Raw genomic sequence first — 57238 nt, forward strand, 5'->3', positions numbered from 1 at the left:
GCTCAAGCCGCCGCACCCGCTCCGACTCGCTCGTCGAGGCGCCCTGCCGTTCGCCGGCGTCGATCTGAGCCTGCCGCACCCATCGGCGCAGCGACTCGGCCCCGAAGCCGAGCCGTTTCGAGACCGTCTCGCACGCGGTCGTCAGGTTCGGGTACTCATCGAGATGGTCGAGCACGAGCCGGATCGCTCGCTGCTTCGTCTCCTCCGGGATCTGCTTCGGCATGATGACTATCTTCCTTCCAGACTCGAAAGGAACCGGCATCAAACCGGGGACGGTTCACTACCGGTTCGCGAACATGGCAGGCGAACTCGACTACGTCACCATCGGCCGCTCCTATCCCGGCGTCGTGACCCCCAGCAGTAAGGGCGACTTCAAAGTGAACACCCGCCCGGTCGACGGCGCGGGCTGGAACGACCACTTCTGGCACCTCAACGCCGCCCGCACGGCGACCGAGCCGATGCAAGACCGGACACGCTACGACCTGCGCTTTCGCATCACCCCGCCCGAAGACGGCAGCGAACCGGAGCCGATGACTCTCGCCAGCCGGGCGCTCCACCACCGGTCGCTGCTGTTCACGCTCCGTGTCGGGTTCATCGGGGACCAGCCCGCCAGTATCTGGAAGTTCGAGGGAGCAAGCCCGTTCGCCCGCCCACACGCCGCCAACGACTACAACCGCGTCCAGCTCGACGCCCGCGGCACCGCGACCCTCACCCTGCGTGACGTCCACGGTGGCCTCTTCAACGGCTTCGCCTGGAGGTGGGACGCCTGACCGAGGCCACAGGGTCTTCTCGAAAAGGCCAGGTCATGAGATAATCACAGGTAGATCGCAGCGTCCGGTCGACGCGACACATGCTCCCGGCTGCATCGCCCCTCAGGCTCATGCCGCGCATGGCACCCGACCGACGTCAGTGCCTGGCGCTACGGTGAGGTTAACCCGCAACCCTAACTTAAGACGCGCCCCAGGCGCAGGAGACGAACCACATGGCACCGACCACCAAAGAAGGACAGCGCGCCGAACTGCACAAGACCATCTGGCGCATCGCGAACGACCTCCGCGGCTCCGTCGACGGCTGGGACTTCAAGTCGTACGTGCTCGGCATGCTGTTCTACCGGTTCATCTCCGAGAACCTCACCGCCTACATCAACAAGAGCGAACGCGAAGCAGGCGACCCGAGCTTCGACTACGCCCAACTCGGCGACGCCCAGGCAGAGTTCGGCCGCAAGGAGACGGTCGAGGAGAAGGGTTTCTATATCCTCCCGTCCGAGCTGTTCCAGAACGTCCGAAGGCGTGCTGCCAACGACGCCAACCTCAACGAAACCCTCGCACGGGTCTTCAAGAACATCGAAGGCTCCGCCGTCGGCACCGACGCCGAAGACGACCTCAAAGGCCTGTTCGATGACCTCGATGTCAACAGCTCGAAGCTCGGCGGCACTGTCGCCAAGCGCAACGAGAAGCTCGTCAAGCTGCTCGATGCGATCGGTGACCTGCCGCTGGGGAACTTCGAAGACAACTCGATCGACCTCTTCGGTGACGCCTACGAGTACCTCATGCAGATGTATGCCTCCAGCGCCGGAAAGTCTGGTGGCGAGTACTACACGCCGCAGGAGGTCTCTGAACTCCTCGCCCGCATCACCGTGGTCGGCAAGACGAGCGTGAACAAGGTCTACGACCCCGCTGTCGGATCCGGGTCGCTGCTGCTGAAGTTCGCGAAGGTCCTCGGCAAAGACAACGTCCGTCAGGGCTTCTACGGCCAGGAGATCAACCTGACCACCTACAACCTCGCCCGCATCAACATGTTCCTGCACGATGTGAACTACGAGAAGTTCAACCTGGCCCACGGCGACACCCTCATCGACCCGGCGCACTGGGATGACGAGCCGTTCGAGGCCATCGTCTCCAACCCGCCGTATTCGATCAAGTGGGACGGCGACGCGAACCCGCTCCTGATCAACGACCCGCGCTTCGCGCCAGCCGGGGTGCTCGCACCGAAGTCGAAGGCCGACCTCGCGTTCACCATGCACATCCTGTCGTGGCTCGCCGTCAACGGCACCGCGGCGATCGTCGAGTTCCCCGGCGTGCTCTACCGAGGCGGAGCTGAGCGGAAGATCCGCAAATACCTCATCGATAACAACTATGTGGATGCTGTCATCCAGCTGCCGCCGGACTTGTTCTTCGGCACCACGATCGCAACCTGCATCATCGTGCTCAAGAAATCCAAGACCGACAACTCTGTCCTCTTCATCGACGCATCCGCCGAGTTCAAACGCGTCGGCAACAAGAACAAACTCACCGAAGCCAATCAGCAGCACATCCTCGACACCTTCACCACCCGCGAGGACGTCGACCATGTCGCCGCACTCGTGTCGAACGAAGACATCGCGGCCAACGACTACAACATCGCCGTCTCCTCCTACGTCGAGCAAGAAGACACCCGCGAAGTTGTCGACATCACGGAACTGAACGCTGAGATAGCACGCATCGTCGCCCGCCAGGCAGAGTTGCGTACCTCCATCGACGAGATTGTCGCTGACCTGGAGGGCACGGCGTGAGTCGCATCGACGAGCTGATTCACCAGCTATGCCCGGACGGGGTCGAGCTCAAGGCTCTAGGCAAGGTCGGCCAATTCATTCGAGGTAATGGCTTACAGAAAGTTGATCTTCGCGAGGAGGGTGTTCCCGCGGTCCACTACGGCCAGATCCACACCCACTACGGCGTATGGACAACCGAGACTAAGTCGTTCACTGACGGGGAGATCGCCGCGAAGCTACGTCACGCTCGACCAGGCGACCTGCTTATCGCGACGACCAGTGAAGACGACGATGCAGTCGCGAAAGCTACGGCGTGGCTCGGCAACACCGACGTTGTTCTGAGCGGTGATGCATACATCTACCGGCACGACCTGGATCCAAAGTACGTGTCGTACTTCTTTCAGTCGACTTCATTCCAGGATCAGAAGCGCAGGTTTATCTCCGGCACGAAGGTTCGCCGAGTCTCGGGCGATTCATTGGCGAAGATCCAAATCCCCGTGCCGCCTCTCGAGGTGCAGCGGGAGATCGTGCGAGTACTGGATCAGTTCACTCAGCTGGAAGCGGAGCTGGAAGCGGAGCTGGAAGCGGAGCTGGAAGCCCGACGGCGGCAGTATGAGTACTACCGTGCCGTGTTGCTGAGCTCGTCAGATGACGCAGGCGTCCGGGACGTTTCGCTCGGTGAGATTATCCGGTTGAACTTTGGGGCGCGAATCACGAAGAAGGACAACGCAGGCACTATTTATCCAGTTTACGGGGGTGGCGGCGAGAGCTTCCGGACTAATGCTTTCAACCGCGAAGACGAATGGGTGATCTCGCGCTTTGCGATGTCCGCGAACTGCGTCAGGCGGGTTGCGGGCAAGTTCTGGATGCTTGACTCGGGCTTCACTTTCGATGTAACCGATGCATCCGTCGACAAGGACTTCGTGGGCCAGCTCCTCCTGAGTATGCAACCGACCATCTTCGCGACTTCGACGCAGTCTGCGCAGAAGAACATCGATGTGGACGGCTTCAAGCGCTTGCGTGTCCAGGTGCCCTCGCTCGAAACGCAGCGGCGGGTTGCTTTAGCGTTGGCGAGCTTCGACGGAATCGTGAATGACCTGTCCAGTGGTCTACCTGCCGAACTAAACGCGCGTCGCAAGCAGTACGAGTACTACCGCGACAAGCTTCTCACCTTCGAGGAGGCTGCCGTATGAGTGATCTAGCTCCTCGGAAGTACGATCCGATCGCGGTGTCGTCTGAGAGCACGGTTGTTGCTGAGTACATTCCTGACGCGGCTGGTGCTGGGTCGTATCAGTCGGAGGCGGAGCTTGAGCGTGAGCTGATCCGGCTGCTTGAGTCGCAGGCGTACGAGTATCTGCCGATCACATCGGAGGCGCAGCTGGTCGCGAATCTGCGTACCCAGCTTGAAGTGCTGAACTCGGTGACGTTCTCCGATGCTGAGTGGGATCAGTTCTTCTCGGAGCGGATAGCGGGCGCGAACGACGGCATCGTCGAAAAGACCGTCCGTATCCAGGAAGACCACGTTCAGCTGCTGAAGCGTGATGACGGTTCGGTGAAGAACATCCTGTTGATCGATAAGCAGAACATTCACAACAACCGTCTGCAGGTGATCAACCAGTATGAGATCGGTCAGGGCGAGGGAGGCTCCGCGCGGTCGAACCGGTATGACGTGACGGTACTCGTCAACGGCCTGCCGATGGTGCACATCGAGTTGAAGCGTCGCGGCGTGGATATTCGTGAGGCGTTCAACCAGATCGACCGGTACCAGCGCGACAGTTTCTGGGCGGGCTCTGGGCTCTTCGAGTACGTGCAGCTGTTCGTCATTTCGAACGGCACGTTGACCAAGTACTACTCGAACACCACTCGTCGCCAGCACCTGAGTGAGGCGGCTGGTTCCAAGCGGGTGCGGAAGACGTCGAACAGTTTCGAGTTCACGTCGTGGTGGGCGGATGCGCAGAATAAGCCGATCCAGGATCTGTCGGCGTTTGCGAAGACGTTCTTTGCGAAGCACTCGCTGCTCAACATCCTGACGAAGTACTGCGTGCTGACCGCCGACCGGATGTTGCTCGTGATGCGCCCCTACCAGATCGTCGCGACCGAGCGGATCCTGCAGAAGATCGAGATTTCCACCAACTACAAGACCCTCGGCACTGTCGCCGCGGGCGGCTACGTGTGGCACACGACCGGGTCTGGCAAGACCCTGACCTCGTTCAAGGCTGCGCAGCTCGCCTCGAAGCTGCCGAGCGTGGACAAGGTGCTGTTCGTGGTAGATCGTAAGGATCTCGATTACCAGACGATGCGGGAGTATGACCGGTTCGAGAAGGGTGCGGCGAACTCAAACACCTCGACCAAGGTGCTCAAGAAGCAGCTCGAAAACCCGGGTGCGCGGATCATCATCACGACGATCCAGAAACTCTCGACATTCATCGCCGCGAACAAGGGGCATGCGATTTACGACGGGCATGTCGTGATAATCTTCGACGAGTGCCACCGGTCGCAGTTCGGTGATATGCACACCGCGATCACGAAGGCGTTCAGGCGGTACAACCTGTTCGGTTTCACAGGTACTCCGATCTTCTCCGCCAACTCCGGCAGTGGCGGGAACCCGCAGTTGAAGACCACTGAACAGGCGTTCGGGGAGAAGCTGCACACGTACACGATCGTCGATGCGATCACGGACAAGAACGTGCTGCCGTTCCGGATCGACTACGTCAACACCATCAAGGTCGGCAATGTCATCGACAAGCAGGTCTCGGCGATCGACACCGAAAAGGCGCTCCTCGCACCGGAGCGAATCAGCGAGATCGTGAAGTACACGCTCGAGCACTTCGATCAGAAGACCAAGCGTGCTGAGCACTACACGCTCGGTGAGCGTCGCGTGCGTGGCTTCAACGCGCTGTTCGCGACCGCATCCATCGAGGCCGCCCGAACGTACTACAACCACTTCCAACTGCAGCAGGAAGGCCTGCCATCAGACAAGCGACTGAAGATCGGCCTGATCTACTCGTACGGTGCGAACGATGCTGTCGAAGATGGCGCGCTCGATGAAGAGGGCTTCGACACCGGTGCGCTGAGTATGGACGCGCGGTCGTTCCTCGAAGATGCGATCCAGGACTACAACGACATGTTCGGCACGTCGTTTGACACTTCCGCCGACCGGTTCCAGAACTACTACAAGGACCTCTCGCTCAAGCTCAAGACCCGCGAGATCGACCTGGTCATCGTCGTAAACATGTTCCTCACCGGCTTTGACGCGACCACGATGAACACCCTGTTCGTCGACAAGAACCTGCGCGCGCACGGGCTCATCCAGGCGTACTCACGCACCAACCGCATCCTCAACTCCGTCAAGACATACGGCAACATCGTCAGCTTCCGCGACCTCGAAGAAGAGACCAACGACGCGATCGCACTGTTCGGCAACAAGGACGCTCGCGGTGTGGTGCTTCTCAAGCCGTACAGCGAGTACTACAACGACTACGCCGAGAAGGTCACCGAGTTACTGAACGCTTTCCCACTCGGGGAGCAGATCATCGGCGAGGCTGCTCAGAAGGAGTTCATCAAGCTGTTCGGCGCGATCCTGCGCCTGCAGAACATCCTGACTTCGTTCGACGAGTTCGAGGGGTCTGCCCTGCTGACCGATCGTCAGGGTCAGGACTACCGCAGTGTCTACCTCGACCTGTATGCGGAGTTCCGCAAGGACAAGGACGCCGACAAGGAACAGATCAACGACGACGTCGTCTTCGAGATCGAGCTGATCAAGCAGGTCGAGATCAACGTCGACTACATCCTCATGCTCGTCCAGAAGTACCGGGATGAACGCGGCGATGGTGATGACAAGGAAATCCGCGCCGAGATCACCCGCGCCGTTGACGCCAGCCCGACCCTGCGCAACAAGAAAGACCTCATCGAAGACTTCGTCGACTCCCTCTCCGTGGACGGGGAAATTGACCAGGAATGGCGCGCCTTCATCGCAGCCAAGCGCGAAGCCGAACTCGAGACGATCATCAACGAGGAGAACCTTCGTCCCGACGAGACCCGCGTCTTTGTCGAAACTGCGTTCCGCGACGGACAGATCCGCACCAGCGGCACCGCGATCACGAAGGTACTGCCTCCAGCGTCGAGGTTCTCCGCTGACGGTGGCCATGGCGAGAAGAAGCAACGCGTGATTCAGAAGCTCGGTGCTTTCTTCGAGCGGTTTTTCGGGCTGAGCGCCGGGGGTGGCGACTGATGCTGAAGCGAATCGAGTGGATGAAGGACTGTGGGTTCTTCGAGAATTACCAGTGGGACTCGACGCTGCCTGATCTTGCACGCATCAACGTCATCTATGGCCCGAACGGTACAGGCAAGACCTCGCTGGCCGGGGCCTTTGACGGGCTACGAAATGCGGCAGACGCAGAAGGTTTTCGACGTCTCTCTGTGTTAATTGACGACGGCGTAGCACGAACAACCCACGGCAGTGATGATGATCTCTTCGATCGCGTCCACGTCTTCAGTGAGGCTTATGTCGCCCGTAGCCATAACTTCACCGCGGGTAACGCTGAAATGCCCGCCATTCTGACACTCGGAGAGAAACCCGCCGACGCAGAGCGGCAGCTTGAAAAGCTCCAAGAGGAGCTGGCGAGCAAACTTAGGGAACGTGAAGACCAAACGAAGATCGAGCGCGACGCCAACCATGCCATCAATACTGCGTACGGCACCGTGTCCCAGCAGGTCGTTGACGCCGCAAGTAAAGCCGGTGGTCGGTGGCATTCGAGGAGCAACTTCAGCGCTGGTATGGTGCGTAACGCCTTCGCAGGATCTCACGCTGCCTGGAGACTACTCACTGAGCAGGAGCTGCAGAACAATATCGGAGTCGTTAACTCCGACAAGGCCGATGCGATACCCGAGAATCAGCTTACGGTTGCCGCACCTGATGGGCTGCGCCAACGTCTGGCGATTGCGCTTTCCACAACCCCAACGACCATCATCCTCGACACGTTGGAAGCCCATCCAGATGCGACGAGTTGGGTCGATGAAGGACGGCATCTCCACGGCGGCGTCGAGACCTGCATCTTCTGTGGCGCTCCGCTTTCTGACGAGCGGCGCACCCTCATTGACCAGCACTTCTCTGATGCCGTTCAGCGTCTGCAGTCGGATCTCCACTCCGCGGTCACTGACCTTCGAGCCGTAACAACTTCTGTAGACGCTGCGATTGCAGGTCTCCCAAGCAAGGGTCTCTTCTTCGGAGACCTCCGGCCACGCTACGACGAGGCGAACATCGAGGTTCGGACGGAACTGACAGCCCTCAAGTCCTGGGCGACCGAAGTACTGGCAAGAGCCGAGACGAAGCTAAACAACGTCCTGTGCCCAGTGGATACGGTCGTAGCGGAGCCACCAACAGTGTCGGCGACGGCAATGCTCAGGCTCAGAACTGAGCACAACGACCGTGTCAGCCAGCACGACCAACTGGTCCAGGCGGCAGCACAGGCAATCGAACTGCACTACCTGAAGGCGTCGGAGTCGAGCGTCAGCGACAACTCTGCCAAGTCCACCAAAGCCAAGACTACGGGTGAGGCTCTCGACGAGACGATTGCTGGAATCCGTTCCGACATCGCCTCGCTCGAAACCGTTGACGGTGACCCGATGCCGAGTGCGAAGATTCTCACTGACGAGGTGACGCGACTGCTCGGTCGCAACGAGCTCAAGTTCGAGTTGGTGGACGGGCGTTACCGAGTCACCCGTGACGGGCAGCCTGCTCAGGGACTGAGTCTCGGCGAGCGAACCGCCATCACGCTGATTCACTTCCTGGAGCAAGTCGCCAAGTTCGACTCGTCAAAGGGGAAGCCCATTGTGATCATCGACGACCCCGTCTCGAGCCTCGATAGCGACATCTTTATGGGGGTCTCCACCTATATTTGGACTGAGACGATCGTGAAGGATCACGTCGCCCAGCTATTCCTGCTCTCGCACAACTTCGAGCTGTTCCGCCAGTGGGATATACAGATTGAGGCCCTACACAACAGCGGCAAGATGGAAGACGGTCGCAAGTTCAGGGACGTCTATCCGACCGAGTTCTACGAGATTCGCTCACGGCATCTAACGCAAGGCGGTACGACGAAGCGGCGTCCGGTGCTTGCAAAGTGGCCGCCATCAGAGCGAGCACGCAAGATGATTCGCTCGACTTATCACCATGCATTCATGGCTCTGGCCGATGCACGGCTCCAGCTTGCCGAAGACGACTCCATGGAGAACCGGCTTGACGCTCAGTTGCTATTTCCGAACGTCATTCGGCGGGTTCTCGAGAGTTTCCTTGCATTCAAGCATCCCGAGTGGGTCGGCAATCTCAATAGTGCGATGCGGAAGTCGGCTGACCTGCTGCGAGCGGCGGGCTATCAGGGCGACGCGGACGCGCTTCGCCTTCGACTTACGAGATACGCTCACGCCTATTCGCACAGCGAGTCGCCGGCAACCGATATCACGGTCAGCCCCGACGAGGTTGCATCCGCTATCGCTTCGGTGTTCGAGTTCATGCACTGTTTGGACGAAGCTCACTTCGCCGGGCTTTGCGAGGTCACTGGCATCTTGCCAACAGTCTTACTGCCTCCCGTGCCGCAGGTGGCGGAGGAAGTCTCGTGAGTCAACGAGGATCATCCAACTCGAGTAGTTACCGCATCCTGACCATAGATGGGGGCGGCATCAAAGGTGTATTCGCGGCCTCCCTTCTGGCTGAGTTTGAGAAGACGCTTGGCAAGCCGATTGCTGAGCATTTCGACCTGATCGCTGGTACCTCGACCGGTGGCATCATCGCTATTGGCTTGGGGCTAGGGCTTTCAGCTCAGGAGATCCTCGACTTTTATGAGAAGAACGGTCCAGCAATCTTTGCAGGGCGTCGCCGTCGCTCGTTACGTCCGCTGTTCGTAGCGAAGTACAATTCCAGACCTCTACAAGATGCTCTGATCGAGGCATTTGGCGACAAGCTACTCGGCGAAAGCAAAACCCGGTTGCTAATTCCTTCCTTGAATTTGGAGACCGGCGAGGTCCACGTCTTCAAGACTGCGCACCATACGCGCTTCGTTCGGGATTATAAGGAGAAGGCAGTTGATGTCGCGCTGGCTACGGCTGCCGCTCCGACCTATTTCCCTACCCACCATCTGGGGACCGGCGAGCCGCTCGTGGACGGCGGGATGTGGGCGAACAACCCGATGGGAGTCGCAGCGGTTGAGGCGCTTGGCGTTCTCGAGTGGCAGCGTGGAGACATCAACCTCTTGGGGATCGGGTGCACGGAGTCTCCACCAGACACCGCGAATCGGCGATCTCGCGGCCTCGTCAATTACTGGGCAAAGCGGCTCGTGAGCATCTTTATGTCCGGCCAGTCTTCGTCCTCTTTGGGGACAGCTCAACTGCTACTCGGTCACAACAACGTGCACCGTATCTCTCCGCATGTCGGTGGTGGGCGCTACAAGTTGGATGGAGCCAACGCGATTAGTTCACTAAAGGGACTCGGGGCATCGGAGGCTCGGAAGGAGTACCCGAAAGTGCAGTCGATGTTCTTCACTGGTCGGCGTCAGCCCTTCGTGCCGTTGAAGGAGGTCGAACGATGAAGCTGATTAAGCACTTCGACGCCTTCCTCAAGAACAGGGTCAATTTGAGTGACGGGCGCATCGAGACGCTCGACAAGCGGGTTGACGCAGTGAGTAGTTTTCTTTCGAGTGACGACGACGTCATCTCGAACAACTACATCGACCTGATTCCGCAGGGTTCCTACGCCCATCGCACGATCATCAATCCGGTCGACGCGAACGACGAGTTTGACGCCGATGTATTGCTGGATATGAACGAAGTCGATGGCTGGGAGGCAGAGGACTACGTCGAGCATCTCTACCAGGTCTTCCGATCGAACGGCACCTACAAGGACAAGGTCAGTCGCCGAAGCCGATGCGTCACGGTGAACTATGCGGGTGAGTTCCACATGGACGTGGTGCCGTTCTTGACTCGGCACGGCGAGCGGTTCATCACGAACCGCAGCACCAACCAGTTCGAGCGTACGAACCCTGAGGGGTTCAATGAGTGGCTCGATGGCCAGAATCGCATCACGAGCGGGCGACTGGTCAAGGTCATCCGCTTGCTCAAGTACATCCGGGACTTCAAGAACAACTTCTCGGTGAAGTCCGTGATCCTGACGATCTTAGTTGGCGAGCAGGTGAACGATGCGGCGCTCTGGGCAGACCCAGATCACTATAAGGACGTGCCGACGGCGCTCGTTAACCTCCTGACAGACCTCAACGACTACCTGCAAGCGAATCCGTCGATGCCGAGCATCGATGACCCAAGTTGTCCGACAGAGAACTTCAATCATCGTTGGGATCAAGATCAGTACGCCAACTTCCGTAACTGGATTGCGACGTACACCAGCTGGGCGAAGGATGCCTACGATGAGACAGACGTAGACGAGAGTCACACGAAGTGGCGGAAGCTTTTCGGCGACAAGTTCGGCACCTACGATACGAACAGCTCTAAAGCATCGGAGGCCCACCGTTCGATTGCGGGTGTCCGCGATACAGAGGAGTTCATCGAGCACAAGTTCGCAGGCGTTGCACTCAACCCGGCCTATTCCATCAAGCTGCAGGCAAAGACCGTAAGTCGAAACGGGTGGCGCAACTTTGTGCTCGCGACCCGCGGCAACAAAGTTAGCCCTGGGCGAAGCATCAAATTCAGTATCAAATCGTCGAACCTTCCTGGCTCGTACGAGCTGTGGTGGAAGGTTCGAAACGTCGGAGCGGAAGCGATCGCCAAGAACATGATCCGAGGGCAAATTGAGCCAGACGATGGAAGCCGCTCCCGAACGGAGCCCGCAAGTTTTCGAGGGAGCCATTACGTCGAAATCTACGCAGTCCAGAACGGTGTCGTCGTTGCCAAAGATCACCACCCAGTTCTCATCCAGTGACAAGGGTCGACTGCTCAAGTTCCTTACCGCGTACGTGTCGGCACGCCTCTCTTGCGCAATTGGGCTAAGACCGTGCTGGCGTGCACGTCAAAGCGCTCACTTACTTTGGCCAGCGAGAGACCAGACTGATATAGCCGCACCATCTCAAGCGCCTGCTCCTCGGTCGGAGAGGCACGACGCAGAGATATACCTCGCCGCTTCAAGAGGGCGCTGACCGTGACTCGGTGACATTTGAATTCGTCGGCAAGCTCGTAAACTGTCTTCCCTGCCGTGTAGCCTTCAACGATTCGATCGGCACCTTCACTAGAGATACGAGGTTGAGCTTTACGCGGAGTCCGTGAGGTCGACTCTGATCGTTCCTGGTACGAACTGCGACGAAGGTGCCGATGGGCCTTCCGCAGTTCGTTTGCATGCGAGGAGAATAGGTCCACCAATGTGATGACGCGGGACATCGTTCATAGATGTCCCGCGTCATCGTTCATATCGGGGAGAAGCCCTGGCCATCGGCCGGGGCTTCTGTCGTTCTCGCGAGCCGCGCGGTTGACGTCGACCTGCCGCCGAGGGGACTCCATCGGAGGGTTGATGTCGAGCCGTGGACGTCATTCCAACGTCCGATGCGAACCGTCGGCCTGAGGCATAGCGTCGTAGGCGAACCGATGATCGCTGCCGCTTGTGCGGGCGCGGAAGGGAACCCTGCATGCTCTCCATCTCCGGCCGCTCGCGGCACGCTCGACCCGGAGCGCGCTCGCGCGGGACCGCGCCGGTCGTTGCAGGCCTGGCGCTCGTGATCGGTTCGGCGGTGCTCGTCGGATGCACGCCCGCAGCAGCCACCCCGGAGGAGCGGGCGACCACTGCTCTGGACTCAGCATCGGACGAGCTCAGCGCAATCGTCGCGGGCTTCGCTCCCGAGGACTGCATCGATGGGGCGCTTCCCGTCAGCGTGGAGGAGGAGCGGCTGACGGCGGTCTTGCCCGCCGCGGACGACCCGTCGCAGGCGGCCGACCGCTCGTTCGCGCGCACGATGGTCGAGGGCGCCGGGCTCGGCGACTTCACCGCTGCCTTCGCCGAGGAGGTCTGCGGGCAGGAGTCTCTCGCCGATGCAGTGGCCGTCATCGAGCGGCTGGGGTCCACGCTGTGGCAGGACGCCGTCGCTCGCGCGCAAGCGATCGGCGAGGTCGACGGGGACCTGCCCGCGAGCGATGACCGCCCGCTCTACTGGGCGCGCCTCGAGGCCATGGCCGTGCTGCACCAGTGGAGCCCGGGCTTCGCGCTCTCCACCGAGGAGCGCGCGTCGCTGGTCGACGCCTTCGACCGCGCGGCCCGCGGCATGCTCGACATCGACCTACCTGCCGGCGACCAGGTGACCCGCGTGCTGGTGAGCGGTTTCGACCCCTTCACCCTCGACGGCGGCGCGACGGGCGACGCCAGCGGGACCGTCGGCAACCACATCCGCCACGGCAACCCGTCGGGCGCGATCGCTCTGGCGCTCGACGGCACCACGACGGCCGCGCCCGACGGCAGCACGGTGCACTACGAGGCGTACACGCTGCCGGTGAACTACCCCGAGTTCGAGCGCGGGTATCTGGAGGACACCGTCGGGCCGCTGCTCGGGGCAGGCGACGACTGGCTCGACGCATCGATCACCGTGAGCCAGGCGGGCGGCTCGTTCTTCGCGCTCGAGCAGTGGAACGGCCGCTATCACGGCGACGTCGCCGGCAACGACGGCTTCGCGCCCTGCCCGCCCGCCGCGTTGACCGGAACCCCGCAGCTGGCGCAGGACAACGACGGCTGCAACATCCAGGTGCCGGAGCGCTGGGGCGGCGGCGACAGCCTGACGGATCCGCCGCAGTGGACCGAGACGACGCTGCCGATCGAGCAGATGATCGCGGCGCGCACCGGCGCGGACGTGCCCCGCCCGGCCGGCAGCAGCTGGGAGGACGAGTCGGTCGCCTTCGGCGTCGTCTGGAACACCAACTACACCTACTTCCCGGACTGCGAGTCCGCCGACCTGGCGGACGCCTGGCAGCGCGAGGAGGCGTACCCGCCCGCCGTCGAACCGACGCCCCCGCCCGCGGACTCCTGTGCGCGCAGCGGGGGAGGCGGCGCCTACCTCTCGAACGAGTCGGGCTACCGCAACACGCTCCTGCGCGATCGGGCCGGCCTCGACATGCCCGCGGGACACATCCACACGCCCGACATGCAGCACTTCGACACGGACTTCGCCGTGACGGATGCGACGTTCGAGGCGTGGCGGGACGCCATCGTCGCGCAGGCACGCGAGCTCATCGAGGTCGTGGGGGGCGCACAGCTGACGAGCGCGCCGCGCGTCAAGGCTCCGCAGCCGCTGGCTGCGTCGGCGCGGCGAGTCCGGGCTCCTCAGTGCTCGGCACGACCGCGACCGGGCACGGCATGTTCATCAGGAGATCGTGGCTGACGGAGCCGAGCAGGAGCCCGGCGAGCCTGCCTCGCCCATGCGTGCCGACCACCGCGAGCCGCGCCCCCTCCGCGCGCTGCGCGAGCACGACGGACGCGCGGCCGTACTCGAGGATCGCCTCGACCGGGAGGGCCGGGTGCATTGCGCTGAGCCGTGCCACCGCGCGGTCGAGCACAGCCCGTTCGCTGGATTCGAAGGCTTCGATGGGGGACTCCATCGCCTCCCAAGCGCCGTTGACGAGCGGAGGGACGTCCCACGCCCGGACCGCGACGAGGGTGTCCCGCTCGCGCTCGGCCTCGCCGGCCGCGAACGCCATGGCCGCGCCGCCGGTCTCGTCATCGACGCCGACGACGACCCGCGCGCCGCCTGGCCGCCAGTCGACGGGCACGACGACGAGCGGGCAGTGCGTCCTCGCTGCGACGGCGAGCGGCAGCGTGCCGTGGATGAGCCCGACCGCTCCGCGCGTCTTGTGGGAGCCGATCACGAGCAGGTCCGCACGCCGCGAGGCCGCCTCCAGACCCGGGAGCCGGCGCGCGTGCTGCACGGTCGTCGAGACCTCGGCGGAGACACCGCTGAACCTGATGCGCTTGCCGGCCTCGTCGACGATGCGCTCGTGCTCTAGCAGCACCGGATCGGCGTTGGTCTGGGGGAACCAGTCGATGTCGACCACGGTGGTGATCTCCACGTGCATGTCGACGCTGCGCGCCCGGTCGACCACCCAGTCCAGCGCCGCTGCGCTCGCCGCGCCGCCGTCGACGGCGACCACGATGTGGTGAGGCATCCCGCACCCCCGTCCTAAGTCGGATAGCCCCATCATGCGGTAGGAAGCTTCTGGCCGGAAGGGTTGGCAGGTGCATCAGCGGCTGCTGACGGGCTCGAATGGGGCGCAGGATGAGACCGCCGTGGGCGTCGCGGAACGGCTCGAGCGGCCAACATGACTGATATTGCGCTTCTATAAGCCGGTGGCTTATCAACGATCGATATCAGTCGTACACTTATGTGCATGGGACGAGACGCCGTGGCTGTGATCGCCGACATCATCGGCTCGCGCGAGCTGCCTGACAGGCGAGCCGGGCAGGAGCAGGTGCTGCGCGCCTTCGCGCGGGCCGAGGAGCACGCCGGCGCCACGGTGCCCGCCTACGCCGCGGTGGGCGACGAGTTCCAGGCGGTCTACGACAGCGCGGAGCAAGCCGTCGTGTCGACGACGATCGTCGCGCTCTCGCTACCCGAGGGGCTCGAGCTGCGCTTCGGCATCGGCGCGGGGGAGGACCGCATCGTAGACGAGAGCGGCAGCGTGCCGATCAGGGACGGCAGCGCCTGGTGGCGGGCTCGAGAGGCGATCGACCACGTCAAGCAGGCCCAGCGCTCGGGGCGCAGCCGTGCGACGACGGCGTTCGTGCACGACGGTGGCGGCGAGGAGCGAGCCATTCGGGGGCTCCTGCTGCTGCGCGACCACATCGTCGGCGACATGCGAGCGCGCGACCGGCGGATCGCACTCGCGGGCCTCGAGGAGGTGCCACAAGCGCGCACTGCCGAGGCTGAGGGCATCCGCCAGTCAGCCGTCTCGCAGAGCTGGCACCGCTCGGGCGCGGCGGCGGTCGTCGAGATGCTGCGCCAGCTCGAGGGAGCCCGGTCGTGACCGCGGCAGCGATCATGCTCGTCATGGGGCTCGGGCACCTCGCGCTCAGCGCCCGGTCGCTCGCCACGGGGCACGCGGCCGACGAGGCGCCGGCCGCCGATGCCTCGCGAACCCCTCGCATCGCGCTGCGGGGAGCCGACTGGGCCTGGGCGGGCGCCGCATGGGTGATCGCCGCCGTCGCGCTCCTCTCGACCGGGCTGCCCTGGGCGTCGGCCGTCGTCGCGCTCGCGGTCTCCACCGTTGCGACCGCGCTGCTTGCCGCTCGAGCGCGGCTCGCCGCCATCTCGGGGTTCGTGCTGACCGCTGCCGCGATCGCGCTCGCGGTGCTGCTCGATGGCTCGGGCATCGACGCCGACGCGCCGCTCGCTCGCGCCCTCGACGGCAGCGTGCACGCGGACGCGCTCGCGCCGACCGTCGTCGTGGTCGCCGCCGCGGCGCTGCTCTTCCTCGGGCCGACGAGCAACGCGCTCGTGCGCGCGGTCGTCGGCGCGGCACGCCGCACGGATGAGCCGAGCGACGCGCCGCCGCGCCCGAGCGCGGCGTGGCGCGTGCTGCGCCGCGACAAGGAGCTCGCCGTCGTGCGGAAGGACGAGCCGGAGGCGACCGCGAGCGGCTTCCGCGGCGGGCGCGTCGTCGGCCCGCTCGAGCGCGTGCTCGTCTTCGCGTCGCTGCTCGCAGGGATGCCGGTCGTCATCGCGGGGCTCGTCGCGGCGAAGGGCGTCGTCCGCTTCCCCGAGATCTCGGCCGACCGCTCTGGCGGCACGAAGGCGGAGGAGTTCCTCGTCGGCACGCTCTGCAGCTTCCTGCTCGCGAGCCTGGCGGTGCTGACGGTCGTCGCTCGGCCGCAGTAGGCGGGCGTCAGCCGCCGAGAGCTGCGCAGACGTCGAGCTGCCGGCCCGACACGCGCTCGACCGTGAACGTCGAGCCGTCCGCGCCGACCGAGAGCACGACGCGGCCGGAGTGCACCGTGGTCGACGGACCCGCGGGCGTGTCGGTGGGGAAGAGGATGAGCGCGTTGTGCCCCGTGAGGATCCTCGTCTCGGAGCCATCGGCGTTGGCGTGCGTGCGCGTGACGCTGCCGTTCGATCGCGTCGACAGCGAGGCGCCCGTCTCGGCATTCGTGAACGTCAGCGAGGAGCCGGTCCCAGCAGTGATCGTCCGCACCCGCCCGTCGCGGTCGGTGAACGTCTTCGTCAACTGGCGCCCGTCGCCGAAGATCGCGATGTCGAGGGCGAACGAGCACGCACTGCCGGCGGGCAGCGGGATCACCGTGGGCGGGTCGGCCGCGTTCGCGCTCGAGCCGGCGCTGAGCAGCAGGAAGGCGGTGGCTGCGACCGCAGCTGCGCTCTTCGTCGTGGTCCTCATGGTGCCGACCTCCTCACGCCGCTGCTGCGGCGCGGTCTCTGGATGGGAGCGTTGCCGCCGAGAGGGTCGCTTGCTCGACGCGTGCGGCCGTCCCCAGCGGGTCCAGTGAACGCCCGGCGCGGGTGCCGGTCAAGACGCGATCGGCCGGCGCGCGCGTAGGATCGTCGCGTGGCGCACGACGAGCTGCCCGTGCAGGAGCGGGACGACCTGGCGCTCGAGCGCCAGGTGTGCTTCGCGCTGTCGGTCGCATCCCGCAGCGTCGTCGGCGCCTACCGCCCCGTGCTCGAGCCACTCGGCCTCTCGCACCCGCAGTACCTCGTGATGCTCGCGCTCTGGGGCTCGCGCTCGCTCTCGCTGCGCCAGCTGGCCGAGCAGCTGCGCCTCGAGCCGGCGACGCTCTCGCCGCTGGTCAAGCGGCTCGAGGCCGCGGGTCTCGTCGCGCGCGCGAGGCGCGCCGACGACGTGCGCACGCTCGACATCACGCTCACCGAGCGTGGCGCGGAGCTGCGCGAGCAGGCGCTCGCCGTGCCGGGGGAGATGATGCAGCGACTCGGGCTCGACCGCGACGAGCTCGAGCAGCTGCACCGCCTCATGACGCGGCTCATCGCGGCGGTCGACGGCGCCGAGGCCTGACGCCCGCTCAGGCGTTCGCGAGCACCACGAAGGCGATCACGGCGGCGGTCGTGCCGACGACCGTCACGGCTGCCGCGCAGTAGCCGACGACCCGCCAGGCGAGGATGTCGCCGCGCGTGAAGCTCTGCGGGTCGCGGTCGTGGGGCCAGCCCTGGTGGCGCGCGGTCGGCTCCTGCATGGTCGGACCGGTCTCCTCGGATCGCCGAATACTTAGCGCACTAAGCATATCGTCGATCCGAGCCGCGCCCGACCGGTCGGCGCGAGACAGAGCCTCAGTCCTCCTGCGCGACCGGCTCGAGCGTGAGGAACAGCCCGCCGTAGGGCGGCAGGCTCACGCTGAAGCTCTGCAGGTCGTCGACGTGGGCGATGCCCTCGCCGGTCGCGGCATCGATCACCGCGTGCTGCGTCGGCAGCGCCTCGGAGTGCACGGTGCCGTCGACGCCCTCGCCCGAGAAGTTCAGCACCGTCACCTGGATCGGCGCGTCGTCGGCGTCGGGCTTGCCGTCGTCGAGCCGGTGCACGAGCACGAGCATCGCGGGGTGCGCGACGTGCGGCACGTCGAGCTGCGTCGCGGTCGCAACGCCGTGGTCGCGGCGGATCCGCAGCACCTCGGCGAGCCGGTTCACGAAGGATCCCGGCTGCTCGATCTGCGCGGGGAGCGAGCCGTAGAGCGAGCGGCCGCGGGGCATGCCGGCCGACGACGTCATGGCGTCGGGCGCAGCGTCGATGAGGTCGTGCGCGCCGCGCTCGATCCAGCGGGTGTCGCCGGTGTCGATGAGGTCGCGCACGTCGTCGGCGGGGAGCGTCAGCATGCCGGTGAGGTCCCACCCCGAGAGCGCGAAGACGCCCGGCTGCCACGCGTTGTACTTCGCGAGCAGGATGTGGGCGTCGCGGATCGCGGGCACGGCGTCCTCGGTGATGTCGTCGAGGGTCGCGAAGCCCTGCGTCGCCGCGATGAGCGACGCGGTCGTGCAGGCGATGCCGTTCTGCGTGAAGACGCGGTTGTAGTCGGCCTGCTCGGTGAGCGTCTCGGTGAGCTCGGCGCGGATGAGCTCGGCGAGGTCGCCGCCGGTGATCTCCTTGTGGCGGAAGGGGTAGACCTCGTCGCGGTGCCGCGTCGCCCAGTGCACGAGCTCGTAGGTGAGCTCGTCGTGGTTCTGCAGGCCGTGCACGAGCCCGACCGGCTCGACGCCCAGCTCGAGCGACGACATGAGCGTGAGCCGCAGGAATTCGGTGTCGCCGGTCGCGAGCGCGTGGTGGTAGCCGGGGCGGCTGACGAAGTCGTAGGAGAGATCGGCGCCGACCGCGCTCGTGTCGCGGATGTCCTCGATCGTGAGGTTGAGCTCCTGGAACGTGAAGCCGCCGACCTTCCGCACCATGCCGGCGATGATGTGGTTCGCGGCGTGCGAGAGCGGATGCCCCTCCGACCAGGCGGGCAGGCCCTCCGCGCTCTTCTCGACGCCGAGGAAGCCGTTCGCGTCGAGGCGCAGGGCGCTCGTGCCGAGGTCGCCGAGCGAGTGGAGCGCGTCGCCGATCACGAGCCGCATGCCCGCGAACGTGGGGTCGAGCCAGTTGATCGAGGGCTGCCCCTGCTTGAAGTAGTGGAGGTAGACCCAGCGGCGCTCGACGCCGTCGACGCCGAGCACGGGCGGGGTCGCGCTCCAGTTCGTCTCCTTCACGCCGGGCATGTAGAAGATGACGCGCTGCAGCTCGCCGATGATGTAGCCGCGGTCGCTCAGCTCGCGTTCGGCGGCCGCGTCGAGGTTCGCCGCATCGCGGCCCTCCGGCACCTCGGGCAGCAGGTGCCAGTCCTCCGGCGGGATCTCGACCATGTGATAGATGCCGGGGTAGTCCTTGAACGCCATCTCGGCGAGCCGGAAGTCGGCGCCCTTGCCCGTGTGGCCCGGCACGATGTCGTCGATGATCGAGCCGCTGTGGTCGTCGGCGACGTCGGAGAGCCGACGGAACGCATCCTCGTCGCCGAAGGCGGGATCGATCTGCGTGCTGATCCGGTCGAAGTGGCCGTCGACGCTCGGCGTCTCCATCCAGCCGGTGATGCCGCCGGCGCGCTTGACGGGGCCGGTGTGGAGGCCGTTGATGCCGATGTGCTCGAACGCCTCCCAGAGCGCCTCCTCGCCGAGCGCGTCGAGGAACGACTGGCCGGGCTTCGTGATGAGCGAGATCGGGTAGGCGGTGAACCACACGTCGGCGACGCCGATCGCGCGCCGCGCGTCGGGGCGGGCATAGGGATTGCGCCACATCGACGGCTGGCCCGAGAGCTGCCGGCTGAGCACATCCGCGTCCTTGAGCATCGACTGGCGCACGAGCCACTCGACGTAGGAGGGGTTGGATGCGTTGGCGGTACGGGGGTCGGTGCGGAACCGCCGCACGCTGCCGCTGCGGAACTGGTCGCGCGGGCGCAGGCGACGGGGACGAGCGGGGTAGCGCTGCTCGTCGTAGGTGATCTCGGTGCCGTGCTCGTCGGGGTCATCCACGCATGCAGTCCTATCACGCCAGGGTGGGCGCTCCCGTGGTGCGAGGATCGACCCATGCGCGCCCTCCTGATCGATGCCGTCCGCTCGAGCCCCGCGGTGCGCGAGGCGCCCGCGCCGGCCGCTCCCGCGGGCGGCGTGGTGGTCGAGGTGCACGCGACGGGCCTGTGCCGCAGCGACTGGCACGCGTGGGCCGGGCACGACGACATCGCCTTCCCGCACGTGCCCGGTCACGAGCTCGCGGGCGTCGTCGCCGAGATCGGCGAGGGGGTCGAGCGGTGGCGCGTCGGCGACCGCGTGACGGTGCCGTTCGTGTGCGGCTGCGGGCGATGCGAGTGGTGCCTCGCGGGCGATGCGCAGGTGTGCCCGGCGCAGCAGCAGCCGGGCTTCACGCACTGGGGCTCGTTCGCCGAGCGCGTCGCGCTCCACGCGGCCGACGCCAACCTCGTCCGGATCCCCGACGGCGTCGACTTCGCGACCGCGGCCGCGCTCGGCTGCCGCTTCGCGACCGCCTACCGCGCCCTCGTGGCGCGAGCGCGCGTGCAGGCGGGGGAGTGGGTCGCGGTCGTCGGCGCCGGCGGTGTCGGCCTCAGCGCCGTGATGATCGCTCGCGCGCTCGGCGCACGGATCGTGGCGGTCGACCGCAATCCGGCGGCGCTCGAGCTCGCCGCCTCGCTCGGGGCGGAGGCGACCGTGCTCGCCGACGGGCGCGACGTGCCCGCGGACGTCACGGTGATCACGGGCGGCGGCGCGCACGTCGCGGTCGACGCCGTCGGGAGCGAGCAGACGGCGTCGGATGCGGTGCTGGGCTTGCGCCGTCGCGGCCGGCACGTGCAGATCGGCCTCCTGCCGCCGGTCGACGGGCACCCGCGCGTGCCGATGGATCGCGTGATCGCGTGGGAGCTCGACGTGCTGGGCAGCCACGGGATGGCGGCCGCCGACTACCCGGGGATGCTCGAGCTCATCGAGCGGGGCGTGCTCGAGCCGCAGCGCCTCATCGAGCGCACCGTCTCGCTCGCGGAGGCGGCGGCGCTGCTGCCGGGCTTCGACCGCTCGAGCGCCGCGGGCGTGACGATGATCGACCCGCGCCGCTGACGAGCGACTAGGAGAGCACCGCCCAGCCGCGCGGGCCGAGCCCCACGGCGCCGCTCGAGAGCTCGCCGTCGCCGGCCTCGACGCTCGTCGCGTCGGCGGCCGGCAGCCGGACCGGCTCGTCGGCGAGGTTGAGCGCGGTGATGACGCGGTCGCTCGCGGTCGCCGTGCGGAGCACGATGGATGCGTTGTCGACGTGCACGACGTCGGTCTGCGCGCGGTGCACCCACGCGTGCCGTCGGCGGAGCGCGAGCAGCGCCGCGTGCACGCCGTACGCGCGCGCCGCCGCGGGCTCCAGCGCGTCGGGCGCCGACGGCTCCGCGGGGAACTGCGGCCGCACGGCGTCGTCGCCGCCGAGCCGCTCCTCCTTGCGCCCCGTGAAGCCGAGCTCATCGCCCGCGTAGACCGACGGCGTGCCGGCGACGGTCGCGAGCACGGCCATCGCGTGCGGCACGAAGGCCGGGCCGACCGCGGTCGCGATGCGGGTGACGTCGTGGTTGCCGATGAAGGTCGAGGGCACGAAGTCGCGCACGAGCGCGCTGTGGCGCTCGATCGCGTGCGCGAGCTCGTGGCAGTTGCGGTCGGCGATGCCGTGCCAGATGCCCTGCCACAGCTCGTACTGCGTGAGCGAGTCCATCGTCGACGCGCGCACGATCGCCGCGGCATCGCCGTGGATGACCTCGCCGGTGAAGTAGGCGCCGGGGAAGCGCTCGCGCACGCGCGGCAGCACGCGCGCCCAGAACGCCGGCGGCACGGCGTAGGCCGCGTCGAGCCGCCAGCCGTCGATCCCGCGCTCGAGCCAGTGGGTCATGACGTCGACGACGAGGTCGGCCACGGCATCCGACTCGTGGTCGAGCGCGACGAGCTGCTCGTGCCCCTCGAACACGTCGGCGGGGACTTGCTCGCCCGGCGACCAGGCGTCCCAGTGGACGCGGAAGAGCCCGGCGGTCTCGGCCCCCGGCCCGTGCGCCTCGAGGGCGCGGAAGGCGGGATGCGCGCGGCCGACGTGGTTGAAGACACCGTCGAGCAGCACGCGGATGCCGCGCTCGCGGCACGCGGCGACGAGCCGGTCGAAGTCGGCCTCGTCGCCGAGCCGCGGGTCGATGCGGAAGTGGTCGATCGTGTCGTAGCCGTGCGTCGCGGAGGCGAAGATCGGCCCGAGCTGCAGGCCGTTGAGCCCGAGCGCGACGAGATGGTCGAGCCACGCCTCGAGGTGGCCGAGCCGGTGCTCGATCGCGGTCTCGGCCGGCGGCGCTTCGGGGCGGATGGGCGCGCCGACGAAGCCGAGCGGGTAGACGTGCCACCACATGACGTGCTGCACCCAGTCGGGCTCGGCGTGCGGTCGCGCTGCGGGATCGGTCACCACTCCATCCTGCACCGCCGCTGCTGTCAGGCCTCTCCGAGCAGCGACAGGCCGGCCGCGACAGCGAAGCCGACGACGGTTGCGAGGCCCGTGAGCGACTGCGCCTTCTCGCGCGCCTCGGGGATCATCGCGTCGATGAGCATGACGAGCAGCGCGCCGGCCGCGATGCCGTCGATCGTGCCGACGACTGCCGGCGATGCGGCGTCGGCGAGCAGTCGGCCGGCGACGGCCGCGAGCGCGCAGACGACCGCGACGGCGGCCCAGAGCCCGAGCACGAAGCGCCTCGAGCGGCCGTCGCGCAGCATGTCGGCGGATGCGCCGATCGACTCGGGTAGGTTGGAGACGAAGATCGAGACGAGCAGCGCCACGCTCACGCCGCCGCCCGCCGCCAGGCCGATCCCGAGCACCGCTTGCTCGGGGATGCCGTCGAGCAGCGCGCCGACCGCGAGCGGGAAGCCGGCCGCGCCGCCGCCGCGCCGGCCCGACCAGCGCTCGACGGCGCGATCGGCGGCGAAGTAGGCGAGCGCACCGAGCGCGAGGCCGATCCCGACCCCGACGGGGCCGCCCTGCTCGACGCCGGCCTCGGCGAGCTCGAACGCGACCGAGGCGATGAGCGCGCCCGCTCCGAAGGCGAGCACGACGCCGACGGTGTGGTCGGACCACGGCCGGACGACGGCGAGCAGCGCCCCCGCGAGCAGGGAGCCGGCAGCGATCCCGCCCCACAGCAGCGCCTCGAGCACCGCTCCTCCTCCTGCCCAGAGCCCGGCTCAGCCCGCGAACTCCCGCACCGGCAGCCCCGTGACGCCGGGATCGACGGCGAAGAGCGCGCCGGCGGTCGGCTCCTCGTCATCGGGGAGGTCCTCGCGCGAGCTGGTGATGAAGAGCCGGTCGAGGCGCTCGCCGCCGAACGCGCACGCGGTGACCTTCGTCACGCCGGGCACCTCGATGCGCCCGTCGAGCGTGCCGTCGGGACGGAACCGCAGCACCGCGCCCTGGTTCACGGCCGCGACCCACACGCATCCCTCGGCATCGACCGTGAGCCCGTCGGGGTGGCCGTCGTCGGGGAGCGAGGCGAGCTCGCGCCGGTTTGTCAGCCCCGTCTCGCGCGCGTAGTCGAAGACCGCGACGGCGCCCGTCGGGGTGTCGTCGTAGTAGGCGAGCGAGCCGTCGGGGCTCCACTCGAGGCCGTTGGAGACGGTCACGCCGGTCAGCACCGTGCTCGTCGCGCCGTCGGGATCGAGGCGGTGGAGGGATGCGGCGCCGGGGGACTGGTCGTAGGCCATCGAGCCGCAGTAGAAGCGCCCGTCGGGATCGCAGCCGCCCTCGTTCATGCGGATGTCACCCGACGACCAGAGCTCCGGCAGCCGGTGGATCGTGCCGTCGAGGTCCTCGAGCGCGAAGCCCCGCTCGATGCCGATGACCGCGCCGCCGCCGCGCCGCGGGCGCACGCACGCGACGATGTCGTCGACGTGCCGCCGCTCGATGCCGGTCTCGGTGAGCGTGAGGATGTCGCCGGCGAGCATGTCGAGCCAGCGCAGCCCGCCCCACCACTCCGACCAGACGGGCCCCTCGCCGTGGTAGGCGATCGGGTCGGTGATCTGCTCGGCGCGCATCGGCTCTCCTTCGCTCGGGACTGGAGCCAGCCAAGCGCGCCGACCTGGGAGCCCGCGGAGGAGCGGGGCGCCGTCAGCGCTTGACCGCCGCGATCCGCTCGACCGTGCCCGCCTTCAGCCGCTCGGCCTCGACGACCTCGAAGCCTGCTGCCTCGACGAGCGGCCGCTGCCGGCGCGTGAAGTGCTCGCCCGCGACGCGGATCGTCAGCTGCTCGACGAGCCGCTGACCCGCGCGCAGCGGCCACGCGGTGCTCGCGACGTGGTCGAGCAGCAGCAGCGCGCCGCCGGCCACGAGCACGCGGTGCATCTCGGCGATCGCGGCCTCGGGCCGCGGGATGCTGCAGAGGCCGAGCGCGCACACGACGGTGTCGAACGACGCGTCGGCGAACGGCAGCCGCTCGGCGTCGCCCTCGACGAGCTCGACGACGCGGCCGAGCTCCGCCGCGCGCCGCCGCGCCTCGGCCAGCATGCGCGGGCTCAGGTCGAGGCCGGTGACGGATGCGTCGGGCGGGTAGTGCGGGAGGTTCGCCCCGGTGCCGACGGCGACGTCGAGCACGCGGCCGCGCGCCCTCGCGCCGAGCCACTCGTGGCCGCCCGCGAACCAGAGCCGCTCGAGCGGCCGCACGCCCCGGTCGTAGCGGGGCGCGGCCTCGTCCCACAGCCGGCGCTGCCGCGCCGTCGGATCCTCGCGCCTCGCCATCGCCGATCCTCCTCGTCGGCGATGCTCGTCGCCCGCGCCGCGGTCGTCAAGACGGCAGCGGCAGCCCCTCGAGCGCCCGCACGTCGACGTCCTGCACGGCGATGCCCGCGCGAGCGGCGGCGGCCGCCGCGATCCCTGCCGCCTCGCCGAGCATCTGGTACTGCGGCTCCATCCGCACCGACGAGAACGCGACGTGCGACGCCGAGAGGCACACGGGCACGAGCAGGTTCTCGCAGTCCTCGCGCCGCGGCGTGAGGCTCCGGTACGGGATCGGGTAGCGCGGTGCCGGCACCGAGAGGTAGCCCTCCGTGACGACCATCGCGACCGGCCGCGGATGCTCGTAGACCCAGCGCCAGCCGCGCTGCACCTCGCGGATGTCGAGGTGGTACGAGCCGAGGGCCACGGCGTCGTCGTGCGGCCGCGCATCCAGCACGTCGTGCTCGGTGAGCACGTGCGCGCCGATCATCCTGCGGGCCTCGCGCACGTAGAGCTGGTGGGGGAAGTGCGCCGTGTCGGCGAACTCGTCGGCCGGCAGCCCCCACCGCGTGAGCTCGTCGCGCACGTGGCGCGGCACGGCCGGATCGCTCGAGAGGAAGTGCAGGAAGCCGCGGGCGTGCCGCTCGTGGTGGAGCCGCAGCTGCTCGCGCCGCTCCGGGCTCGCGAGCGGGTACTCCCACGCCGAGCCGTCGAGCACGCTGAGCGAGAAGGGACCGAGGGAGTTCGCGTCGCACTTGCCGCCCGGCAGGTTGGGCTCGAGCCCGAGCAGGCGCTCGGCGGTCACGTCGACGCGATCGCGCCGCCAGCGGGCGAAGAGGCGGCGCCCGAGCTCCCAATGGGCCTCGTCGTAGTCGTCCGGACGGGAGAGGGGGATGCGGTCGGTCGCCGTCGTGAGGCACACCCGGTAGCCGTACGACATGACGCCGCCGTCGCCGGCGCCGACGGGCGCGAGCGGCTGCGGGCGGATCTGCGGCAGGAGCGGGCCCTCGATGAAGCCATCGGGATCGTCGGCGAAGGGCGAGATCCACGGGGGCATGACGTGCCGGCCCGGCACGAGCTCCTGCCGGCCGGCGAAGCGCTCGCCGTGCAGGGCTCGGTCCTCGCGCCCGACCGCGGCCGGCACGCCGACCGCTGCCAGCAGGTCGCCCTCGTAGCTCGCGTCGATGAAGACCGCCGCCTGCGCTTCGAGCGACGGCACGGACGGGGCCGAGCCCGGCCCGAACGACGCCGCCCGGATGCGGCCGAGCTCGAGGTCGGCGGCGACGACCCGCGCGTGGAGCTGCACCTCGACGCCGGCCTCCTCGAGCCAGCGCACGAGGATGGCCTCGGCGACGTGCGGCTCGGGCCCCGCGAAGCGGCCGGGGGCGACGCCGTAGTGCTCGGCGACGGCGGTGCGCAAGCGCTGCGCGGCGCCCGCGATCGCGCGGAGGTCGCCGATGTCGGTGTAGCTGAGGCCTCCGCTCGTCATGCCGCCGAGGTGGCCGCCCGGCTCGACGAGCAGCACCGCGGCGCCGTGCGCGGCCGCGGCCACGGCCGCGCACACCCCGGCCGCGGTGCCGCCGTAGACCAGCACGTCGGCCGAGCGCCGTGCGGGCTCCGTCGCCATGCCGCGATCCTAGGGGGCCGGCCGGACGGGAATAGTTCTGATTTGAAGTGGTTGGATCGACTGTGCGGGTTCGGATCCCGCGCGACAGCAGCTCGAAGCGTCGCACCACGCGACGCCGATCACCATCCAAGGAGACGATTCATGTCGAAGATCGCCATCATCACCGGCAGCACCCGCCCCGGCCGCATCAACCGCGGTGTCGCGGACTGGGTCCTCGAGCTCGCGCAGCAGCGCGGTGACGCGGAGTACGAGCTGGTCGACATCGCCGACTACGACCTGCCGCTCTACGACGAGCCGCTGCCCGCCGGCTACCAGCAGTACACGAAGGACCACACGAAGGCGTGGTCGGCGAAGATCGCCGAGTTCGACGGCTACGTGTTCGTCACGGGCGAGTACAACCACTCGGTGACGCCGGCGCTCGCGAACGCGATCTCCTTCCTCAACGCCGAGTGGAACAACAAGGCAGCCGGCATCGTCGGCTACGGCTCGGCGATGGGCGTCCGCGCGATCGAGCACCTGCGCGGCATCCTCTCCGAGCTCCAGGTCGCGCACGTGCAGAAGACGGGCATGTTCTCGCTCTTCACCGACTTCGAGAACTTCTCCACCTTCAAGCCGACCGAGCTGCAGGCCGAGTCGGTGCCGCCGATGCTCGACCAGCTGATCGTCTGGACGAAGGCGATGGAGTCGGTGCGCGAGGGCGCGCTCGTCAACGCCTGACGCATCCTGCCGCGAAGCGGGCTCCCGATCGGGGGCCCGCTTCGTGCTTGTCACGGGCGGTGCTCGTGTGGTGCGCTTGCGCCGTGAGCTTCTTCTCCGCCGAGCCCGAGCCTCCCGAGCCCGACGAGCCGACGCAGCCCGAGCGCCCCGCGTGGTGGGGGCCGCCGGACGACGAGCTGCCGGCCATCGTGCCGGCCACCGAGGTGCTCGCGGCGACGCCGCGCCTGAGCATCGCGCTCGCGGGCGCGTTCGTCTACCGGGCGGGGCTCGAGCTGCGCATCGAGCGACGCCTCCGCCGCGGGGACCTGCCCGCGACCGAGTGGCACCGGCTCGTCGCCGCCTTCATGGAGCACGGCCCCATGCCGGGCCCTGAGGATCCGGCGGCGCGCCTGCGCTTCGGGCTCGTGCTCGGCGATGGCACCCGAGTGCTCGACGACCAGCTCTTCCGCCCGCGCTCCGACCCGATGGAGCGACCCGAGGGGCACACGCTCATGCGCATGGGCGGCGGCGGCGGGGGCGGCGACCGCAGCTACACCGGTAGCGAGACGCTCTGGCTGTGGCCGCTGCCGCCGGACGGGCCGCTCGAGCTCGTCATGCAGTGGCCGGCGCTCGGCGTCGACGAGACGCGCGCCGTGCTCGACGGCACCGCCATCCGTCGGCGTGCGGACGACGCGGTGGCGGTCTGGCCGGAGGAGTGAAGCGGATGCGTCCGGTCACCCTCGAGCGCGACCGGACGCATCCGCCCGCTCGTCAGGGGAGGACGTTGCGATCGGCCGCGGCCGACGGGCTCACGTCGACCGGCTGGTCGCGCTTGATCGCGACGATGCGACCCGTGCGGGTGAACTCCTCCTGCACATCGTCGTCGTGGCGCTGCGTCGCGAGGCTCACGAGCATCGCGACGAGCAGGTTGAGCGCGAAGCCCGGCACGATCTCGTAGAGCGTGAAGAAGGCGATGTCGGTCGCCTGCTCGATCGCATCCCAGATGAACACGGTCGCGGCACCGACGATCATGCCGGCGAGCGCGCCCCAGCTCGTCAGGCGGCGCCAGAAGAGGCTCAGCAGCACGATCGGGCCGAACGCGGCACCGAAGCCGGCCCATGCGAAGCCGACGAGGCCGAGGATCGTGTCGGACGGGCTGATCGCGAGCACCGCGGCGATCGCCGCGACCGCGAGCACGCACGCGCGGCCGAGCAGCACGAGCGTGCGCTGCGAGGGCTGGCGCTTGACGAAGACCTGGAACAGGTCCTCGACGAGCGCCGACGAGCACACGATGAGCTGGCTCGAGAGCGTCGACATGATCGCCGCGAGCACCGCCGCGAGCACGAGGCCCGCGACGAACGGGTGCAGCAGTGCCTGCGACATCGCGAGCACGATCGTCTCGGGGTTGTCGAGCCCGAGGCCCGACTGCTGCACGTAGGCGATGCCGATGAAGCCGGAGACGACGGCGCCGACGAGCGAGATGATCATCCACGAGATGCCGATGCGGCGGGCGGGCCGTGCCGCCGGCACCGACTTGAGGGCCATGAAGCGCACGATGATGTGCGGCTGGCCGACGTAGCCGAGCCCCCACGCGAGCGAGGAGACGATGCCGAGCACCGCGAGGCCGTCGAGGTCGGCGGGGATGAGGCCCTGCAGCTCGGCGCCGGAGTCGGCGATGCCCTCCTGCACGCCCGCGAGCCCGCCGACCGTGAAGAACGCGATGACGGGGATGATGATGAGCGCGAGGAGCATCATGAGGCCCTGCACGACGTCGGTGAGCGATGCGCCGAGGAAGCCTCCGAAGAGCGTGTAGAGGAGCGTGACGCCGCTCACGAGCAGCATGCCCCAGACGTACTCGGCGCCGAACGACGACTCGAAGAAGACGCCGCCGGCCACCATGCCGGAGGAGACGTAGAACGTGAAGAACACGAGGATGATGAGGCCCGAGACGATGCGGAGCGAGCGGGAGCGGTCGCGCAGCCGGTTCTCGAAGAAGCTCGGGATCGTGATGGAGTTCTTCGCCACCTCGGTGTAGGCGCGCAGTCGCGGTGCGACGAACTTCCAGTTGAGGTAGGCGCCGATCGTCAGGCCGATCGCGATCCACGCCTCGATGAGCCCTGCCGCGTAGATCGCGCCGGGGAGGCCCATGAGCAGCCAGCCCGACATGTCGGACGCGCCTGCCGAGAGCGCCGCGGTGACGGGGCTCAGCTCTCGGCCCGCGAGCATGTAGTCCTCGTGGCTCTTCGTCTTCCGCGCGGCGTAGACGCCGATGGCGATCATCGCCGCGAAGTAGAGCCCGATGGCGAGCAGCTGGAAGGTCACGTCAGACATCGTCGTCTCCTCTGTCGGTGCGCTGCCCAGCCTATCCGGACGCCGTTCCGATGACGTCCGCCCTCTTCCGCTCGCGGCGCGAGCGATATATCGTTCGGTATCGCTCACGCGACGACGAGGAGGTCATCGTGCACGGTGAAAGGAGCGGCTACGGGCCGCCGAGGAACGGCTTCGAGCGCGGCAGGGACGGCTTCGGCTCCGGCCGCGACGGCTACGGGCCGCGGGGCTTCGGGTTCGGGCCGCCGGGAGCTGGCATGTGGGAGGCGATGGAGCAGCTGCGCTCGGCGTTCGACAAGCGCGGGGGACCGACGCGCATGGGCCGCGGGGACGTGCGGGCCGCGATCATCGCGCTGCTCGCCGAGCGACCCATGCACGGCTACCAGATCATCCGCGAGATCGAGGAGCGCAGCGGCGGCGCGTGGCGGCCGAGCGCCGGCTCCGTCTACCCGACGCTGCAGCTGCTCGCCGACGAGGGGTTCATCACGGCCGAGGAGGCGAGCGGGCGGAAGACCTACTCGCTCACCGAGGCGGGGCGCGCGGAGGCCGACGAGGCCGCAGACCGCCCGGCGCCGTGGCTCGCGACCGAGCGCGGGCCCGGAAGCCACGGCGCGCTCCCGCGAGCGGGCATGGACCTCGCGCAAGCGGCGGCCCAGGTGCATCGCTCCGGCAGCCCGGAGCAGGTGCAGCAAGCGGTGGAGGTGCTCGACGCGGCACGGCGTAGGCTCTACGCCATCCTCGCCCAGGACTGACCCGGATCCCGCCGCGGCGGGCGCAAGGAGTGGCCATGCCCGACGCCGGCAGCACGCGAGCGCGCTACCGGCGCATCCTGCGCTTCGCCGCTCGCCACCTGGCGGTCGTGTGGTGGTTCGAGCTCGTGCTGCCGCGCTTCGGCCTCGGCGCGCTCGCCGCCCGCGGCCGCAGCGCGCGGCTGCGGCGGCTCGCGCGCCGCTTCCACGTGCTCGCCGTCGACCTCGGCGGCCTCATGATCAAGGTCGGCCAGTTCATGTCGTCGCGGCTCGACGTGCTGCCGCCCGAGATCACGCGCGAGCTCGAGGGGCTGCAGGACGAGGCGCCTGCCGTGCCGTTCGAGGCGATCCGGGCGCTCGCCGAGGCGGAGCTCGGGATGCCGCTAGAACGCGCGCTCGCGTGGATCGAGCCCGAGCCGCTCGCGGCCGCCTCGCTCGGCCAGGCGCACCGCGCCCGCCTGACCGAGGCCGACGCATCCGAGACCGGCATCGACGCGGCGATCGTCAAAGTGCAGCGACCGGGTATCGACGCGATCGTCGCCGTCGATCTCGCGGCGCTGCGCCGCGTCGCTCGGTGGCTCAGCCGCGTGCGGGTCGTCGCGACCCGCGTCGACGTGCCCGCGCTCATCGAGGAGTTCGCCGTCACGAGCATCGAGGAGATCGACTACCTGCACGAGGCCGCGAACGCCGAGCGCTTCGCCGAGTCGTTCGCGGGCGACGCGCGCGTCGGCGTGCCCGAGGTCGTGTGGGAGCGCACGAGCCGCCGCGTGCTCGTGCTGCGCGACGTCGCGGCGATCAAGATCAACGACCGCGAGGGGCTCCTGGCGGCGGGCATCGACCCCGCCGAGGTCGCCGCGACCTTCGCCGCCGTCATGTTCGACCAGCTCTTCTCGCACGGCTTCTTCCACGCCGACCCGCACCCGGGGAACCTCTTCGTCACCCCGGCGGGGCCGGATGCGTCGGGAACGGATGCTTCGAGCCCGGCCTGGCGCATCACCTTCGTCGACTTCGGGATGATGGGGGAGGTGCCGCCCGGCACGCGCGCGGGGCTGCGTCGCATGCTCATCGCGGCCGCCGGGCGCGACGGCCGCGGCCTCGTCGCCGCGATGCGCGACCTCGGCGCGCTGCTGCCGACCGCCGACGCCGACGCACTCGAGCGGGCGATGGCGCACGCGTTCGCACGCTTCGGCGGCATGGGGTTCGCGGAGCTCCGCGAGGTCGACCCGCGCGAGTTCCGCGACTTCGCGGTCGAGTTCGGCGACCTGCTGCGCACGATGCCGTTCCAGCTGCCGGAGGACTTCCTGCTCATCGTGCGCGCGATGTCGCTCACCTCGGGCATGTGCTCCTCGCTCGACCCCGCGTTCAACCTGTGGGACGCCGTCGAGCCCTACGCCGCGAGGCTGCTGCGGGAGGAGCGCGGCGGCCTCGTGCGATCGCTCGCGCAGGAGGCGCTCGACGAGGCCGCGGTCGCCGTGCGGCTGCCCGCCCGCATCGACCGCGTCGTCACGCGGCTCGAGGAGGGGCGGCTCGCCGTCACCGCTCCCGCGCTCGAGCGGCGGATCGCGCGCGTCGAGCGAGCGCTCCGGCGGCTCGTCTCGGCGATCCTCTTCGCGGGCCTGCTCGTGGCCGGCGCGGTGCTGCTGCCGCAGGACGGCGTGCTCGGCACGACGCTCATGGTCCTCTCGGCCCTGCCTCTCACGCACGTGGTCGTCGCCGGGCTGGTCGCGAGAGCCAGGCGGCACGGGCCCCGCTGACGGCCAGCGCGATCGATCAGCTGCTCGAGCCGCCTCCCGAAGAGCCGCCGTCGTCGAGCACGAACGTGACCTCGAGGTTCACCTGCCACGACGTGATCTGCCCGTCTGCGATGTTGACGACGTGGTCCTTGACCCACGCGCCCTCGATGCCGCGCAGCGTCTCGTTGGCGCGGGCGATGCCCTGCCGCACGGCGTCCTCGAAGCCCTCGTCCGAGCGCGAGCTGATGGTGGTGATGCGAGCGATCGAAGCCATGATCGTGGTCCTCCTTGACCGATGCGAGGGATCTCCTCGCGTCGAGCCAAGCGCGCATCGGGCAGGAGCGCTAGCCCCGTGTCCCGGCGTCCCACCGACGTGTGACGAAGCGTGACTCGGGCGGCTTCCGGCGCCGCTCCCGCCGGGGATAGCGTGCGGGCACCGACCAGGAGGAATCCCATGACCCGCATCGACGTCTCCCACGCCGGCAGCCTGCCGCGCACGCCACAGCTCATCGCCGCGAACGCGGCGCGCTCGCTCGCCGACGACGGCTTGACCCTCGAGCGCCCGCCCGAGTTCGAGCGCCTGCTCGCGGCCGCGGTCGCCGACCTCGTGCGGCGCCAGCGCGACCTCGGCATCACGATCATCGGCGACGGCGAGTACGGGAAGACGATGTCGAGCGCCCTCGACTACGGCGCGTGGTGGAGCTACGTCTTCCAGCGGGTCGCCGGCCTCGAGGTCACGGGCGAGGACATCTTCACCCAAGCCCCGCAGCGCTCCGCGCCCGGGGACATCCGGCTCACGTCGTTCCCGGACCGCCGCGACTGGGTGCGCTTCGCCGACGCATACCTCGATCCCGAGCACCCGCTGCTCGACTCGACCCCCGCGACGGCCTTCCCGGCGACGACGGGGGACCTGCGCTACATCGGGCAGGACGCGCTCGCGACCGACATCGCCAATCTGCGAGCCGGGCTCGATGCGGCCGGCGCCGACCAGGGCTTCCTGACCGCGCTCTCGCCCGGCTCGGCGTCGCGCATCGCGAACCGCCACTACGCGACCGACGAGGAGCACATCTGGGCGTGGGCCGAGGTGCTGCGCGAGGAGTACCGCGCGATCGTCGACGCGGGGCTCATCGTGCAGATCGACGACCCGTCGCTCGCCGAGAACTGGGACCAGATCAACCCCGAGCCGTCGATCGAGGACTACCTGGCGTTCACGCGCATCCGCATCGACGCGCTCAACCACGCCATCCGCGGCCTGCCCGAGGAGCAGGTGCGGCTCCACATCTGCTGGGGCTCGTGGCACGGCCCGCACACGACCGACGTGCCGTTCCGCGACATCGTCGAGCTCGTGCTCGAGGCGAACGCGGGCACCTACTCCTTCGAGGCCGCGAACGCGCGCCACGAGCACGAGTGGCGCATCTGGGAGGACGTCGAGCTGCCTGCCGGCAAGCGGATCGCTCCCGGCGTCGTCGGCCACGCGACGAACGTCGTCGAGCACCCGGAGCTCGTCGCCGACCGCATCGAGCGCTTCGCGCGGCTCGTCGGCCCTGAGCGCGTCGTCGCCTCGACCGACTGCGGCCTCGGCGGCCGCATCCACCCGTCGATCGCCGCGGCGAAGCTCGAGGCGCTCGGACAGGGCGCGCGGCTCGCCCAGCAGCGGCTCGGGGCGTCGACCGCGATCGTCTGAGGCTGCGCTCGCTCGACGCCGTGATCCTGCTTCGTCAGGGCCCCGGCGTCGAGCGCTGCCCACCGGGGCCGCCGCGGCGCGCACCGGCACCGGAGCCCGCCCGCCCGCGTCAACCGTGCAGCGGCGCCAGCGCCCCGAGGAGGTCGGCGACGATGTCGTCGGCGCGCTCCAGGCCGATGGAGAGGCGCACGAGCCCGGGCGTGATGCCGATCGTGCGTCGCTCGTGCTCGGCGAGCTTGCCGTGGATCGTGCTCCCCGTGTGGATCGCGAGCGTGCGCACGTCGCCGATGTGCGTCATCTGGCTCACGAGCTCGAGCCCGTCGAGGAACGCGCGCGCTGCGTCGCGGCCGCCCGCGAGCTCGATCGAGACGACGGATCCCGCGCCGCGCGGGAGCAGGCGCGCCACGAGCTCGTGCCGGCCGTCATCGAGCCCGGGATAGTGCACGCGCGCGACCGCCGGGTGCCGGTCGAGCGCCTCGACGACCGCGCGCGCATTGGCGACGTGCCGCTCCATGCGCAGCGAGAGGGTCTCGATGCCGTGCAGCAGCAGGAACGCGCTCGCCGGCGGGAACGTCGGACCCTGCTCGAGCACGACCACGGAGCGCAGGAACGCCCCGAACGCCGCGTCGCCCGATCGCTCGACGAAGGAGGGCGCGCCGTGCGGACGTGGCTCGTGCAGGTGCGGGAAGCGCTCGGCCGCCCACGCGAAGCCGCCGCCGTCGACGATCGCGCCGCCGATGACGGAGCCGTGCCCGCCGAGCCACTTCGAGGTCGAGTGGATGACGACGGCCGCGCCGTGCTCGATCGGCCGGCAGAGGTAGGGGGTCGCGACGGTGTTGTCGACGACGAGCGGCACGCCCGTGCGCGCGGAGACGCGGCCGAGGAGCGCGAGGTCGGCGACTTCGCCGAGCGGGTTGGCGATCGACTCGGCGTAGATGGCGCGGGTCGAGGGGCGCACGGCCGCGACCCAGCGCTCCTCGACGGCGTCGAGCGGCAGCTGCTCGAACTCGAGGCCCTGCCGCCGCAGCACGCCGCGCATCATCTCGCGCGTGCCCTCGTAGAGCCGGTCGGTCGTGAGGATGTGGTCGCCCGCTTGCGCGAGCGCCCCGAGGGCGGCGGCGATCGCCGCTTGCCCGCTCGCGACGAGCACGGCGTCGACGCCTCCCTCGAGGTCGGCGATGCGGCGCGCGGCGACGACGTTCGTCGGGTTGTCGTTGCGCGAGTACGCGCGCCGGGCGCTGCGACCCGCGAAGCGCTCGACGCCGTCGTCGAAGCTGTCGAAGACGTACCCGGCGCTCTGGTAGATCGGCGTCACGCGAGCGCCCGCCTCGCCGTCGAGGATCGCGCCCGCGTGCACCTGCCGGGTCTCGAAGCCCCACTCGCGGCTCATCGGGCGACGCCCGTCGTGATCGGCGCGAGCGCGTCGGCGAGGCGGTCGACGAGCTCCTCGAGCACGGCGGCCGGCGTCGCGAAGACGAGCCGCACGTGGTCGTCGAAGCCCCGACCGCAGAGCGCGCCGTCCGTGAGCGTGACGGCCGCGCGCTCGCGCACGAGCTCGGCCCTCGATCTCGGCGGCAGCTCGAGCCTCGCGAGGTCGAGCCACGCGAAGTACGTCGCCTCGGGTGGCGTCCACCGCACGAGCGGGAGCCGCTCGTCGAGCAGCCGCCCGAGCAGGTCGCGGTTGCGCTGCAGGTAGCCGAGCGTCTCCGCGAGCCACGGACCGCCGTCGCGGTACGCGGCCGTCGACGCGATGGCGCCGAGCGTCGAGGCGCCGTGGGGGACGGCGAAGCCGAGTCGTCGGTAGACCGCCTCATCGGCGTCGTTCGAGGTGATGAGCTGCGCGGCCTTGAGACCCGCGATGTTCCACCCCTTCGAAGCGCTCGTGCCGGTGACGGTGTGCGCCGCGGCGGCATCGCTCACCGACGCGTACGGCACGTGTTCGTGACCGTCGAAGCGCAGGGGAGCGTGGATCTCGTCGGCGAAGACGCGCCCGCCGTGAGCGTCGACGACCCGGGCGATCGCCTCGAGCTCCGCGCGCGGCACCACGGCGCCCGTCGGGTTGTGCGGGTTGCACAGCACGAGGGTGCGCGCGCCGGCGGTGAACGCGCGGTCGATCCCCTCGACGTCATGGCACCAGCGGCCGCCGACCTCGACGCCCGGCACCTCGATGACCTCCCGGCCGAGCGCGGCGAGGGCGGTGTGGAACGGCATGTACGCGGGCGTCGGGACGATGACGGGCGATCCCGCCGGCGAGTACAGGGCGACCGCGACGCCGAGCGCCGCCATGACGTCGGAGACCGCGTGCACGCGCTCCGGATCGACGGCCCAGCCGTGCTCGCGGCGCTGGAACGTCGCGGTCGCCTCCGCGAGGTCCGCTGCCGTCGCTGGGGAGAGGTAGCCCAGCACGTCGTCGCGCACGGCGCGCTCGAGCGCCTCGCGCACCGCGGGAGCGGTGCCGAAGTCCATCTCGGCGACCCACGCGCCGATCGTGCCGGGGTGGAGGCTCCACTTGCGGCTCGACGGCCGCTCGAGACAGGAGCGGTCGATCCGGTCGTAGGGGTGCTCGTCCCGCGTGCGCATGCCGCTCCCTCCGCCGCTCGCTCGAGCGGGCGGGGCCAGCCTCGCATCGGCGGCGCGGGACGCCGAAGCCGCTCGGTAACGCGGCGCAACCTGCGGCGGCGCCGCGCTACTCCGGATCGCCCGCGACGGCGCGGTGGCGCGCGGCGAGCGCGAGCGCCCAGAGCGCGAGGACGACGACGCCGCTCACCGCGGCGGCCCAGACTCCGGCGCCGAGCGAGACGACGAGGGCGAAGATGAAGCTCGTGACGCCCACCACGAGCAGCGAGACGACCGCGATCGTCGCGATGAGCAGCCGGTCGCTCACCCGCACGATGCGGCTCTTGACGCGCTTCGCGAAGTGCAGCCGGTGCACCATCACCGGGGTCAGCCCCAGCAGCGTCGCGGCGGCGGAGGCCCCGACGAGCACGAGGTAGTGCACGACCTCGTGCGGCTCGAGATCGCGGAAGGCGTCGGTGAACGCGACGGCGAGCAGGAAGCCGGAGATCAGCTGCGTGCCGGTCAGCGCGACGCGCAGCTCCTGCAGGATGTCGTTGAAGTTGCGGTCGGCCCGCTCCTCCGGCGTCTCGTCGCGCCCGTGCCGGCCGTTCGCCGTGCTCGAGGCCGCGCTCGCGTGCTCCTCCATGCTGGGCATCCTGCCACCGCGGAGGCGTCAGTGGTCGCGCAAGCGCTCGACGAGCTCGGCCTTCTTGAGCTTCGACGTGCCCTCGATGCCGAGCTCCTTCGCGCGGTCGCGGAGCTCGTCGACGGTGCGATCCTCGTAGCGCTCCGCGTCGCCGCCGCGCTCGCCGAGCTTGTCCCGCCCGTCGCGCGCGGCCGCGTTCGCGATCCTCGCCGCCTTCTCCGACGAGTTCCCCTCGTCCTTGAGCTTCCGGTAGAGCTCCTCGTCCTTGATGCTCGAGTTCGGCATCCGATCCTCCTCGCCTCCGCGCCCGACGGATGCGGGCGCCCGGTGGGCGGCGATGCTACGCCCGTCGGCTGGAAGCGCCTCGGGAGGGGAGCGCGAGCAGCGCGATGCCCGCCGCGACGACCGCGAGCCCTGCCCAGCCGACGGTGCTCGGCCGCTCGCCGACGACGAGCACCGCGAGCAGCGTCGCCACGACCGGCTCGGCGAGCGCGAGCGTCGTCGCGCTCGACGAGGAGAGGGCCCGCAGCGCGTACCCGAAGAGCAGGTAGGCGAGTGCCATCGGCACGAGCGCGAGGTAGCCGATCGTCAGGAGGCCCGCGGGCGCGCTGAGCGGGCCGAGCCCGACAACCGCGAGCCAGCCGAGGCACACGGCGCCGCCGACGAGGAAGAGCGCGCCCATCGCGCCGGACGCCGGCTCGCCGCGACCGATGATGCGCGCGCCGGCGAACGCGTAGAGCGCGTACCCGAAGCCCGCCGCGAGGGCGAGCGCGACGCCCGCGAGCGCGCCCGACGCATCCGCCGCGCCGACGCCGCCGTGCCCGCCGATCGCGAGCAGCACGATGCCGACGAGCGCGAGCGCGGTCGCGAGGCTCCAGCGGCGATCCGGACGGCGGCGATCGACCGCCCACTCGAGCAGCGCGGCGAAGATCGGCCCGGAGCCGAGCGCGACGACGTTGCCGACCGCGACGCCCGCGAGCGCCATCGACGGGTAGTAGGCGGTCGGGTAGAGCACGACGCCCGCGGCGCCCGCGAGCACCCAGCCGAGGTGCGCGCGCTGCCGCAGCACGCCGAGCACGCGGCGCGCCGAGACGAGCGCGAGCACGACGCCGCCGATGCCGAAGGTCGCGAGCCCGATCGCGAGCGACGACGAGCCGGCGGGCGCGAAGTGCGCGACCGTGCCGGTCGTGCCCCACAGCACCGCCGCGAGCAGCACCGCGACCGCGTGCGAGGCGCCCGGCACCGCGATCGCGCGCGGCGGGGCGGCTGGCTCGGGCACCCTCGATCCTAAGCACGAGCGGCGCCGCCGCGTGCGAGCATGGCGGCATGGGCAACCGCATCTCCGAGCTGCTCGCCGGCGCCGGCCTCATGCTGCGCGGCTTCGGCACCTGGGCGCGCGATCCGCGGCTCATGCTGCTCGGCGCCGTGCCCGCGCTCATCGTCGGCGCGCTCATGCTCGCCGTCGTGGTCGTCGTGAGCTTCCAGGTGGGCGGATGGGCGACATGGCTCACGCCGTTCGCCGACGGGTGGGACCCGGGCTGGGCGGGCGCGCTGCGCGTCGCGCTCGCGCTCGGGCTCATGGTCGGCGTCGTGGTGATGTGCGTGCTGACATTCGCCGCGATCACGCTCGCCGTCGGCGATCCCTTCTACGAGCGCATCTCGCGCACGGTCGACGAGCGGCTCGGCCGTGCGGGCGAGGCGCCGGAGCTCGGCTTCTGGCGGTCGGCGGCGAAGGGCGTGCGCGACGCGGTCAAGCTCATCGCCATGGCGATCGGCACGGCGGCCGTCGTCTTCGTCGTCGGGCTCGTGCCGCTCGTCGGCACGGTGCTCGGCCTCGTCGTCGGCGCGGTGCTCGGCGGCCGGGCGCTCGCGCGCGAGCTCACGGGCTACGCGGGCGACGCGCGCGGACTGAGTCTCGACGAGCGTCGCGCGCTGCTCGCGGCGCACCGGTGGCGCTCGACGGGCTTCGGGATGGTCGCCTACGTGCTGCTGCTCGTGCCGGTCGTCGCGGTCGTCGCGACCCCCGTCGCGGTCGTCGGCGCGACCCTGCTCGTGCGCGACCTCCGCGGCGAGCCGACGACCGCTCCGTCGCCCTCGTCGTAGGCTGGGGGATCCCCCGACCGAGAGGTTCCATGCCCGCTGCAACCGTCCGCCGCGCGACCCCTGGCGAGATCGCCGACTGGGATGCGCTCATCGAGGCGAACCCCGACGGCGGGCACATGGTGCAGTCGAGCGCGTTCGCCGCGACGAAGCGCTTCGACGGGCTCGAGCCCGTGCACCTCGTGATCGACGCCCCGCTGCCCGCCGGGGCGCCGTCAGGGGAGTCGACCGAGCGCATCTACGCCCTCGCGCTCGAGGGCAAGGTGTCGCTCGGCCGCTACTGGTACCTGCCGATGGGGCCGACGGCGACCGACATGGCGCCCGTCGTCGAGGCGCTCCGCGCGTTCGCGAAGGCCGAGCCGGGCCTGCTCGTCGTGAAGGTCGAGCCGCACCTCGAGCGCAGCCCCGAGCGCATCAACGAGCTCGTCGCGCTCGGCCTCGAGCAGAGCCGCGACATGCAGGTCATGACCCACACCGTCGTGCTCGACCTCGCGCAGGGGGAGGAGGCGCTCTTCGCGTCGTTCTCGCAGATGATCCGCCGGCAGGTGCGCGGCGCGATCAAGAAGGGCTACCGCGTCGAGCGGCCCGAGCCGAGCCCCGAGACCTTCGACCGCATGCACGCGATGATGCTGACGGTCGCGGGCGGCAAGGGCATGGCGGGCATGCGCGAGCGCGCCTACTACGACCGCTTCTGGAGCGAGTTCGCCAAGGCCGGCACCGGCCGCTTCTACTTCGGCTACGACGACGACTCCGGCGAGCCGCAAGCCGGCATCTTCGTCACGACCGCGGGTCGCACGGCCGTCTACAAGGACGGCGGCTCGCGCCCCGACCGCAAGATCAACGGCGGCTCGGCGCTGCTGCTGTGGACGGCGATGCAGGACGCGATCGCGGACGGCAAGCTCGCCTTCGACCTCGCCGGCACGCCGCCGCCCGAGCGCGCCGACGACCCGACGCATCCCTTCCACGGCCTCGCGCAGTTCAAGCTGCGCTTCGGGCCGATCACGAGCTTCCTGCCGTCCTTCGACCTCGTGCTGCACCCCGTGCGCCATCGCTTGTGGGAGGACGTCGTGCGGCGCGTCGAGTGGCGCATCAAGAAGGGCCCGGACACGCTGCGATGACCGACATGCGACTGCGACGGGCGACCGAGGCCGAGCTGCGCGACTGGGACGAGCTCGTGCTGTCGAACCCCGACGGCGGCCAGTTCACCCAGACGCTCGCGTTCGCCGAGCTCAAGCGCTGGGACGGCTTCGAGACCCACCACCTCGTCTTCGACGCCGAGCAGCCGGTCTACGCGCTCGCGCTCGAGCGCGACGCGTGGATCGGCCGCTTCTGGTACTTCCCGTGCGCGCCCTTCCACCCCGACATGGCGGCCGTCGTGCGCGCCGTGCGCGCCTTCGTCGAGCGCGAGCACCCGCGGCTCATCTCGGTCAAGCTCGAGCCGAGGCTCCCGCGCGACGCGACGACGCTCTCGATGCTCGCGGATGCCGGGCTCGCGCAAGCGGAGGACGTCCAGCTCCACACGCACACCGTGATCATCGACCTCGAGCGCACCGAGGAGGAGATCCTGGCCTCGTTCTCGAAGACGGCGCGGAAGCTCATCCGCCGCGCCGAGCGCGACGGCTTCACGGTCGAGCGCGTCGAGGGCGACGAGGCGCTCTTCGACCTCGCGTGGCAGCGGATGCAGACGATCCGCGGCGGGCAGGGCCTCGAGGGCATGCGCGGCGAGGACTACTACAAGACGATCTGGCGCGCCTTCACGAAGCGCGGGCAAGCGGACTGGTGGCTCGGGCACGACGGCGGCGAGGGGCCGCAGACGGTGACCTTCACGATCCCGTTCGGCCGCATCGCGATCGACAAGGACGAGGGCTCGCGGCCCGATCGCCGCATCGAGGGCGGCGCGCACTACGGCCGCTGGATGCGCGCGCGGCACTACCGCGAGCGGGGCTTCGCCGGGCTCGACATGATGGGCGCACCGCCGACGTGGGCGAAGGACGACCCGGACCACTGGATGGCCGGGCTCAGCCGCTTCAAGCAGCAGTTCGGCGAGGTCGTCGACTTCGCGCCGAGCCACGACCTCGTGCTGCGGCCCGGCGCGCAGCGGCTGTGGCGGAAGGCCGTGCGCCCCGTCGAGTGGCGCGTGAAGAAGCGGTACACGGGTGTCTGGTGACGGCACGTCTAGTGGCGGCACGTCTGGTGATGGAGGAGTGATGCAGGGCTCGGGCTTCGCGCTGCGCGACGCGACCGCGGCGGAGATCGCGGACTGGGACGCGCTCGTCCTCACGAACCCGGACGGCGGGCAGTGGACCCAGTCGAGCGCCTACGCGACGCTCAAGCGCACCGAGCGGCTGCACCCGCGGCACCTCGTGCTCGAGGGGCCCGAGACGGTCTACGCGCTCGCGCTCGAGCACCGCTCGCTCGCGGGCCGCTTCTGGTACTTCGCGACGGGGCCCGGCGCCTCCTTCGAGCACTTCGGCGCGATCGCCGACGCCATCCGCGCAGCACGCGACGGCGCGGCGAAGGGCGTCTACGCCGTCAAGGTCGAGCCGTTCGAGGTCGACACCCCCGAGCGCCGCCAGGCGCTCGCGGCCGCCGGCTACCGCGCGGCGAACCCCGTCCAGCAGAACACCTACACGGTGCTCGTCGACCTCACGCGGCCGGTCGACGAGATCTTCGCCGGCTTCAAGAAGAGCCTGCGCAACCACATCCGCTACGCCGAGCGCAACGGCTACCGGGTCGAGAAGGTCGAGCCGGGCGAGGAGACGTACCGCACGATGTACGCGCTCATGCAGACCGTCTCGGGCGGCAAGGGCGTCGAGGGCATGAAGCCCTACGAGTACTACCGCACCCTGTGGGGCGCCGCCGTCGCGCAGGGGAGCGGCCACTTCTGGTTCGGGTACGACGGCGCGCACGACGGGCCCCAGGCATCCGCCTTCATGATCCGCTTCGGTCGCTACGCCCTCGCGAAGGACGGCGGCTCGGTGCCCGACCGCGCGATCCGCGGCGGCGCGCACCTCATCCGCTGGAGAGCGATGCAGTGGTTCAAGGAGCAGGGCGCGGAGGTCTACGACGCGTACGCGACCCCGCCGTCGTGGCAGGCGGACGACACCTCGCACCGCCTGCACGGACCGGGCGTCTTCAAGCGCGTCTTCGGACCGATCGTCGACCACGTGCCGACGCACGACCTCGTGCTCGACGCGCGCCGCTACCGCCTCTTCCTGCGCCTGCTGCTGCCGATCGAGCGCCGGGTGCGGCGCCGCCCGTGGGGCATCTGGTAGCGCGAGCGGCTCGGGTCAGCTCACTGCGCGGCCGCAGATCTCGTCGAGGGTCGTGCCGAGCAGCTCGGCCGAGCGGCGGTACTTGCGCAGCATCTTCTCGCGCGTCGCGGCGTCGGGCATCGCGTCGAGGCGCCACTGCTGCGCGTTGTCGCGGAGGTCGGCGCGCTTGACCTCGAGCGCGAGCTCGTCCTCGAGGATGCGCGCCATCCACTCGCGCATCGGCTCGTCGTCGCGACGCGTCATCGCGTCGATCGCGCGCATGATGCGCGGCGGGAATCGCTCCCCGACGAGCTCCTGCACGGTGATCGACCCCCACTCGAGCACATCGTGGAGGATCGCGACCGTGCGCTCCTCGTCGCCCTCGACGTCGAGCATCACGCGCATCGCGTGGGCGACGTAGGGCTCGCCCTGACGGTCGGTGCGACCGTCGTAGGCGCGCGCGGCGACCGAGATCGCGTGCAGCAGGTCACCGTCCACCATGCCTCCGAGGGTATCCGGCGGCTATCCTGATCGCATGTCACGCGTCGCCGACCCCGCACAGCTCGCTCGCCTGCTGCGCGGCACCTGGGCGATCCGCGCGACGACCTTCCCGTACTGGACGCACGCGCAGCGCAAGAACCCGCGGGTGACGTTCGAGCTCGTGCAGAGCTCGCCGCTCCAGCTGCGCGAGGTCTACGAGTACCACCGGCCCGACAAGGGCGACCGCGAGGTGATCGCCGAGGCGCTCTGGGCCGGCCGGCACTTCTCGTGGCGCATGCTCGGCCGCTCGCGGCTGCTCTCGAGCGCCTACGTCGTCTCCGACACGCCCGCGACGCCCGACATCGTCGCGATCCACTACGGCAAGTCGTCGCTGCTCGGGCAGAGCGCGGTCTCGATCCTCGCGCGCGCCCACCTCGACCCCGACGCGGTGCGCCGCGCGGTCGCGATCGACACGCACTCGTTCGAGCTCACCGCCGAGGAGTTCTGGCGCCTCCAGTGGCTGACGCCCTACGCGCCCTCGGCGCCCGCCTCGAGCGACTCCCGCGCCTGACGCACGTCCTCGAGCAGCGCGCCGATCAGCACCCAGTGGCGCGGGTGCGGCCGGGGCACGGCGATGGGTGCGGTGAAGCCCGGCCCCTCGATCGCGGGCAGGGTCGTCGTGCGCCCGTCCTCGAGCGCCTGCCGGTCGACGAGCACGCGCACCTCGCGGGCGATGCGGCGCGACTCGCCCGCGATGCGGCGCACGCTCGCGTCGTCGACGAGGGATGCGTCGAAGCGGTCGACGATCGTGCGCGTCATCCCGATCGCGCGGTTCACGAGCACCGTGAGCGTGAGCAGCAGCCGCTCGTCGCGCTCGATGCGGTCGCTGAGCCGCCGCGCCCTGGGGTTCAGGCGCGTCGACTCCTCGAGCGCGTCCATGGCAGCGCGCGTGCGCTTGATGCCGGCCCGCAGCTCGCGCGCCTCGGCGAGCATCGCCTCGCCGCGCTCCGCGTCGGCGACGGTGAGGGCGTGGGCGATGCGCTCGAAGGCGTCCGCGACGGCGTGGGCGAGCTCGCGCATCGAGCGCTCGGCCGGTTCGTGGTGCACGGGCGCCACGACGACGAGGTTGATGACGAGCGCCACGACCGCGCCGATGATCGTCTCGACGACGCGCTCGAAGCCGAACAGCGGCCCGGTGCCCGCGCCGAGCGCGAGCAGCACCATCGCGCTGATCGGCAGCTGGTTCGCGGCCATCGGCGCGAGCCGCAGGAGTCGCGCGAGCACGACGCCCAGGAGCGACACCGAGAGCACGACGAGCCCCGTCGTGGGCAGGACGAGCGTGGCGAGCCACGCGAGCAGCACACCGCCGATGACCCCGACCGAGCGCCCGATGCCCTTGCCGAGCGACTGGTTGACGCTCGGCGCGACGACGAGCAGCGCGGCGATCGCCGCGAAGATCGGCAGCTCCATGCCGAGCAGCAGCCGACTCGCCGCCCAGGCGATGACGATCGCGACGGCGACCTTGAGCACCTGCAGCCACGATTCCTGCTCGCCGGTCGTGAACCGCTCGAGCCACCGCATGGATCCACGATACGCATCTCTCGGCGCACGCCCGGCTGCCGGGGTGTTGGATGGGGCCCATGCTCGACAATCCCGCCGGAGTGCTCTCGAGGCTCGTCGCCGAGAGCGGCAGGGAGCTCGTCGACTTCCAGCAGAAGGATGTCGAACCGGTCAGCGAGGGCTTCGTGGTCGGCTACGCGTGCGGTGTCCGCACGCGCGAGGACGCGATCGAGCGACTGACGATCTACGTCAACACCTCGCCGAGCGCGCCCGTCGACGAGCACACCGTCGAGCTCCTCGATGCGGCGGGCCGCCGGCTCACCGCGTGGGTGTACCCGCAGGACCCGTCGCTGCCGTCCCTGCCCGCCGTCTCGTACCCGGAGGCCGCAGGCGTCGTGCTCGCGAAGTTCGGCATCGCCGCCGAGGGCGCGACGCTGCGGATGGAGGCGTACCGCCCCGGCAAGCGGGCGGTGCTGCAGGTCGCGACCGCGACCGAGCGCTGGTTCGCCAAGGTCGTGCAGCCGTCGCTCGCCGCGACCATCCACGACCTGCACGAGCGCTTCCGCGCCGCGGGCGTGCCCGTGCCGCGGTCGATCGGCTTCTCCGACGCCGGCCTCGTGCTGCTCGGGGAGCTCCCCGGGGTGCCGGCGATCGACGTGTTCGAGCGCATCGACCGCGCCCGGTTCGCGCGCGGCCTCGACGAGCTCACCCAGCACATCGCCCAGGTGCCGGTGACGGTCGGCGCGCGGGAGTCGCTCGCTCGGCGGGTCGACTGGTACGCCGAGCGGATGGAGGAGACGGCGCCGGTGTTCGCGCGCCAGACCACGCGGCTCGCCGCGATGATCGCGGAGCGCTACGCCGCGACGAGCGTGCCCCGGCCCGTCACGATCCACGGCGACCTCCACCTGGGCCAGATCTTCGTCGCCGAGGACGACCCGTCGCGCATCACGGGCATCCTCGACATCGACACCGCGGGGCTCGGCGACCCCGCCGACGATCGCGGGGCGCTCTTCGGGCACGTCGTCGTGTCGTCGGTCGAGCGGGAGGCCGGCTCGCCGGGGGTCGCGGCCCTCGCGGCCTTCGCCGACGAGCTGCAGTCAGGCTGGCGCGGCGACGAGCGCGTGACCGCGATCGCAGCGACGCACCTGCTGGGCCATGCGCTCGCGAACGCCGGCCGCGGCGACGACCGCGGGGCGGCTGCGGCGCAGCGGCTGCTCGAGCGCGCCGCCTCCGTGCTCGGCGCGCCGCCCGCCTAGCGGTCGAGCAGGGCGCGCACGCGCGGCACGACCTCGGTGCCGAGCAGCTCGATCGAGCGCAGGTTGTCCTCGTGCGACGTGCCCGAGTCGTACTTGAGGTCGAACCGCTCGACGCCGAGCGTCTCGACCGCCCAGCCGATCTTCTGCGCGACGGTCTCGGGACTCCCGACGAAGATGGCGCCGTGCTCGGCAGCGCTCGCGTCGAACTCGCGCTCGGTCGCGTCGCCCCAGCCGCGCTCGCGCCCGATGCGGTTGCGGTAGACCATCCACTGCGGCATGAGGATGCGCTTCGCCTCCTCGTCCGTCTCGGCGATGAGCCCGGGGGAGTGCATCCCGACGCGACCGCCCGAGTGCCCGAACTGCTCCATCGCGCGCCGGTAGAGCCCCGAGAAGGGCGCGAACTGCGCGGGGCTGCCGCCGATGATCGCGAGCATCATGTCGAAGCCGTGGCGAGCGGTGCGGATGACGGAGTCGGGCGTGCCGCCGACGCCGACCCACACGGGGATGCGACCGCCGTGCTCGGCCGCGTGGGAGCGCGGGTGCACGCGCTGCTCGGTGAGCGACGAGCGCAGCCGGCCCGACCACGTGACGGGCTCCTCCTCCACGAGCTCGGCGAGCAGCTCGAGCCGCTCGTCGAAGAGCGCCTCGTAGTCCTCGAGCCGGTAGCCGAACAGCGGGAACGACTCGACGAACGAGCCGCGGCCGACGATCATCTCGGCCCGGCCGCTCGAGATGCCGTCGAGGGTTGAGAACTGCTCGAACACGCGCACGGGGTCGTTCGACGAGAGCACCGTGACGGCCGTGCCGAGGCGGATGCGCTCGGTCACGCTCGCGAGGGCGCCGAGGACGATCTCGGGCGCGCTCGCCGCGAAGTCGGCGCGGTGGTGCTCGCCGACGCCGAAGAACGACAGCCCGGCGCGATCGGCGGCGATGCCCTCGGCCACGACGTCGCGGAGCACGCGCGAGTGGGGGATCGGCGCGCCGTCCTGCTCGGGGACGGCGGCGAACGTGTGGACTCCGAAGTCGAGGGGCATGCCGGGGACAACGACGGAGGGCCCGGGAATCATCCCGGGCCCTCCGTCTCGGTCGCCGACCTAGTGGTCGTCGTGCCGCTTGGCGATCTCGAGCTCGCGCGGCGTCACGGGGCTCACGCGGTCCTCGAAGAACCAGCGGGTGAGCGCTGCCCGCAGGTGCGTCGCCGGCGTGATCCTGCCCTTCGCGTTCGGGCGCACCATGACCGGCGCGTACGACTCGTAGGCCTTGAGCTTCCACGCCTCGTACTCGTCGAGGGGCTGGTGCACCTCGATGTACTCGCCGCCGGGGCGGCGCACGATGCGGCCGCTCTCGTAGCCGTGCAGCAGGATCTCGCGATCCTTCTTCTGCAGGCCGAGCGCGATGCGCTTCGTGAGCCAGTACACGACGACCGTGCCGACGATGAGCATCGCCTGGAGGGCGTAGGTGACGTGGAACACGTTGAGGCGGAAGTGCGTCGCGATGAGGTCGGACGAGGCAGCCGCCCACATGATCGCGTAGAACCAGACGCCGGCGGCGCCGATGGCCGTGCGCGTCGGGTTGTTGCGGGGGCGCTCGGCGATGTGGTGCTCGCGCTCGTCGCCCGTGATCCACTGCTCGATGAACGGGTAGATCATCACGATCACGATGAACAGCCCGAGCACCGCGATGGGCACGAGGATGTTCCACGAGATCGTCCAGTTGAAGATCTCGGTCTCCCAGCCCGGCATGAGGCGCAGGGCGCCGTCGGCGAAGCCGATGTACCAGTCGGGCTGCGTGCCGGCCGAGACGGGCGATGGGTCGTAGGGCCCGTACTCCCACAGCGGGAGGATCGTGAAGGTCGAGGCGATCGCGACGAGCACGCCGAACACGATGAAGAAGAACGAGCCGGCCTTCGCGGCGAACAGCGGCATGATCGGCGCGCCCACGACGTTGTCGTTGGTCTTGCCGGGGCCCGCGAACTGCGTGTGCTTGTTGACCACGAGCAGCACCATGTGGATGCCGATGAACGCGATCACGAGCGCCGGCAGCAGCATGATGTGCAGCACGAAGAGCCGCGGCACGATGTCGTCGCCCGGGAACACGCCGCCGAAGAGCAGGTACGAGATCCAGGTGCCGACGATCGGGATGCCCTTGACCATGCCGTTGATGATGGCGAGGCCGTTGCCCGAGAGCAGGTCGTCGGGGAGCGAGTAGCCGGTGAAGCCCTCGGCGAGCGCGAGGATGAACAGGATGAAGCCGACGACCCAGTTGATCTCGCGCGGCTTGCGGAACGCGCCCGTGAAGAACACGCGCAGCATGTGCAGGCCAATCGCGGCGATGAACAGCAGCGCCGCCCAGTGGTGCAGCTGGCGCATGAGCAGGCCGCCGCGCACGTCGAACGACAGGTCGAGGGCCGAGGCGTATGCCGCCGACATCGCGACGCCCTTGAGCGGGACGTAGGAGCCGTCGTAGTGCACCTCGGTCATCGACGGCTCGAAGAAGAACGTCAGGAACGTGCCCGAGAGCAGGATCGCGACGAACGAGTACAGGATGATCTCGCCGAGCATGAACGACCAGTGGTCCGGGAAGACCTTCCGGCCGAGGGTCGCCACGAGGGTCGAGATGCTGGTGCGCTCGTCGAGGTAGTTCGACGCCTTCGCGGTGAGGCTGGGGCGCGTGGCGGTCGCGGTCATGCGCGGGTCTCCGTCTCAGCGGCCGACACCGGCACGTGGTCCGGGTCGATGTGGTTCAGGCGCTCCCAGAACGACGGGCCGATGGGCTCGGTGAAGTCGCGCTGGGCGATGAGGTAGCCCTCGTCGTCCACGGTGATCGGCAGCTGCGGGAGCGGCCGCTTCGCGGGGCCGAAGACGACCTTCGCGTGCTCGGTGACGTCGAACGTCGACTGGTGGCACGGGCAGAGGAGGTGGTGCGTCTGCTGCTCGTACAGCGCCACGGGGCAGCCGACGTGCGTGCAGATCTTGGAGTAGGCGACGATGCCGTCGTACGACCAGCCCTCGCGGCCGGGGGCCTCCTTGAGGCGGTCGACGGGGAGCCGGACGAGCAGCACCGCGGCGAGCGCCTTCTTGTCGAGGTAGCCCTCGTTGTGGCCGATGTCCTTGAGCGACTCGGGGATCACGTGGAACGCCGAGCCGATCGTGACGTCGTCCGCGCGGATGGGCGTGCCGGTCGGGTCGAGGGCGAGGCGCTCGCCCGAGGTCCACATCGTGTGCGCGATCGCCTCGACGGCATCCTCGGCGGGCGCGAGGTCGCGGAAGAGCACGATGGCGGGCAGCGGCATGAGCGCGACGGCGCCGATGAGCGTGTTGCGGATGAGCGTGCGGCGGGAGAAGCCCGACTCCTGGTCGCCGAGCTGGAAGATCTCGACGGCGCGGGCGCGGCTCTTCTCGGAGCCGCGCGACAGGTGCCGCTCCTCGACGACCTCGTGGCTGCTCATGAGCTGACGCGCCCAGTGCATGCCGCCGATGCCGACGGCGAGCAGCGCGAGCGCGATCGCGAGGCCGAGGAAGAGGTTGTTCGCCCGGACGCTCGCCATGTTGCCCGGCTCGATCGGCAGCGCGATGTACGCGACGATCGCGAGCACCGAGCCGAGCATCGAGATCAGGAACCAGGCGACGACCTGCCGCTCCGCGCGGCGCTCCTTCTCGGGGTGGAGGTCGGTCTGGCGCGGCCGGTGCGGCGGCAGGCCCGGGTTCGTGAAGCCGTCCGACTGCTCGATCGCTGCGCCACGGTCGTAGGCGACGACGCTCTGCTCGCTAGGAGCCGACTGGTCTTCAGCCGACATGCTGTTCCTCTCGTTGTCGTTCGCCATGGATCAGTTCGGCCTCGAGGTGAGCCACACGGAGACGGCCACGAGGCCGCCGAGGCCGAAGATCCAGATGAACAGGCCCTCCGACACCGGGCCGAGGCTGCCGAGGTCGAAGCCGCCGACCGACGGGTTCTCGTCGAGGTAGTTCAGGTACGCGATGATCTCGCGCTTCTGCTCCGGGCTGATGTTCGCGTCGTTGAAGACCGGCATGTTCTGCGGGCCGGTGAGCATCGCCTCGTAGACGTGCACGGGGTCGATGTCGCGCAGGTGCGGGGCCCACTTGCCCTCGGTCAGCGCGCCGCCGGCGCCCGCGACGTTGTGGCACATCGCGCAGTTGATGCGGAAGAGCTCGCCACCGCGGGCGATGCCCTCGTCGTCGACCTGGCTGATGTCGAGCCACTGCTCGTCGGGCACGTCGGGACCGGGCGCGAGCGCGGCGATGTACTCGCCCATCGCGTCCGACTGCTCCTGCGTGAACTGCGGGTCGCGCTGCTCGGCCTGCGGGCCCTGGAAGGCCATCGGCATGCGGCCGGTCATGACCTGGAAGTCGACGGATGCGGCGCCCACGCCGATCAGGCTCGGCCCGGCCTCCGTGCCCTCGGCCTCGAGGCCGTGGCACGAGGCGCAGTTGGCGCGGAAGAGCAGCTCGCCGTCCTCGGCGGTCAGCTGCTGCGCGTGCGGGGCGACGGCGGGCTCAGCGTTCGCGACGCTGCTCACCGCGACCGACGCGCCGCCAGCGACGACGAGGCCGATCATGAGCAGGGCGGCGCTGGCGAGCGGGTGCCTGCGTCCGGTCTTCTTGCGTGCTGTCAAGATCCTCACCCAACCGTTACTTGAGCCAGTAGATGACGAGGTACAGGCCGATCCAGACCACGTCGACGAAGTGCCAGTAGTAGGAGATGACGTGCGCGCTCGTCGCCTCCTTGTGTCCGAAGCGCTTGACCGCGTAGGCGCGGCCGATCACGAAGAGGAAGGCGAAGAGCCCGCCGGTGACGTGCAGGCCGTGGAAGCCCGTCGTGAGGTAGAACGCCGACGCGTAAGAGTTCGACTGGATCGCGACCCCGTGGTGCACGAGCTCCACGTACTCGAAGACCTGCAGCATGATGAAGATCGCGCCCATCGCGTAGGTCAGGTAGAACCACTCGACCATGCCCCACTTGGAGAACTGCAGCGCTCGACCGGTGCGGAACACCTGGTGGTGCTCGGCGGCGTTCGCGCCCGCCTGGCACGTGAAGCTCGACAGCAGCAGGATCGTCGTGTTGATCGTGGCGAAGAGCACGTTGAGCTTCTCGGCCTCGGTCGCGAACAGGTCGCCCGACATCGATCGGAGCGTGAAGTAGATCGCGAAGAGGCCGGCGAAGAACATGACTTCGCTGCCGAGCCAGACGATGGTGCCGACCGCCACGGTGTTCGGCCGGCGGATCATCGGCGCTGAGGGCGACGAGGAGAGCGCAGTAGTGGACACGATGTCCATCCTAGTGACAGTTCTACGCGCCGTAGTGACCCGACGAGCCAGTCGAGCGCAAAAAGATAGGCTCGAGCCATGGATCGCCTCTTGACCTGGCCGTGCGTGCTCGAGACCCTGCTCGAAGGCGACGACCTGGCGATCCGGCAGGCCGAGTGGGCGATGGCCGAGGTGGTCACCGGGCGCGCCTCGGAGGCGCAGATCGCGGGCTTCCTCATCGCCCTGCGGGCGAAGGGCGTCGTCGCCGAGGAGCTCGTCGGCTTCCGCGACGCCATCCTCGAGGCGGCCGTGCCGCTCCCGGGCGACACGCGCGTCGTCGACATCGTCGGCACGGGCGGCGACCGCCAGCACACCGTCAACATCTCGACGACCGCGAGCATCGTCGTCGCCGCCTCGGGCGTGCCGGTGCTCAAGCACGGCAATCGGGCGGTCTCCTCCTCCTCGGGCGCGTCGGACGTGCTCGACGCGCTCGGGCTCGTGCCGGCCGACGACGACCCGGCGGTCGTGCGCCGCATCCTCGAGCGCGCGGGCATCTCGTTCGCGTGGGCGACGCGCTTCCACCCCGGCTTCCGCCACGCGGGACCCGTGCGCGCCGGGCTCGGGGTGCCGACGGTCTTCAACTACCTCGGCCCGCTCGTCAACCCCGCGCGCCCCGAGGTCTCGCTCGTCGGCGTCGCCGACAAGCACATCATCGAGCAGTTCGTCGGCGTCTTCGCGACCCGCGGCGCGACCGCGCTCGTCGTGCGCGGCGAGGACGGGCTCGACGAGCTCACGACGACCGGTCACTCCGAGCTCTGGGAGGTCGCTCGCGGCGACGTCGTGGAGCACGACATCGACCCGCGCGAGCTCGGCATCCGCCGGGCGAGCCTCGACGACCTGCGCGGCGGCTCGGCCGAGCACAACGCCGACGTGCTGCGCCGCACGATCGCGGGCGAGCAGGGGCCCGTGCGCGACGTCGTGCTGCTCAACGCCGCCGCCGCGCTCGTGGCCTGGCGGCTCGACGGCGACCCGCGACAGAAGGACCGCCCGCTCGTGGAGCGCTTGCGCGAGGAGCTCGACGTCGCCGCCGGCGCGATCGACTCCGGGGCCGCGACGCGCACGCTCGAGGCGTGGCGCGCCGCGGCTGCGGCATGATGCCGAGGTGAGCAGCCGGGTCATCGAGCGCGCCGAGCGTCAGACGACGTGGTCGAGCGCCGAGGTGTGGCACGCGTGGCCGCTCGCGTGGGCCGACCGCACGTCGCGCTCGCTGCTGCTCGTCGCGCTCGCCATCAGCGGGCTGCTCTCGTGCTACGGGCTCACGCTCCTGCTGCACCGCCCGCCCGAGCTCACGCCGTCGCTCACGCTGCGCGGCATCGGCGCGCTGCTGCTCGTGCTCGCGGCGATCGTCGCGCCGGCGTCGCGCAGCTACCGGCTCGGCGCCTTCTACTGCATCGTGCTCTTCGCGTGCACGCAGGCGGCGGTGCTGCTGCTGCAGTCGACGTCGCTCATCGGCGCCTCGACCTACGGCGCGCTCGACGCGATCGACTTCATCTCCTTCGGCACGCTCGTCGTCGCCTGGATGCTCGTGCGCATGCGGCATCCGCTCACGATCCTCGTCGTCGTGACCGGCTACGCGATAGCGGGTGCCGCCTTCTTCGCCAGGGCGCTGCCGGCGATCCGCGAGCGGCTGTTCGACCACCCCTGGCAGGAGGCGTCGAGCTCGATCGACGAGGCGATCGGGCGCACCGGCGCGCTCGTGCTCGTCATCATGCTCGTGCTGCTCGCGTGGTGGCTCGACGGCTGGATGCGCGCGCTCCTGCCGGTCGCGCACGTCGCGGAGCCGCACGGCTCGGGCCGCGCGCACCGCACGGGCGAGCGCCCGCGCGTGCGCGTCGCGGTGGTCGCGATGCTCTGCTGCCTCGACCTGCTCGCCCTCGCCGTCGCGATCTCGGCGAAGCAGCCGACGTCGCGCGGCAGGCTCTCCGAGGCCGACGACTGGTGGTGCTCGGTCGTGATCGCCGTCTCGACCGCGCGCACGGCGCTCGTGATCCTCGCGATCGCCGCTGCCGTCATCTGGATCAGTGACCCGGTGCAGCGAGCGGTCTGAAGCCGTCGCGCACGCGAGAGCGGGGCGGCTCCCGCCACCCCGCTCCGTGCCTCCGCTCCAGCGGTCAGTCGACGTCCTCGTCGACCCAGTCGAGGGTCTTCTGCACCGCCTTCTTCCAGTTGCGGTACGTGCGGTCGCGCGCCTCCTGGTCCATCTGCGGCTCCCAGCGGCGGTCCTCCTGCCAGTTCTGGCGCAGCTCGTCGAGCGAGCCCCAGAAGCCGACCGCGAGCCCCGCGGCGTAGGCGGCGCCGAGCGCGGTCGTCTCGGCGACGACGGGCCGCACGACCGGCACGCGCAGCAGGTCGGCCTGGAACTGCATGAGCGTGTCGTTCGCGATCATGCCGCCGTCGACCTTGAGCTCCGTGAGGTCGACGCCGGAGTCGGCGTTGACGGCGTCGACGACCTCGGCGGTCTGGAACGCCGTCGCCTCAAGCGCCGCGCGCGCGATGTGGCCCTTGTTGACGTACCGCGTGAGCCCCACGAGCGCGCCCCGCGCATCCGGCCGCCAGTAGGGCGCGAACAGGCCGGAGAACGCCGGCACGAAGTACGCGCCGCCGTTGTCGTCGACGCTCTTCGCGAGCTCCTCGACCGCGGGCGCGTTCGGGATGATCCCGAGGTTGTCGCGCAGCCACTGGATGAGCGAGCCCGTGACGGCGATCGAGCCCTCGAGCGCGTAGTGGGTGGGCTCGTCGCCGATCTTGTAGCCGACGGTCGTGATGAGCCCGTTCTTCGAGTGGACGATCTCCTCGCCCGTGTTGAAGATGAGGAAGTTGCCGGTGCCGTAGGTGTTCTTCGCCTCGCCCGTGTCGAACGCTGCCTGGCCGAACGTCGCCGCCTGCTGATCGCCCAGGATGCCGGTGATCGGCGTCTCGCGCAGGAGCGACTCCGACGCCGCGACGCCGAACTCGCCCGACGACGGCCGGATGTCGGGGAGCATCGAGCGCGGCACGCCGAAGTCGGCGAGGATCTCGTCGTCCCACTCGAGCGACTCGAGGTCCATGAACAGCGTGCGCGACGCGTTCGTGACGTCGGTCGCGTGCACGCCGCCGTTGACGCCGCCCGTGAGGTTCCACAGCACCCACGAGTCGGTCGTGCCGAAGAGGAGGTCACCGGCTTCGGCGGCCTCCCGCGCGCCCTCGACGTTCTCGAGGATCCAGACGATCTTCGTGCCCGAGAAGTAGGTCGCGAGCGGCAGCCCGGTCCTCTGCTTGTAGCGGTCGGTGTCGCCGTCGGCGAGGCGGTCGACGATCTTCTGCGTGCGGGTGTCCTGCCAGACGATCGCGTTGTAGACCGGCTCGCCCGTCTGCTTGTTCCACACCACCGCGGTCTCGCGCTGGTTCGTGATGCCGATGGCCTTGACGTTGTGCCGGGTGACGTTGGCCTTCGAGAGCGCCTGGCCGATCACCTCGCGGGTGTTGTTCCAGATCTCCATCGGGTCGTGCTCGACCCAGCCGGCGTGCGGGAAGATCTGCTCGTGCTCGAGCTGGCCGGTCGAGACGATGCTGCCGGCGTGGTCGAAGAGGATGGCGCGGGTCGAGGTCGTGCCCTGGTCGATCGCGATGACGTAGTCGGTCATCAGTGCTCCTTGGTTCGGTGACGGATGCGGTGGTGGAAGCAGAGGAGGGAGCCCGGCGGGCCCCCTCCTCGACCGCTCAGGCTGCGAAGCCGGCGACGCCGGCGATCATCGTGGGCGCGAGCAGGCCGGCGAGCACGCCGCCGACGACCGGGCCGACGACCGGGATCCACGAGTAGCCCCAGTCGCTCGAGCCCTTGCCCCTGATGGGCAGCACCGCGTGGGCGATGCGCGGGCCGAGGTCGCGCGCGGGGTTGATGGCGTAGCCGGTCGGCCCACCGAGCGACGCGCCGATCCCGACGACGAGCAGCGCCACGGGGAGCGCGCCGAGCGAGGCGAGGCCGGCGGGCACCGACGCATCCGCATCGCCGTTCTGCACGCCGAACGCGATGACGACGAACACGAGCACGAAGGTGCCGATGATCTCTGTGATGAGGTTCCAGCCGGTCGAGCGCAGCGCGGGGCCGGTCGAGAACGTGCCGAGCTTGGCGCCCGGGTCCTCCTCGACGTCGAAGTGCTGCTTGTAGGCGAGCCAGCACAGCACCGCGCCGAGGAAGGCACCGAGGAACTGGCCGGCGAGGTACATCGGCAGCAGCGCCCAGTCGTACTCGTTGCCCTTCACGAGGTCCTGCGCGAGCAGTCCGAGGGTCACGGCCGGGTTGATGTGGGCGCCGGAGTAGATCGACACGATGACGCCCGCGAAGACCGCCAGGCCCCAGCCGAAGTTGATCATGAGGAAGCCGCCGCCGAAGCCCTTCGTGCCCTTCAGCACGACGTTCGCGACGACACCGCAGCCGAGGAGCACGAGCATCGCGGTGCCGACCAGCTCTGAGAGGAATACCAGACCGGGGTTCAGATCCACAGGTCCCTGCTTTCTCTTCCACGAGCGTCATCGCTCGTACCGCTCGCTCGAGCGGTAGCCACACTGTAACCGGGCACCGCCCGATCTTGCGCAACCGGTTGCGATTTCCTCAGATCCATCGCGAGATCAGCATCCTGGGCGTACGGTGTGAGCGACCGACACCCCGAGGGAGAGGACCGACGTCGTGAAGAAGCTCATCAACGATCCCGGCAAGACGGTCGACGAGGGGCTCGCGGGCTTCGCCGCGGCGCACCCCGACCTCGTGCGCCTCATCGTCGATCCGCCGTTCGCGGTCGTGCGCGCCGACGCGCCGCTCAACGGGAAGGTCGGCATCGTCTCGGGCGGCGGCTCCGGCCACGAGCCGCTGCACGCCGGCTTCGTCGGCCCCGGCATGCTCGACGCGGCGGTGCCGGGCGCGATGTTCACCTCGCCGACGCCCGACCCCATCCTCGAGGCGACGCGGCAGGTCAGCGCGGGCGCGGGCGTGCTGCACATCGTGAAGAACTACACGGGCGACGTGCTGAACTTCGAGACCGCCGCCGAGCTCGCGCTCGCCGAGGGCATCGAGGTGCAGTCGGTCATCGTCGACGACGACGTCGCGGTGAAGGACTCGCTCTACACCGCGGGGCGTCGCGGCGTCGCCGGCACGCTGCTCGTCGAGAAGCTCGCGGGCGCAGCCGCGGAGCGCGGCGACAGCCTCGACCGGGTCGCCGAGATCGCCCGCACCGTCAACAGCAGGGTGCGCTCGATGGGCATGGCGCTCGCGCCGTGCACGGTGCCGCACGCGGGCGAGCCGAGCTTCCAGCTCGCCGAGGACGAGGTCGAGATCGGCATCGGCATCCACGGCGAGCCGGGCAGGGAGCGCATCGCGCTCGAGCCCGCCGACCGCATCGTCGACCGCCTGATCGAGCCCATCCTCGAGGACCTGCCGTTCCAGCAGGGCGATCGCGTCGTGCTGCTCGTCAACGGCATGGGCGGCACGCCGCAGTCGGAGCTCTACATCGTCTTCCGCCGGGCGGCGGAGGTGCTCGCCGATCGCGGCATCGTGCTCGCCCGCTCGCTCGTCGGCTCGTACGTCACGAGCCTCGAGATGCAGGGCGTCTCGCTCACGCTCCTGCAGGTCGACGACGACCTGCTCGAGCTCTACGACGCCCCGGTGCAGACGGCGGCGCTGCGGTGGGGCCGGTGAGCACCGAGGGATCCGTGGCGCTCGACGGCGCGTGGACGCGCCGCTGGATCGAGGCGGTCGCCGCCGAGGTCTCGCGCCGGAAGGCCGAGCTCACCGCGCTCGACCGCGCGATCGGCGACGCCGACCACGGCGAGAACCTCGACCGCGGGTTCCAGGCGGTGCTCGGCAAGCTCGACGCGCTCGACGACGGCGCGACCCCCGCGGCGGTGCTCCGGCTCGTCGCGACGACGCTGATCTCGACGGTCGGCGGAGCGGCGGGGCCGCTCTACGGCACGGCGTTCCTCAAGGCGTCGATGGCGGCGGGCGATCGCGACGCGCTCGACGCGGCGGCGCTCGTCGAGGTGCTGACCGCGGCGCGCGACGGCATCGTCGCGCGGGGCAAGGCGGAGTCGGGCGACAAGACGATGGTGGATGCGTGGACGCCGGCCGTCGAGGCGGCGTCCGCTGCCGGCGACGACGTGCGGGCGGCGCTCGCTGCCGCGGCCGAGGCCGCCGCCGAGGGCGCGATCGCGACGGAGCCGCTCGTCGCCCACAAGGGCCGGGCCTCCTACCTCGGCGAGCGGGCCGTCGGGCACCGCGACCCGGGGGCGGAGTCGACCGCGCTCATCCTCGCCGCGGCGGCGGAGACGCCGTGACCGTCGGGCTCGCGATCGTCTCGCACTCGGCGCGCATCGCCGAGGGCGTCGTCGAGCTCGCGGCGCAGATGGCGCCGAGCGTCGCGATCGCCGCGGCCGGCGGCACCGACGACGGCTCGCTCGGCACGAGCTTCGACCGCGTGCAGGCCGCGATCGCCGAGGCCGACTCGGGCGAC

At 69.7% G+C, this 57238-nt stretch carries 54 protein-coding genes (1 of these 54 cut by a window edge); 28 read left to right on the forward strand and 26 right to left on the reverse strand.

The features are described from left to right. The coding region (locus H508_RS0107950; protein WP_026373662.1) for a transposase at positions 1-223 on the reverse strand (223 nt) is incomplete at its 3' end. Between H508_RS0107950 and H508_RS15315 the strand changes: the two genes are divergently transcribed. From H508_RS15315 to H508_RS15330, 8 genes are all read left to right on the forward strand, one after another. Continuing rightward, on the forward strand, positions 222-770 hold the full coding sequence (locus H508_RS15315; protein ID WP_051223032.1) for a hypothetical protein: 549 nt from the start codon (positions 222-224) through the stop codon (positions 768-770). The genes H508_RS0107950 and H508_RS15315 overlap by 2 nt on opposite strands. Positions 771-982: 212 nt before the next feature. Further along, positions 983-2551 carry a type I restriction-modification system subunit M gene (locus tag H508_RS0107960; RefSeq protein ID WP_026373663.1) on the forward strand — a complete coding sequence of 523 codons (1569 nt, stop codon included), beginning with the start codon at positions 983-985 and terminating at the stop codon, positions 2549-2551. Continuing rightward, positions 2548-3723, forward strand: coding sequence for a restriction endonuclease subunit S (locus H508_RS0107965; protein WP_051223034.1), 1176 nt, complete (start codon positions 2548-2550; stop codon positions 3721-3723). Before H508_RS0107960 ends, H508_RS0107965 begins: the two co-directional genes overlap by 4 nt. Continuing rightward, positions 3720-6761, forward strand: a complete 3042-nt coding sequence (locus tag H508_RS0107970) for a type I restriction endonuclease subunit R (RefSeq protein ID WP_026373665.1) — start codon at positions 3720-3722, stop codon at positions 6759-6761. Before H508_RS0107965 ends, H508_RS0107970 begins: the two co-directional genes overlap by 4 nt. Continuing rightward, entirely contained in the window at positions 6761-9148 is a 2388-nt protein-coding gene (locus H508_RS17155; protein WP_084155230.1) for an AAA family ATPase, read from the forward strand. The genes H508_RS0107970 and H508_RS17155 overlap by 1 nt, the downstream gene beginning before the upstream one ends. Beyond that, positions 9145-10113 (forward strand): CBASS cGAMP-activated phospholipase, encoded by a 969-nt coding sequence (locus H508_RS17160; RefSeq protein ID WP_084155231.1) that lies wholly within the window; start codon positions 9145-9147, stop codon positions 10111-10113. The genes H508_RS17155 and H508_RS17160 overlap by 4 nt, the downstream gene beginning before the upstream one ends. Next, complete coding sequence (locus H508_RS15325; RefSeq protein ID WP_051223040.1) at positions 10110-11456, forward strand: SMODS domain-containing nucleotidyltransferase; 1347 nt, start codon at positions 10110-10112, stop codon at positions 11454-11456. The genes H508_RS17160 and H508_RS15325 overlap by 4 nt, the downstream gene beginning before the upstream one ends. Before the next feature lie 940 nt (positions 11457-12396). Beyond that, complete coding sequence (locus H508_RS15330; RefSeq protein WP_211220854.1) at positions 12397-13890, forward strand: C15 family peptidase; 1494 nt, start codon at positions 12397-12399, stop codon at positions 13888-13890. On the opposite strand, the gene H508_RS17170 is transcribed toward H508_RS15330, so the two are convergent. Beyond that, complete coding sequence (locus H508_RS17170) at positions 13784-14671, reverse strand: universal stress protein (protein WP_169514167.1); 888 nt, start codon at positions 14669-14671, stop codon at positions 13784-13786. The genes H508_RS15330 and H508_RS17170 overlap by 107 nt on opposite strands. A gap of 222 nt (positions 14672-14893) precedes the next feature. Here H508_RS17170 and H508_RS0108000 point away from each other — a divergent pair, with 222 nt between their 5' ends. Continuing rightward, positions 14894-15529, forward strand: a complete 636-nt coding sequence (locus H508_RS0108000) for a SatD family protein (RefSeq protein WP_035254535.1) — start codon at positions 14894-14896, stop codon at positions 15527-15529. Continuing rightward, positions 15526-16380 (forward strand): hypothetical protein, encoded by an 855-nt coding sequence (locus tag H508_RS16790; protein WP_051223044.1) that lies wholly within the window; start codon positions 15526-15528, stop codon positions 16378-16380. Before H508_RS0108000 ends, H508_RS16790 begins: the two co-directional genes overlap by 4 nt. A gap of 7 nt (positions 16381-16387) precedes the next feature. On the opposite strand, the gene H508_RS0108010 is transcribed toward H508_RS16790, so the two are convergent. Continuing rightward, complete coding sequence (locus H508_RS0108010; protein WP_026373668.1) at positions 16388-16894, reverse strand: hypothetical protein; 507 nt, start codon at positions 16892-16894, stop codon at positions 16388-16390. Positions 16895-17062: 168 nt separating this feature from the next. Between H508_RS0108010 and H508_RS0108015 the strand changes: the two genes are divergently transcribed. Beyond that, entirely contained in the window at positions 17063-17527 is a 465-nt protein-coding gene (locus tag H508_RS0108015; protein ID WP_026373669.1) for a MarR family winged helix-turn-helix transcriptional regulator, read from the forward strand. A gap of 7 nt (positions 17528-17534) precedes the next feature. On the opposite strand, the gene H508_RS17410 is transcribed toward H508_RS0108015, so the two are convergent. Beyond that, positions 17535-17705, reverse strand: coding sequence for a hypothetical protein (locus H508_RS17410; RefSeq protein ID WP_156906033.1), 171 nt, complete (start codon positions 17703-17705; stop codon positions 17535-17537). Positions 17706-17799: 94 nt separating this feature from the next. After that, positions 17800-20022 carry a maltose alpha-D-glucosyltransferase gene (treS, locus tag H508_RS0108025; protein WP_026373670.1) on the reverse strand — a complete coding sequence of 741 codons (2223 nt, stop codon included), beginning with the start codon at positions 20020-20022 and terminating at the stop codon, positions 17800-17802. 54 nt (positions 20023-20076) lie between these two features. Here treS and H508_RS0108030 point away from each other — a divergent pair, with 54 nt between their 5' ends. After that, positions 20077-21114, forward strand: a complete 1038-nt coding sequence (locus H508_RS0108030; protein WP_026373671.1) for a zinc-binding dehydrogenase — start codon at positions 20077-20079, stop codon at positions 21112-21114. A gap of 7 nt (positions 21115-21121) precedes the next feature. Here H508_RS0108030 and H508_RS0108035 read toward each other — a convergent pair whose 3' ends face one another. The 5 genes from H508_RS0108035 to H508_RS0108055 form a co-directional block, all read right to left on the reverse strand. Beyond that, a complete protein-coding gene (locus tag H508_RS0108035; RefSeq protein WP_035254553.1) occupies positions 21122-22420 on the reverse strand; it encodes an alpha-amylase family protein in 1299 nt (432 codons plus the stop codon). Positions 22421-22500: 80 nt separating this feature from the next. Then, on the reverse strand, positions 22501-23214 hold the full coding sequence (locus tag H508_RS0108040) for a ZIP family metal transporter (RefSeq protein ID WP_026373673.1): 714 nt from the start codon (positions 23212-23214) through the stop codon (positions 22501-22503). Positions 23215-23241: 27 nt separating this feature from the next. Beyond that, positions 23242-24087 carry an SMP-30/gluconolactonase/LRE family protein gene (locus tag H508_RS0108045; RefSeq protein WP_026373674.1) on the reverse strand — a complete coding sequence of 282 codons (846 nt, stop codon included), beginning with the start codon at positions 24085-24087 and terminating at the stop codon, positions 23242-23244. A gap of 73 nt (positions 24088-24160) precedes the next feature. Continuing rightward, complete coding sequence (locus tag H508_RS0108050; RefSeq protein WP_026373675.1) at positions 24161-24787, reverse strand: class I SAM-dependent methyltransferase; 627 nt, start codon at positions 24785-24787, stop codon at positions 24161-24163. A gap of 46 nt (positions 24788-24833) precedes the next feature. After that, positions 24834-26390: an FAD-dependent oxidoreductase gene (locus tag H508_RS0108055; protein WP_026373676.1), complete on the reverse strand. Its 1557-nt coding sequence runs from the start codon at positions 26388-26390 to the stop codon at positions 24834-24836. Between the two features lie 141 nt (positions 26391-26531). On the opposite strand from H508_RS0108055, the gene H508_RS0108060 reads away from it, so the two are divergent. Both H508_RS0108060 and H508_RS16795 read left to right on the forward strand, forming a co-directional pair. Next, a complete protein-coding gene (locus H508_RS0108060; RefSeq protein WP_026373677.1) occupies positions 26532-27107 on the forward strand; it encodes an NADPH-dependent FMN reductase in 576 nt (191 codons plus the stop codon). An 83-nt stretch (positions 27108-27190) separates the two neighbouring features. Then, on the forward strand, positions 27191-27805 hold the full coding sequence (locus H508_RS16795) for a hypothetical protein (protein WP_051223046.1): 615 nt from the start codon (positions 27191-27193) through the stop codon (positions 27803-27805). 52 nt (positions 27806-27857) lie between these two features. Here the strand turns inward: H508_RS16795 and putP are convergent, their stop codons facing one another. Then, positions 27858-29417, reverse strand: coding sequence for a sodium/proline symporter PutP (putP, locus tag H508_RS0108070; RefSeq protein ID WP_026373678.1), 1560 nt, complete (start codon positions 29415-29417; stop codon positions 27858-27860). A gap of 254 nt (positions 29418-29671) precedes the next feature. On the opposite strand from putP, the gene H508_RS15345 reads away from it, so the two are divergent. Together H508_RS15345 and H508_RS0108080 are read left to right on the forward strand one after the other, a co-directional pair. Then, positions 29672-30166, forward strand: a complete 495-nt coding sequence (locus H508_RS15345; protein WP_035254555.1) for a PadR family transcriptional regulator — start codon at positions 29672-29674, stop codon at positions 30164-30166. Between the two features lie 35 nt (positions 30167-30201). Continuing rightward, complete coding sequence (locus H508_RS0108080; protein ID WP_026373679.1) at positions 30202-31917, forward strand: ABC1 kinase family protein; 1716 nt, start codon at positions 30202-30204, stop codon at positions 31915-31917. 16 nt (positions 31918-31933) lie between these two features. On the opposite strand, the gene H508_RS0108085 is transcribed toward H508_RS0108080, so the two are convergent. After that, positions 31934-32170 carry a dodecin family protein gene (locus tag H508_RS0108085; RefSeq protein WP_026373680.1) on the reverse strand — a complete coding sequence of 79 codons (237 nt, stop codon included), beginning with the start codon at positions 32168-32170 and terminating at the stop codon, positions 31934-31936. A 180-nt stretch (positions 32171-32350) separates the two neighbouring features. Between H508_RS0108085 and H508_RS0108090 the strand changes: the two genes are divergently transcribed. Next, positions 32351-33580, forward strand: coding sequence for a cobalamin-independent methionine synthase II family protein (locus tag H508_RS0108090; protein ID WP_026373681.1), 1230 nt, complete (start codon positions 32351-32353; stop codon positions 33578-33580). Between the two features lie 109 nt (positions 33581-33689). Here H508_RS0108090 and H508_RS0108095 read toward each other — a convergent pair whose 3' ends face one another. The 5 genes from H508_RS0108095 to H508_RS15350 form a co-directional block, all read right to left on the reverse strand. Then, a complete protein-coding gene (locus tag H508_RS0108095; protein WP_026373682.1) occupies positions 33690-34970 on the reverse strand; it encodes an O-acetylhomoserine aminocarboxypropyltransferase/cysteine synthase family protein in 1281 nt (426 codons plus the stop codon). Then, positions 34967-36160 (reverse strand): MalY/PatB family protein, encoded by a 1194-nt coding sequence (locus tag H508_RS0108100; RefSeq protein ID WP_026373683.1) that lies wholly within the window; start codon positions 36158-36160, stop codon positions 34967-34969. The genes H508_RS0108095 and H508_RS0108100 overlap by 4 nt, the downstream gene beginning before the upstream one ends. A 106-nt stretch (positions 36161-36266) precedes the next feature. Beyond that, on the reverse strand, positions 36267-36782 hold the full coding sequence (locus H508_RS0108105) for a DUF6328 family protein (RefSeq protein ID WP_051223050.1): 516 nt from the start codon (positions 36780-36782) through the stop codon (positions 36267-36269). Between the two features lie 27 nt (positions 36783-36809). Then, positions 36810-37067 carry a DUF7218 family protein gene (locus H508_RS0108110; RefSeq protein ID WP_026373685.1) on the reverse strand — a complete coding sequence of 86 codons (258 nt, stop codon included), beginning with the start codon at positions 37065-37067 and terminating at the stop codon, positions 36810-36812. Positions 37068-37122: 55 nt separating this feature from the next. Then, positions 37123-38061, reverse strand: a complete 939-nt coding sequence (locus H508_RS15350; RefSeq protein ID WP_051223052.1) for a DMT family transporter — start codon at positions 38059-38061, stop codon at positions 37123-37125. Between the two features lie 47 nt (positions 38062-38108). Here H508_RS15350 and H508_RS0108120 point away from each other — a divergent pair, with 47 nt between their 5' ends. Genes H508_RS0108120 through H508_RS0108135 form a run of 4 tightly spaced genes read left to right on the forward strand, consistent with a single transcriptional unit; the run spans position 38109 to position 42157 of the window. Then, complete coding sequence (locus H508_RS0108120; protein ID WP_026373686.1) at positions 38109-38885, forward strand: EI24 domain-containing protein; 777 nt, start codon at positions 38109-38111, stop codon at positions 38883-38885. Between the two features lie 29 nt (positions 38886-38914). Then, entirely contained in the window at positions 38915-40000 is a 1086-nt protein-coding gene (locus H508_RS16800; RefSeq protein ID WP_026373687.1) for a lipid II:glycine glycyltransferase FemX, read from the forward strand. Beyond that, the gene (locus H508_RS0108130) at positions 39997-41049 is read left to right on the forward strand and encodes a lipid II:glycine glycyltransferase FemX (protein ID WP_026373688.1); all 1053 of its coding nucleotides are present in this window, start codon (positions 39997-39999) and stop codon (positions 41047-41049) included. Before H508_RS16800 ends, H508_RS0108130 begins: the two co-directional genes overlap by 4 nt. A 40-nt stretch (positions 41050-41089) precedes the next feature. Then, on the forward strand, positions 41090-42157 hold the full coding sequence (locus tag H508_RS0108135; protein WP_026373689.1) for a lipid II:glycine glycyltransferase FemX: 1068 nt from the start codon (positions 41090-41092) through the stop codon (positions 42155-42157). A 15-nt stretch (positions 42158-42172) separates the two neighbouring features. Here H508_RS0108135 and H508_RS15360 read toward each other — a convergent pair whose 3' ends face one another. After that, positions 42173-42637: an HD domain-containing protein gene (locus H508_RS15360; protein WP_051223054.1), complete on the reverse strand. Its 465-nt coding sequence runs from the start codon at positions 42635-42637 to the stop codon at positions 42173-42175. A 34-nt stretch (positions 42638-42671) separates the two neighbouring features. On the opposite strand from H508_RS15360, the gene H508_RS0108145 reads away from it, so the two are divergent. After that, positions 42672-43187, forward strand: coding sequence for a hypothetical protein (locus tag H508_RS0108145; RefSeq protein WP_026373690.1), 516 nt, complete (start codon positions 42672-42674; stop codon positions 43185-43187). Here the strand turns inward: H508_RS0108145 and H508_RS15365 are convergent. Next, entirely contained in the window at positions 43145-44197 is a 1053-nt protein-coding gene (locus H508_RS15365; RefSeq protein ID WP_035254538.1) for an FUSC family protein, read from the reverse strand. The two genes, H508_RS0108145 and H508_RS15365, sit on opposite strands and share 43 nt — an antisense overlap. Positions 44198-44256: 59 nt before the next feature. Between H508_RS15365 and H508_RS0108155 the strand changes: the two genes are divergently transcribed. Continuing rightward, complete coding sequence (locus H508_RS0108155; RefSeq protein WP_026373691.1) at positions 44257-45432, forward strand: phosphotransferase family protein; 1176 nt, start codon at positions 44257-44259, stop codon at positions 45430-45432. Here the strand turns inward: H508_RS0108155 and H508_RS0108160 are convergent. The 5 genes from H508_RS0108160 to ctaE are packed head-to-tail and all read right to left on the reverse strand — an operon-like array spanning position 45429 to position 50726. After that, the gene (locus tag H508_RS0108160) at positions 45429-46466 is read right to left on the reverse strand and encodes an LLM class flavin-dependent oxidoreductase (protein WP_026373692.1); all 1038 of its coding nucleotides are present in this window, start codon (positions 46464-46466) and stop codon (positions 45429-45431) included. The genes H508_RS0108155 and H508_RS0108160 overlap by 4 nt on opposite strands. A gap of 60 nt (positions 46467-46526) precedes the next feature. After that, the gene (gene qcrB, locus H508_RS0108165; RefSeq protein ID WP_026373693.1) at positions 46527-48119 is read right to left on the reverse strand and encodes a cytochrome bc1 complex cytochrome b subunit; all 1593 of its coding nucleotides are present in this window, start codon (positions 48117-48119) and stop codon (positions 46527-46529) included. Next, positions 48116-49228 carry a cytochrome bc1 complex Rieske iron-sulfur subunit gene (gene qcrA, locus H508_RS15370; RefSeq protein WP_245569483.1) on the reverse strand — a complete coding sequence of 371 codons (1113 nt, stop codon included), beginning with the start codon at positions 49226-49228 and terminating at the stop codon, positions 48116-48118. Before qcrA ends, qcrB begins: the two co-directional genes overlap by 4 nt. A gap of 30 nt (positions 49229-49258) precedes the next feature. Continuing rightward, complete coding sequence (gene qcrC / locus H508_RS0108175; RefSeq protein ID WP_026373694.1) at positions 49259-50074, reverse strand: cytochrome bc1 complex diheme cytochrome c subunit; 816 nt, start codon at positions 50072-50074, stop codon at positions 49259-49261. A 7-nt stretch (positions 50075-50081) separates the two neighbouring features. Then, positions 50082-50726 (reverse strand): aa3-type cytochrome oxidase subunit III, encoded by a 645-nt coding sequence (gene ctaE, locus H508_RS0108180; protein WP_026373695.1) that lies wholly within the window; start codon positions 50724-50726, stop codon positions 50082-50084. 69 nt (positions 50727-50795) lie between these two features. On the opposite strand from ctaE, the gene trpD reads away from it, so the two are divergent. Both trpD and H508_RS0108190 read left to right on the forward strand, forming a co-directional pair. Next, positions 50796-51851, forward strand: a complete 1056-nt coding sequence (trpD, locus tag H508_RS0108185; RefSeq protein WP_026373696.1) for an anthranilate phosphoribosyltransferase — start codon at positions 50796-50798, stop codon at positions 51849-51851. Positions 51852-51858: 7 nt separating this feature from the next. Next, entirely contained in the window at positions 51859-52803 is a 945-nt protein-coding gene (locus tag H508_RS0108190) for a hypothetical protein (RefSeq protein WP_026373697.1), read from the forward strand. A 64-nt stretch (positions 52804-52867) separates the two neighbouring features. Here the strand turns inward: H508_RS0108190 and glpK are convergent, their stop codons facing one another. Both glpK and H508_RS0108200 read right to left on the reverse strand, forming a co-directional pair. Next, positions 52868-54379, reverse strand: coding sequence for a glycerol kinase GlpK (gene glpK / locus H508_RS0108195; RefSeq protein WP_026373698.1), 1512 nt, complete (start codon positions 54377-54379; stop codon positions 52868-52870). 76 nt (positions 54380-54455) lie between these two features. Beyond that, positions 54456-55187, reverse strand: coding sequence for an MIP/aquaporin family protein (locus H508_RS0108200; RefSeq protein WP_425393458.1), 732 nt, complete (start codon positions 55185-55187; stop codon positions 54456-54458). A gap of 235 nt (positions 55188-55422) precedes the next feature. On the opposite strand from H508_RS0108200, the gene dhaK reads away from it, so the two are divergent. The 3 genes in view from dhaK to dhaM are tightly spaced (at most 14 nt apart) and all read left to right on the forward strand, a layout consistent with a single transcriptional unit that may run on beyond the window. Then, complete coding sequence (dhaK, locus tag H508_RS0108205; protein WP_026373700.1) at positions 55423-56427, forward strand: dihydroxyacetone kinase subunit DhaK; 1005 nt, start codon at positions 55423-55425, stop codon at positions 56425-56427. A 14-nt stretch (positions 56428-56441) separates the two neighbouring features. After that, positions 56442-57062: a dihydroxyacetone kinase subunit DhaL gene (gene dhaL / locus H508_RS0108210; protein ID WP_026373701.1), complete on the forward strand. Its 621-nt coding sequence runs from the start codon at positions 56442-56444 to the stop codon at positions 57060-57062. Continuing rightward, positions 57059-57238 carry the start of a dihydroxyacetone kinase phosphoryl donor subunit DhaM gene (gene dhaM, locus H508_RS0108215; protein WP_026373702.1) on the forward strand. Its footprint extends 507 nt past the window's final position, so 180 of the gene's 687 nt are visible here — the first part of the coding sequence; it begins with the start codon at positions 57059-57061; its stop codon lies beyond the right edge, outside the window. The genes dhaL and dhaM overlap by 4 nt, the downstream gene beginning before the upstream one ends.

Source organism: Agrococcus lahaulensis DSM 17612 (assembly GCF_000425105.1).
Taxonomy (GTDB): domain Bacteria; phylum Actinomycetota; class Actinomycetes; order Actinomycetales; family Microbacteriaceae; genus Agrococcus; species Agrococcus lahaulensis.

Coding starts and splice junctions, on each gene's coding strand:
- H508_RS0108010 (WP_026373668.1), bottom strand. CDS start 16,894: ATGAGGACCACGACGAAGAGCGCAGCTGCGGTCGCAGCCACCGCCTTC.
- H508_RS0108045 (WP_026373674.1), bottom strand. CDS start 24,087: ATGCGCGCCGAGCAGATCACCGACCCGATCGCCTACCACGGCGAGGGG.
- H508_RS0107970 (WP_026373665.1), top strand. CDS start 3,720: ATGAGTGATCTAGCTCCTCGGAAGTACGATCCGATCGCGGTGTCGTCT.
- qcrB (WP_026373693.1), bottom strand. CDS start 48,119: ATGACCGCGACCGCCACGCGCCCCAGCCTCACCGCGAAGGCGTCGAAC.
- H508_RS15315 (WP_051223032.1), top strand. CDS start 222: ATGATGACTATCTTCCTTCCAGACTCGAAAGGAACCGGCATCAAACCG.
- H508_RS0108095 (WP_026373682.1), bottom strand. CDS start 34,970: ATGAGCCGCGAGTGGGGCTTCGAGACCCGGCAGGTGCACGCGGGCGCG.
- H508_RS0108035 (WP_035254553.1), bottom strand. CDS start 22,420: ATGTGGTGGCACGTCTACCCGCTCGGCTTCGTCGGCGCGCCCATCCGC.
- H508_RS16800 (WP_026373687.1), top strand. CDS start 38,915: ATGCCCGCTGCAACCGTCCGCCGCGCGACCCCTGGCGAGATCGCCGAC.
- H508_RS0107960 (WP_026373663.1), top strand. CDS start 983: ATGGCACCGACCACCAAAGAAGGACAGCGCGCCGAACTGCACAAGACC.
- H508_RS0108135 (WP_026373689.1), top strand. CDS start 41,090: ATGCAGGGCTCGGGCTTCGCGCTGCGCGACGCGACCGCGGCGGAGATC.
- H508_RS0108145 (WP_026373690.1), top strand. CDS start 42,672: ATGTCACGCGTCGCCGACCCCGCACAGCTCGCTCGCCTGCTGCGCGGC.
- H508_RS0108090 (WP_026373681.1), top strand. CDS start 32,351: ATGACCCGCATCGACGTCTCCCACGCCGGCAGCCTGCCGCGCACGCCA.
- H508_RS0108000 (WP_035254535.1), top strand. CDS start 14,894: ATGGGACGAGACGCCGTGGCTGTGATCGCCGACATCATCGGCTCGCGC.
- H508_RS17155 (WP_084155230.1), top strand. CDS start 6,761: ATGCTGAAGCGAATCGAGTGGATGAAGGACTGTGGGTTCTTCGAGAAT.
- H508_RS0108060 (WP_026373677.1), top strand. CDS start 26,532: ATGTCGAAGATCGCCATCATCACCGGCAGCACCCGCCCCGGCCGCATC.
- H508_RS0108160 (WP_026373692.1), bottom strand. CDS start 46,466: ATGCCCCTCGACTTCGGAGTCCACACGTTCGCCGCCGTCCCCGAGCAG.
- glpK (WP_026373698.1), bottom strand. CDS start 54,379: ATGACCGACTACGTCATCGCGATCGACCAGGGCACGACCTCGACCCGC.
- qcrA (WP_245569483.1), bottom strand. CDS start 49,228: ATGTCGGCTGAAGACCAGTCGGCTCCTAGCGAGCAGAGCGTCGTCGCC.
- H508_RS17410 (WP_156906033.1), bottom strand. CDS start 17,705: ATGCAGGAGCCGACCGCGCGCCACCAGGGCTGGCCCCACGACCGCGAC.
- H508_RS0108105 (WP_051223050.1), bottom strand. CDS start 36,782: ATGGAGGAGCACGCGAGCGCGGCCTCGAGCACGGCGAACGGCCGGCAC.
- H508_RS0108055 (WP_026373676.1), bottom strand. CDS start 26,390: ATGGCGACGGAGCCCGCACGGCGCTCGGCCGACGTGCTGGTCTACGGC.
- H508_RS0108110 (WP_026373685.1), bottom strand. CDS start 37,067: ATGCCGAACTCGAGCATCAAGGACGAGGAGCTCTACCGGAAGCTCAAG.
- ctaE (WP_026373695.1), bottom strand. CDS start 50,726: ATGGACATCGTGTCCACTACTGCGCTCTCCTCGTCGCCCTCAGCGCCG.
- H508_RS0108050 (WP_026373675.1), bottom strand. CDS start 24,787: ATGGCGAGGCGCGAGGATCCGACGGCGCGGCAGCGCCGGCTGTGGGAC.
- H508_RS15365 (WP_035254538.1), bottom strand. CDS start 44,197: ATGCGGTGGCTCGAGCGGTTCACGACCGGCGAGCAGGAATCGTGGCTG.
- H508_RS0108085 (WP_026373680.1), bottom strand. CDS start 32,170: ATGGCTTCGATCGCTCGCATCACCACCATCAGCTCGCGCTCGGACGAG.
- H508_RS0108120 (WP_026373686.1), top strand. CDS start 38,109: ATGGGCAACCGCATCTCCGAGCTGCTCGCCGGCGCCGGCCTCATGCTG.
- H508_RS0108030 (WP_026373671.1), top strand. CDS start 20,077: ATGCGCGCCCTCCTGATCGATGCCGTCCGCTCGAGCCCCGCGGTGCGC.
- H508_RS0108130 (WP_026373688.1), top strand. CDS start 39,997: ATGACCGACATGCGACTGCGACGGGCGACCGAGGCCGAGCTGCGCGAC.
- H508_RS0108155 (WP_026373691.1), top strand. CDS start 44,257: ATGCTCGACAATCCCGCCGGAGTGCTCTCGAGGCTCGTCGCCGAGAGC.
- H508_RS0108100 (WP_026373683.1), bottom strand. CDS start 36,160: ATGCGCACGCGGGACGAGCACCCCTACGACCGGATCGACCGCTCCTGT.
- H508_RS15325 (WP_051223040.1), top strand. CDS start 10,110: ATGAAGCTGATTAAGCACTTCGACGCCTTCCTCAAGAACAGGGTCAAT.
- H508_RS0108200 (WP_425393458.1), bottom strand. CDS start 55,187: ATGCTCGTGCTCCTCGGCTGCGGTGTCGTCGCGAACGTCGTGCTGAAG.
- H508_RS0108080 (WP_026373679.1), top strand. CDS start 30,202: ATGCCCGACGCCGGCAGCACGCGAGCGCGCTACCGGCGCATCCTGCGC.
- putP (WP_026373678.1), bottom strand. CDS start 29,417: ATGTCTGACGTGACCTTCCAGCTGCTCGCCATCGGGCTCTACTTCGCG.
- H508_RS15360 (WP_051223054.1), bottom strand. CDS start 42,637: ATGGTGGACGGTGACCTGCTGCACGCGATCTCGGTCGCCGCGCGCGCC.
- trpD (WP_026373696.1), top strand. CDS start 50,796: ATGGATCGCCTCTTGACCTGGCCGTGCGTGCTCGAGACCCTGCTCGAA.
- H508_RS15345 (WP_035254555.1), top strand. CDS start 29,672: ATGTGGGAGGCGATGGAGCAGCTGCGCTCGGCGTTCGACAAGCGCGGG.
- H508_RS17170 (WP_169514167.1), bottom strand. CDS start 14,671: ATGCCTCACCACATCGTGGTCGCCGTCGACGGCGGCGCGGCGAGCGCA.